Consider the following 57,671-nt stretch of genomic DNA (forward strand, 5'->3'; position numbering starts at 1 on the left):
GCGCCCAATGAATCATTGTTACTGTATTCCTGTGCTCAATCATTACTCCCTTTGGATTTCCAGTGGAACCTGAAGTATAGATAATATAGGCTAAGTTATCGCCCGTCACTTCACTCATACATACCGTAGTTACTTCTTGTTCTATTTCTGCTCGATTACGATCAATACAAATCACGTCAACGAATTTAGGTATAACCATTTTTTGTTGTAACTTTTCCTGTGTCACCAGTACCTTTATTTGAGTATCCTCTAAAATGTATTGCAGTCGACTTTCCGGATACGCTGGATCAATTGGGACATATGCTCCTCCTGCCTTCATAATTCCTAAGAGGCCTACAATCATCTCAGATGAACGTGTAACACAAATCCCAACCAATGATTCGCAACCTACACCATTTTTCTGTAAATAATGTGCCAACTGATTCGAGCGTTCGTCCAACTCTCGATATGTTAGTTCTTCATCTTCGCACACTACTGCAATTGCTTCTGGTGTTTTTTTCACCTGTTCTTCAAACATTGTATGAATCGTACTTTCTTCCATATCTATAACACGCGATTTATTCCATTCCTCTAGTAGTTGCTTATATTCTACTTTCGATAACATATTCAGTTCTGATAGTACACATTTTGGATGAGAGACAATTTGATTTAACCAATGTTTAAAATGACTTGCCATACGCTCAATGGTTGTATCATTAAACAAATCAGTATTATATTCAAAGGTTAGTGATAATCCTTCTTCCGTCTCAGAAGCAAATAAACTCAAATCAAATTTGGCAACAGAAGCATGGCTTTCCATGAGTTCCATTTGTCTTTCAGATAGCTGAAGAAACTCTTGTTTCGTATTCTGTAAAGTAAACATAGTTTGGAATATTGGTGAATGACTTGTATTCCGTTCAGGTTTTACGGATTCTACCACTTTCTCAAATGGGATGTCCTGATACTCGTATGCTTTTAGCGCTTTTTTTCTTACCTGCGACAAAAGTTCTTGGAACGTCGGATTTTCACTGAAATCAGCTCGATAAACCAACGTATTTGCAAAGAATCCAATTAATCCCTCAATCTCTTTCACATTTCGATTAGCGATTGGGCTTCCAACTATAATGTCGTCCTGTCCTGTATAACGAGAAAGGAAGCTTTGATACGCTGCCATCAATGTCATAAATAAAGTGCATCCTTCTTGCAGACTTAAATCTTTGAGCTTTTCCTGTAGGGAATTCGCCACTATTAAGGACTGACTTGCACCACGATGGGTTTGAACTGCAGGTCGAGGACGATCCATCGGTAATTGTAAAACCGGTAGTTCCCCAGATAATTCTTCCTTCCAATATTGAAGATGCTGATTCAAATTCTCCTCTTTTTGCCATTCCTTCTGCCACATGACAAAATCTGCATATTGGATAGATAACTCCTTCAATTCCACTGGTTTTCCGGTTAGTGCTCCTTCATAAAAAGCCATCCATTCTTCAAGTAAGATTCCCATTGACCATCCATCTGAAATAATATGATGCATCGTACAAATGAGAACCCATTCTTCCCTGTCCACTTTCAATATTCGTGTTCGAATCAGAGGATCTTGTCCAAAATGAAATGGTTCCTCCGCCTCGTTTTGAATAAGGCGTTGCATTTCTTTTTCCCTATCTTCCAAAGAAAGATCTGTTAGATTCGTTTGAGGAATATGTCTGAACACATGAGATTGAACCTGTTGAAAAGGTTCACCCTCTTGTTCTAGAATTGTCGTCCTTAATGATTCATGACGCTCCAACAATTGATTCCATCCGACCTCCAATGCTTCAATTGACCATTTACCTGTTAAGCGACACGCTGCATGAATATTGTACATAGCACTATTTGGCATTAATTGATCAATAAACCATAGACGTTTCTGCGCATAGGAAAGTGGGATAATTTCTTCTCGTTTCATAGGTACAAGAGGAGCAACCTCTCGTTTTTTATCTTCTTTTCGTAACTGATCCACTCGTTTCGCCAATGCTTCCACTGTATCGTGCTTGAAAAGTTCACGTAATGGAATTTTAATTTGGAACAGTTCTTGCAATCTAGAGACGATTTGAGTAGCAAGTAGTGAGTGCCCACCACGTTCAAAGAAGGAATCCTGAATACTAATATTTTCTATCCCTAACACTTGACCCCAAACCGAGGCAATAAGCTCTTCCGATGGCGTCCGAGGTAGCACATTTAAATCTTCAATAACTTGCTCATCAGGTGCTGGCAAGGCCTTTCGGTCAATTTTCCCATTTGGAGTAAGCGGGAAGTGTTCTAACTCTATAAAGTGCGCTGGAATCATATGAGTCGGTAATTGTTTTTGTAAATACTCTCTCCACTCTTGGGTATTTCCATCGCTTATTACATATGCAACCAATCGTTGATCACCTGGACGATCTTCTCTAACTAATACGACAGCCTCTTTAATAAACGAACATTTTTCTAAAGTCGCTTCAATTTCTCCTAATTCAATCCTAAAACCACGCATTTTGACTTGGTGGTCCATTCTACCTATAAATTCTAAATTTCCATCAGTTAGATATCTTACTGAATCTCCTGTTCGATATAGTCGTTCCCCAAATCGATATGGATGCGAAACGAATTTTTCAGCAGTAAGATTCGGACGATTTAAGTATCCACGTGCCAAACCAGCACCACCAATATATAACTCACCCTCAATTCCTATTGATTGCAAGCGTTGATTTTGGTCTAATACATATAATTGCGTGTTCTGTATTGGTTGCCCAATAGAAACAAATTCTTGATTAGGCTGAATATCAAATGCATTCACATAAATAGTGGCTTCAGTTGGCCCATAAAAGTTGGTTAATTTCACTTGTCCACTATAATCCCATTTCTGTTGAAAACGTCTAACTAACCCTGAACTTAGTTCTTCTCCACCAGAAAATACATGGCGTACGGACGAACAATTCATGTTCAATTCAATATGATTGAAGTGGTCTAAGAAAACAGATAACATCGAAGGTACAAATTGAACTATAGTAACCTGATGTTGTTTAATCACTTCAGCTATAATAGAAGGATCTTTTTCTCCACCTGGAGGTAGGAAAGATACACTTGCACCAACGTGAATGCCCCAAAACAATTCCCAAACAGAGACATCAAATGAGAATGGCGTTTTCTGCAAGACCACATCCTTTTCAGAAAGCGGATATTTATGTTGCATCCATTCTAGATAATTAATTACTGAATGATGCTCAATCATTACTCCCTTTGGATTCCCTGTAGATCCTGAAGTATACATAACATACGCTAAATTTTCTCCTGTTACACCACTTATACATGGGGTTGTTTCTTCTTTTTCAATTGCAGTGTAATCTTTATTCATACAAATCGTTTCTATATTTTCAGATACAAACAAATTTTTAGAATTCTCTTCCGTCACTAGTACTTCGATTCCAGCATCCTCTAATATATATCGAAGTCGACTCTCTGGATAAGTAGGGTCAAGTGGAACATACGCTGCTCCTGATTTTAGAATACCTAATAACGCTATCATCATTTGTAATGAACGTTCCATATATACCCCAACTAGAGACTCTGGGCCTACACCATGCTTTTGTAAATAATGAGCTAGCTGATTTGCACGCTTCTCCAACCCTTTATAGGTAATTTGTTCATTTTCGTAACTAGCCGCGATTGCTTCCGGTGTTTTTTTAACTTGCTCCTCAAACATCGTATGAATCATGCCTTCAGCCGAATAATTAACTTGAGTATGATTCCATTCCTCTAGTAACTGTATCTGTTCTTCTTCTGTTAAATGGGTAATTTCAAATAGTTTTGAGTCTAGGCTCTTCGTCATCTGAATTAATATTTGCAATAAGTGATTCTGAATCAGATTTATTGTTTCTTCATTAAAATAGCTTCGATCATACATCAACTTTAAAGTAATTTTCTTACCGGGCATTACAATGAGTGTTAAAGGATAATTTGTTTGTTCCGTGCTTTTAACATCTAGTAATCTTAAATCATCATTTCTCTCACCTTGAATTGGATAATTTTCAAACACATACAAGGTATGAAATAAGGAGCTATTTCGCGGAACCTCACTCCAGCCTTGAATATCTATCAACGAATTATACTCATACTGTCTTCGTTCCATTTCTTTCATTTGTATTTTACGAAGCCAATCTACTACTGATGTATTATCCGCTAATCGAATTCTGGTAGGTAATGTGTTAATAAATAGCCCCACCATATTCTCTGCTCCCATTAAATCAGTAGGACGTCCAGCGCTAGTTACGCCAAATACGACGTCACTGTCACCGCTATACCTACTCATCAAATAAGCCCATGCACCTTGTACTAACGTATTCAACGTTAATCGACTATTTCGTACCCACTCTTGTAAATTCTCAGTAAGTTCCTCAGATACTTGATAAGCACACTCCCCATAACCCTTCTCTTGTCCTTGATCCTTTCTTTCCATTGCTAATGGAGTAGGTGCATAGAATCCTTTTAATTCTTCTTTCCAAAATTCCTCTGCTTGACTTTGATCTTGTTTATTTATCCATTGAATATATTTTTTATAAGGAAGAGATTTAGGAAGATTCAAAAATTCTCCCTTTATCATCTTGAGATAAACTTCCATCACTTCACTAAAGACCAATGACACACTCCATCCATCTAGCAAAATATGATGATGTGTCCAGATAATTCTCGTTTCCTCTTTTGCTTCTTTAATCGCAGTGACTCTCATCAATGGTGCTTCATCCAATAAAAATCCTTTCCTACGATCTGCAGTCAAAAACTGTTGTAATTTCTTCTCCTTCTCCTCATGCGAATAGGTACTCCAATCCTCTTGATGAATAGTAAAAGGAAGACGTTCGTAAACTGCTTGTAGAGGTTTTTCTACTTCTTCCCAAACAAATACTGAGCGCAGAACCTCATGTCGTTGAATAACATATTCCCAAGCTTTTTCAAAAGTAGCAACATCCAATTGCCCCCCGAGCAAGAAACCTACTTGTACAATATAGGAAAAAGAATGTTCATCATCTTGATCGTATAAAGTATGAAACAGTATTCCTTTTTGCAAAGGTGATAAACCATATATATCAATAACGTCTCCCATTTTTACACCCTCTTTTTTGTTAATTTAAGTAATACTTTGCTTAAGCTTTCTTCCGTAAGATCCTCTGCATCAGCAAAATCTGATACCGTAAAAGCAGACTCTGTTGTTGGTTTATTTATAAGTTGACGGAGATGCCTTAACATACCATCTGCTATCACTTGAATTTTTAATTTAGAAAACTGTTCCCTACTATACATCCAAATAAAATGTAACTTTTCATCTTTCACCATTCCGATAACTTCAATTAGATGAGATGGTTTGGAATCTGGAGCATGATCTAAAAATGTAAATCCTGTCTCTTGCATAAACAAAGAGTCCCTTGAAAACACCTGATCAAATTGGCCCAAATAGTTAAAGCTTATTGAAGGCTTTTGCTGATAAAACGGAAGTAATCCTTTATTCAAGTAACGTAAAATACCATAGTCAACTCCGCGATTTGGAATTCGACGTAATTGTTCTTTGACAGCCTTTAACCCTTCAATAGGTGTCTGAGTTCCTTGAAAATTGAGATGAACGGGATAAATACTCGTGAACCAGCCCACTGTCCTTGATAAATCAATACCTTCAATCATCTCTTCTCTTCCGTGTCCTTCTAGATGAATAGAAACGGTTTGCTGATTTATACAATCAACGATAGCTTGTCCTAATGCCGTTAATAGTACCTCATCAATCCTTGTCTTATGAGTGACTAGAACTTCGTGTAACAATGTTTGTGTTTCTTCTATTCCTAAAGTCCTCTTCACTTGATCAATCGATTCTTCTGTTGTTTCTTGTATTGGATAGTCCATTGGAATTTTCATCGTTTCTTTTTCTACTTGTTCATTCCAATAATTTTGTACTTCTTTTGAAATCCCCGAATCACTGTATGTCTGGAGTCGTTCAGACCACTCTTTAAAAGATGTACTTTTCGCAGGTAAGCGAACTTCTTGACCTTGTTTCATCTGGTTATATACCACCTGTAAATCTTCCAATAGAATCCTCCATGACACTCCATCTACTACTAAATGATGAATCACCCAGAATATTCGATCATTTCCAGTCAAGTTATCTTCAAAGTACACTACTCTCATTAACGGACCAGTAACTAAATTGAAACTAGCTTGATTAATGTTCATCTCTTCTTGTATTATTTTATTCCACTCTTTTTCATTAACTTGATTACGTTTTACAACATGGAGTACTGACAGCTCATCAGTCCCTTCATTTCTCTGCCTCCACGTTCCGTTTGGTAACTGTTCGTACCGGAAACGTAAAGCATCATGATGTTTCAGTAAATTTAATATCGCTCCCTCTAGTAATTTCACATTCAATCTTTCTTTTACTCTTAAAAGCATTGATTGATTCCAATGCTCTGTATGTGGATGTTCTTGCTCGAAGAACCAGCACTGAATTGGAGTAAGAGGCACATTACCTATCACAATTCCCTGCTCCGCTTGTACTCCCTGCGTTTCTATAGCCACTTGTGCCAGCTCAGCGATAGTTGGGCATTCAAACATTTGCTTTGGAGTAAGTTTTAACCCCACTTGACTTGCTTGAGATATGATTTGAATACTGAGAATCGAGTCGCCACCAATTTCAAAGAAATTATCATAGATTCCCACCTTTTTAACACCTAATACTCGCTTCCAAATGGTAGTCAGTATCTGTTCGTTACTATTCCGAGGGCCAACACATTCACTATTAATCTGCTTTTCCTCTGGCATAGGTAAGGCCTCACGATCAACTTTACCGTTAGCTGTAAGTGGAATAGCTTCCATCGCCACAAATCCCGAAGGAACCATATAACTTGGTAGTTTCGCTTTAAGATACTCTCTCCACGCATCTACATTTCCATCTCCTACAACATATGCTACTAATCTTTTATCGCCCGGCTGATCTTCTCTTACAATTACAACTGCCTCTGTTACAGATGCATATGTATGTAAAGTAGACTCAATTTCCCCAATCTCAATTCTGAAACCACGTATTTTAACCTGATGATCAATTCTTCCACGATAATCTAGATTCCCATCTGGCAAATACCTAGCTAAGTCTCCTGTCCGGTATAATCTTGCTTTCGGATTACTACTAAATGGATGAGATATAAAACGCTCTGCTGTTAATTCAGGTCTATTTAAATATCCACGTGCCAATCCTGCTCCACCAATATAAAGTTCACCATCAACACCTATAGGAACAGGTTGTTGATAAGCGTCTAGTATATACACTTCTAAATCGGGAATCCGCTTTCCAATATTACTTCTTGAAGCATGCTGCACATCATCTAGAGTAATTGGATAATATGTAACATGAACTGTAGTTTCTGTAATTCCATACATATTAATTAACTGTGGTTTTTTCTCCCCATACCTTTGAAACCACGGTAACAAGCCAATAGGTTCTAACGCTTCTCCGCCAAATATCACGTAACGCAGCTGCAAATTTTTATTCTTATCTTCTTGTTCACACACTCGTATTAATTGGCGGAATGCGGAAGGTGTCTGATTTAGAACTGTGACTTCTTCCTCCACCAATACTTGATAAAAATCCTTAGGTGATCGACTAATCCAGTACGGAACAACAACTAATTTTCCACCATATAATAACGCTCCCCAAATTTCCCATACTGAGAAATCAAATGCATACGAATGAAAAAGCGTCCAAGTATCTTTTTCATTAAACTGATACAAACAATCCGTCGATTTAAATAACCGTATAACATTGTGATGCTCTATCATAACACCTTTTGGATTTCCTGTTGATCCCGAAGTATAGATCACATATGCCAGATTTTGGGGACCGACACTAGAAACCGGCAAAGTCTTACTTTCTTTCCCAATCTCATCTTGATCACAATCCAGGCAAATCGACTCAACATTTTCTGGTAACCAGTTCAATTCTTTTAAACTTTCTTGCGTTACGAATAACTGAATGCTAGCATCTTCTAAAATATATTGAAGTCGCTGCTCTGGATATGTTGGATCAAGTGGAACATAAGCCCCACCAGCCTTCAAAATTCCTAAAATACCTACAATCATTTCGAGGGAACGTTCAACGCACAGTCCAACTAAAGTATCAGGTCCTACTCCCTTTTTCTGCAGATAATGAGCTAACTGGTTTGCACGTTCATTAAGCTCCTTATAAGTAATTTTTTCTTTTTCATACGTAACTGCAATAGCATTTGGATAAATCATCGCTTGCCGTTCGAACATTTCATGAATAGTTACTTGAGGTGGGACATCCAGTTTAGGATTGTTGAACTCAACTAAACTTTTTCTTTTATCTTCCTCAGAAATGATTTCTATTTCAGCCACCTTCTGCTTTGGGTTTTCAAAAATTTTTTCCAGTATCACTAGCATAACGTTAAAGAATCGTTCTATCTCTTCCTTAGAAAATAGCTCCTCACGATAATCAATATGTACATGTAAAGAGTCTATATCAATTAGATTTTCAATATGAACTGCAAAATCTTGTACTTCTTCACGGTTTGGAATCCATAGTGAGTCACCACTTTCATCACGATCCCTATAATCAATCGTAGTTCCGAAAAGTCTCACATTACTGTTATTCTCTTTATTAATCTGCTTTAATAACAAATCAAATGGATATTTCTGGTGTCTTAATGATTTGCTTTGTTTTCTGGACACTCTACTAATAAATGAAAGTACTTCTTCTTCTGGATCAATATCCATTCTTAAAGGAACTGTACTCACCATCATTCCAATCAATTTTCGTTCCATTTTAGTCATACGGTTGCCGTAAGCCATTCCTAAACCAATATCAAGCGATGAGGTCCACCGATACATGGACAACGAAAAAGCAGCAACAAAAAGAGTATATAAACTATTTTTGTAATCTTCAGAAAATTTTTCTATCTTTCTCTTCAAATGTTCCGTTAATATAAACGTCTCACGTGATGCTTTTGTACTAACTTGGTACGTATTATAAGGCTTCAATCCAGTCACAGATGGCAGTGTTTTAAATTCCTCTAACCAAAATTTTTGATCTTTTTGAAAGCGACTACTATTCAAGTATGTTTGTTCGTTGGTCAGAAATTGAACATATGAATTTTTAATTTCGCCTTCCTCATTCTCGTTATGCATGTCATAATAATATTTTGCAATCTGCTCAGTAAATATTTGAATTGATAAACCATCCATAATAATATGATGAACATTTCCAAAGACTGCACATTCATTATCGTTTAATTTTATTAAAGCGAAATAGTATAAATTTGAATTAAATAATGTAAACGTTTCTTTTGTTTTCTGCTCAATCCATTCCTCAAGCAAATTTGTATTCTCCACATTACTGAAATCAAAAAACTCAAATTCTTGTTCTTCATGTTTAGTAAAATATTGTTTCGGTTCCTGATGCCCATTTTCTTTTAACCTAATGCACAGACCGTCATTTTCACTGATAACGCGATTCACAACTTGGTTTAATTTTGAATAATTCATTTTTCGATGAAGTTTAAATAAAAATCTTAAATTACATATTCCTTTATCAGAATGAACGACTTCTGTATACCATATTCTTCGCTGCGGATGGCTTAATGGATAGCATTCCTCATTGGTCATAAAAATCTTCCCTTCAAAAATTATTTGCTCTTATAGGTTCGTGTTTATGTTTAGCCCATAAATATTTCTGCAGTGAAACTCCAATTACTCCAATAATAACAAGCCCAATCCCTCCATAAACATAGAGTTGAGTTACTCCAAACAAATGCACTAATGGACCACTCATAGCAGGAGAAATAATTAGAACTGCGTTTGTTAAACTGCTTTGTATACCAAATACTCTTCCTACTTGATCTTGATCGGATTCTATTTGTAAAATGACTTGATTAGATACAAGCATCAGCCCACTTCCGATACCAGCGATAAAACTAATTAAATAAGCTAAAACGAAGACCGTACCGGGCGTTATCAAACCAATCCCCCCAAAACCAATTCCCATTAAAACCATACCTCCACATACTACCCAGCCATATTGAAATTGTTTTAATTTCTGAGTTAGTAATGCACCAAGTATTCCGCCAAGACCAATAATAGAAATGATATATCCCATTTTACTTTTATCATGTGGGAATAAGCTCTTAAATAAAGTTGGGAATTGTGAGTCTACTAATTGTAATACCGCCATGGCTATTGTAACGAAAATCATGGTTGATAATATTATCCGATTAGATAACACATAACCCCACCCTTGTACCCAAGCGGTCCAAGTACTTTGTTTTTGCTGTTCAACAAATTCTTTCGATATAGTTTCTTTAAATTTTATTGTGGGTATGAGAACTAAGGTAGCTAATAAACAACTTATAGCTCTTATAATGAGGCAGAACTCTGGTTGAAACCAGCTCAACAACATGCCCCCTATAAGGGGGCCTACTATCTTGGTACCCTGCTCTACTATTCCGTTGATACTTACTGCTTTAGTAAGCAAGTCCGGGGATACAATCTGTCTTGTTAGTGTTTGCTGTGCAGGATAATAGAAAACAATAAAAATGGAACGAATCATTAATGCCACTAAGAGCCAGTGGATATCTTGTACAAATAAAAGAGCAATTGTTATTAGACCAACCATTAGATTACAGAACATCATAATTGGAATTTTTCTAAAACGATCTGCAATAACACCTGCCCATGAGCCAAAAATAATTCCAGGAAGTGCATATGCAACAGGAATCAATCCAATCATAGTAGGATCTACTTCCCATTCAAACCCAACTATAGTCATAATCGCTAACATATCAATAAAAACACCAAGCATAAGCAATGAATAGGCAGAGAAAACTTGTAAATAAACCCTATTTCCTAATAGGCCTTTTGAATCAGTAGTTTTCATAAAAGCAAGCTCCTTAGGTTACTAATATAAACGCTTTTGCGTATAAGGTACCTCTTTATTAAACCTAATTAATCATTATTGACATCTCACCTAGAATTTAACTTCGCCAAAACTCAAACCGGTCTTATTTTTCATATATTTAAAATAGTCAGACAAACGAAAGCGTACCTATTTCTTCATTTTTATATCAACTGTTACAAAATATATCTTTACCTTACACTAATAACAGCTAAACGTTGCCTTAATATAACCCTTTACAGTCGTTTACACATTCAATTCACATCCTTTTAAAGTTGGCTTTTTCTATCTCAAATACTATCACACAAATATTTCACCTACTATATTCATAAAGTTGAAATATTTGAATCAGAAAATTCGGATAAAAACCAAATCCACAAATCATAACAAACTATTATTTATTTATATTTTCATTTTATAGATAGCTTTAACCATAAGGGTATCAAGAATTAAGTTTTTAATTTTATTAACATAATAGTTTAAAGAGACCGTAAATCCTACTAAACAAAAAAATATACAATAAAGTATATTTTTTCTTATCCTACATATTTTCTATGCAAATTAATCCCAATAACTAAAGTTGATAATAAAAATATAATATTACCAATCACTAATGTACTCATAACAAGAATTGAATAATATAGTATTAATACTTCTGCACCTACTACCTATTTTATTTATTGGATATTTATACTTCAAAAAATTACACATCATTCACAATTAGGATACATACCCAAAATATGTTTTGAACGTTTTATTATATTTTAAGATAATATAAAATCAGTTTTTCTATAAGAGAACTTAATTTTTATGTAGTACGAAACTGTTAGTAATACAGTATATACTAATTTAGTTATAAAACATTTAAAGACCACCTATTTCCATAAGTGATCTTTCTTTGTGATTCTGTATTTGTGCACTACTGTAGAAATATATCGTAGAAACGCTTTGTTTGCTAAATGTTTAGTTCTTTCTATTTACTAAAAACATAGCTTCATACAATTAATATCATATTCGTTACATTGCAAACTATTATTTTGTCTTCTGTACAGGCAAACTACTAAAAATTAATTCAGCAACTTTTACATATCCTTTTGAGTTTGGATGAATTAAATCCTTAGACCAAAGCGTATTGTCATTAACTAAATGATGATTCCAAAAATCAACATGATGAAGCTTATACTCTCTGCTCAGTGAATGTATAACTTCATTTGCCTCTAATAATTGTTCTTTTATTACTTGTTTTTTTTCAGAAGCAAAAGGAAGCCTAACTGTAAAATCTGGAAGGTTTGCTATAATAATATCAGCCCCTGCTTTACTTAATGTATCTATCATAAATTCCATATCGTTCTTATATGCATCATGATTCCAACGTCCTTTTAAAACATCGTTTGCCCCTGCAATGAGACTAACCAAATCTGGATTAAAAGTTAGCGCCTTTTCCAATTGCTGCGATTGAATTTCTTTAGTTACTAACCCACGCTTTGCAAAATTGGCATATTCTATATCATTTTCACACAGTTGAACAAAATGATCTACCCAGCTTTTTAATGCAATTCCCTCAACTTCATCCCCTATCCCCTCTGTAAAACTATCGCCAATTGCTACAAATCGCTTCCACATATGTATTCCCCCTTTATTGTTAACCATATCTATACTATACAATAGCTCACACCGTAATTGTTATTTCTAAGTGGTTTTCGATTTCAATTATATTCCACTTTACTATATTTACATTTAGAATCTAAAATTGACCGATTCCTAAGTATACTTAGGAATCGGTCATATTCATATATTTACTAAAGAAATAAAATCTATCTAGGAATTATACTTTTTCAAAAAATTTATTGTTCTTTGTTTTGCCCAGTTGATACATTTCTTTTCGATTAAATGATATGAAACTATAGAAAAAGTAGTGTCATTACAATGCACAAAGTAAGAAGGAAAAAGATAGGTATCTTTGTATACAATAGTTTAAATAGTACCATCATGATTGGAAAATGACACAAATAGATACTGTATGAAATTTCTCCTAAATATACAAATACACTCTTATTTAAAAATGCTTTTACAGGATAAAACCAATGTGTCCCCATTAAATATCAAGACACACTGGTAACAAAACATTCTTTTATTAGCTATCAAGGATTTTAATTATTCAATTCAGCTATTTGCTAGACCTATATTAGAGATGAATTTTATTTAGTCTAAACTATTAGTTTTTGTAATAAAAAAACTACACCCTATACTGGATGTAGTTTTTCTAACTGATTTATTTATTTTTCACTTCATTTTTATAAAAAGCAAATAATGGTTCGATGGATGGACTAGATAACAGCGGAATTGCCTTCTCAATCAATTTCCTATCCCAATCAAACCAACGCATTTCCATTAACATATTTATCTCTATATCAGTGAATCGTTTCTTTATTTCCTTAGCAGGATTTCCACCAACTATTGTATACGGCGGAACATCTTTACTTACGACAGATCCTGCAGCAACAATTGCCCCTTCACCAATAGTAACGCCAGGCATTATTATAGCATTCATTCCAATCCAAGCATCACTTTTTATGACTGTATCGCCCTTTGGTTCATATGATTGTTTGATTTGCTCAGCGAATGGATATACTGTAATCCATTCTGAGTGATGATTATGATTACCACCCATTAAAATGACTACCCCACTTGCAATGCAAACATAATTCCCAATAATGAGTTTATCAAGATGCCATCCCATCTGTTCAATTGGATTGAAAAGTGCTTGAGACTTAGCATCTCCCCACAAATACCTTACACAGCCATCTTCAAAATTTTGATGGCTATAATAGCCTGAATAATAGGAGTACTCTCCTACTTCAATGAGTGGATTTGTTACTATATCTTTTATATACTTTGTTTCTGACCAATGATTAAATAATGGATACTTCATAACTTTATTCCTCGCTTCTAAGTATTATATATTTTGCTATTTACTTAGAAGCTTACTACGACTGCTACATTTTTTAGCTTTCTCAAACGACGAATCATTATCTTCAAGCCTTTCTTTTATACTATAAAAAAGCATAACGCAATATATTACACTAGTCAAATTGTGTAATTTTGAACACATCTTAAACAGCGTAATACTGCAATAAGAACATGAAAACACTCTAACTTTGATCCAAATAATATATTGATTACATTTAGTTTATATTTTGTAAAAAAATTTTAATTGCCATGACAAAGCAAACAATAACCACTATTGGTCGTATTAATGACGTCCCTTTTGTAAGCACCATCTTCGCTCCAATATACGATCCTATAATTTGACCAAGCATCATAATCAACCCAATTGTCCAATCGATTTGGCCAAAAATAATAAAATATAACAAAGCAGCGAAATTACTTGTAAAATTCAAGATTTTAGCATTTGCAGTTGCTCTCGTAGCACTATATCCACATAAAAGAATGAATGCTAAAGCAATTAAACTACCTGTTCCTGGGCCGAAGAAACCATCATAAAATCCAAGGAATGGAGCCACTGTTAACGCAAACAACAACATACTTATTTTTCTCGGTCGATCTTCGTTTGCTATATTTGGAGATAATAGAAAATAAAGACCAATAATAATAAGTAAAAAAGGTAATATCATGATTAAATATTCTGCTCGTATCTGTAAAACAAGCCATCCACCCAAAACTGATCCCAAAAAGGTCATTAAGATGGACAAACGCATTTCTTTAAGATTAATTTCTTTCTTCTTAATAAAAAACACTGTTGCCATGAGGGTTCCGCTACTCCCTTGTAGTTTATTAGTCGCTATCGCTACAGAAGGAGACATACCTACTAATAACATTATCGGGATAGTTATCATACCACCGCCCCCAGCAATCGTATCTATCCATCCTGCTAATACAGCTACTAAAAATAGTAGTATAAGTAATTCAATAGTAAAATCCATACAAAGAATATGGGGAGGCTTGAGCTATTATAACCCAAACCTCCCCATCGTCCCTCCTCTCTTTAAACTAGTTAATTAAATCTGTAAAGTAACTTTCTTTTTGATCACGTAATCGACTGGAAACGTATTGTCTGCAAACAATTCTTCTTCCATATTTATTGTTTCCAATCGGGATTTTATATTCTTCCTCAGATAACCTTTCCCTACCATGAGTTACATTTGTTTGTTTACCATAGTATGAATTTGGTATAAGTAATAAATCTTCAGATGTAAGTGGAACCTTATAAGTAGGCGTTGTTCGTAAGAGTTCTAAAAACATGTCAAATTTCAATTTTTCTTCTTCACTTTCTCCCACATAAATTAATCTATTTTCCGCTCCATTCAAACAAGTTGCAATAATATCACCATTATCATCTAAAAATATAATTTGGTTTATTTCTCCTACAAATCCCGATATTTCACCATCAGCCATTCCTGCGATATGAGCAATAGGCATTTTACTTACCGCCAATATGTCATCTTTACTGAAGTGATTTTCTTCAAGATGCTTTTGCAGTAATTTTGGCGTTCCAATATGAGTTTGAGTTTTTAAATTTAACACTCCTTTTAATAAAAGAGCATCAACTCTAGTAAATTTTCCACAAGTAATTTCAGACACTATTCGTTCCACGGATTTATTAAGTCTATTTGATACAATTTCTAAATTCGTATTGAATGTTTTCAATCTTGCTTCAATATCTGATTGGTCTTTCATATCTGTATACACTGTGGCATCGTTATGTTGATAAAAGTTCCCGCCACCGGTGCTTGCACCGACATTTCGCAAAACTTCATCGTTGTTTAAAGGTGAAATAAGATGAAATCTATTTTTCCCTGCATGTTCGGATGGGTGAATTAAAGCATCATAATTAAAAAGTGTGGCAAAAAGCCATGTGACCCATTCTGCATAAAAATATTTTTTCATTCTATCGTGTTCTTCTTCGCCATAATTAAAACCTCTGCGATTTTCCCCAGGTAATAGTGTTTCCATAGGATCACATGGAGTATTTTTAATAAGAGTAGGTGGTACGTTTCCGCCACAATTCGCTATTTTTATTATATGTAGTAGGTTTTTCATATCTGAATTCGGATTTTTCTTTGAATAGTCAATCAAACAATTAAGCCACTCTTTTGAAAAATATGCTGCTATTTCTTGATCACAAGTATAAGGATTATGAGTTTTCAATTCATTTTCTATCAGATTCTTCATTTTATCCTTCAATACATTAGGAATGCTAATTTCTTCAATTTCTGTAATCTGCAGTATTCCTTTATTCATTATAAAACCTCCGTTGTTTTATTTTTTATACCCTATCTTCTATTAAACAAACTATCCATTTCTTTTTTGCTCCTTCGCTTTTCGTCAGAGCTATTAGAACTACCGATTTACAAATAAAAAACGTGGATTATAAGAGATTTCTTCTTAGGTACATTTCCCCGACGAACCTCTATTGAATTGGTAAATTTAATTTAAAAATCTCTTTCATTTTCTAAAGTTTTCCTAATTTTAAAATCAGAATTTTCAATACAACTATGTTAACATTAAAAATATAACACGAAACCAAAAATGTAAATGAATAGTTTTTTTATAAAAAATAGTCAGACTATTTATGAAGTAATTCGTATTCCATTGAACGAACTACGGCCCCTCAATTTTATTGATAACAATAAAAAAACCCCTAAATTGATAGAGGAATTTTTTTCAAGTATATTCTATTTTAAAGTTCTTACTTACCTTTTACCCCGCTATTTGCCGGGCAGTCCGATTGGTTCAACTAATAATCAGTGGGGATGAACAAAACTCCCCCTGATTAAAGTTTCACTTTATTTTAAAAGATATTGCTGTAACTTCTTTATTAACAGTTCCATCCCGTTTGGACTTACAATAATCTTCCCATTCGCTAACGAAATATTGCTGTCTGAAATATCCCCTGTAAGTGCACAAGCTCTTGGAGATTGATATTTTCGTAAAATAATCTGGTCCTCTTCTATAAACATTTCAAGAGAATCTTTTTCTACAATTCCTAAACTCCGTCTTATTTCCATTGGAATAACAATACGCCCCATGCTATCTGCTTTACGAGTAATTCCTCTTGATTTCATAAAATGCCACCCTTTATATTTATCTAATATTACGGTATTTATTTTAGCAATAAACAACAATTAGGAATAGTTCGTATTACAGTACTTTTTTAGAAAAAATAACAATTAGGAATAGTTTATGTTAGAATTCTTTCTTGTTTATTCTTGATTTTTAATATATTTTTCCTTGATCATTTTTATATATTGTTTTCTTTCAGTTAGTTCAAATATAAATAATGCTTTTTTATGTCTGTTAAACCAACTTCATTAGAGTGCTGAACTTTCAATAAAATTGCACCTTTTTCAAAAAATAATTCACCTAATAAGTATAAAGTATTCATATTTATCGCTAATTTTATACCTATTTCACTATACTTTATTGCTTCTTCATATTGATTTGCAAGGTGTAAACATTTTGTTAACGTATGAATGAGTCTTAATTTGATTTCTTTTTCTCTAGGAAATTCTATCTTATTAAAATTAATTAAACTTTGTTTTAATATATTTATACTTTTCTCATACTCTTCATTTTCTGCATGTATTATAGCAATTGAATTCATTATGCTTATTTCTTTTCTGATAAAAGTTACTACTACTTAAGGTTTGTTTTAGTGCTCTATTTAAAATGTCAAAGGCATTACTTGTTGCTCCATTTACATAATATATAGCAATCGCTTCATGCCATAATAGAAATTGTTTATCTTCTTTTGATTGAAAATTATTCTCATCTTTCTCTTTTTACTATTTCGTAAAGCTCATTATATTGTTTTTGTTTCACACAATCTCTCATTACACATTTTACATTTTCAATATATTTTATTTTTTTATTTTTGGTTAGTGCGAATATATAATTTGGATCAATACCAAGTCTTTCAGATAATTGATACAACAATATGCTAGATGGATAAATAATACCTTTTTCTATCTTACTAATTTGACTTTGTGAACATATTCCATGACATAATTCAGATTGTGACATGTTTTTTTCTTTCTAAGTTCTTTAATAATAATACCAAGATTGTAGAATTCCATCTTTCCTCCCTCAAATGTAACACTTTATGAGTATAAGAATATTTCCCAACTTTTAATGTAATGTAAAATTAATATAGTTACAATTACTAATTATATGGATTTATAGTTTCTTTTACAAACTTGTATTACAATACGAGAAATTATTAAAAAATGGTTCACTAATAATTAATGGGAGTTTTATCCCCCCACTGATTATTAGTCCACTCCAGGCAGGCTTTTACAGGGAGTTAGACTTCTTTGCCACATCTAAATTTTGAGGTGGGAATCTTACTATCCGCAAATAGCCTGATTAAAATAAATATGATTTTTCACCTTTATTTCTTTTAATAGTTTCTTTTGATTTTTATATAAATAATTTCGAAGGAGCGTATTTTATGAAAAGAATGTTGACCGAAAGAGAGTTAGAAGTAGCTATTTATGTAGCAAAAGGATATACAGATGCAGAAATTTCCAAAAAATATATGTTACCCTCGAAGAATTTCAACGATAATTAATCATATTAAAGAAAAATGGCATATTAATTCTAGAGTGGAATTAGGTATTTTAGTTTATCATTATGGTTTTATAGATGCACCCTTATTTTCAAATAAAAAATTCAGCTATGTAAAAGGTTGTACAATAGATAGCGGAATATAACGAGTTTAAATTGCAAATAAAAATAGAAGAGCAGACAAATTTTTATTATTTGGTTTACTCCATCAGTTTTTAAATTTCATACATTAATATAAAAGGTTAGAGAATTAACTTCTCTAACCTTTTTATATATACTATTAGGTTTCAAACAGTAAAGATGCCCTAATGCTACCATTGATCCTGTTCCCTATTCAACCCTGTATAAACACAAAAAAGAATCAGACATTACCACTATTCAAAACCAGTTACAATTCTCTCTTTCATTTTCTGTAATACTTCACTGCTCAATACTTTTTGACCAGTAGGAAGTTTTAATATGGCAGCGGCACCTTTACTAAGGTATATTTCTTGATCATTATTTTGATTTACTACCAATATTCCTTGCCCTTCAAATTCGAAATAACTAATATCTTTTGTTTCATTTGTATTATTCTTTATTGCTGTATATAATCCATATAAATCTTTACTTCTATTTTCTCCGCCCGTTCGAATCGGTTCAATATCATTCGCAACAATTAGTCCTTCTGGCTGCTCACCCTTCATAATAAACCACAGCTTTTCATTTGTTGGTAATAGTAAATTCTTAAATTCAGAGCTATTTAAAATTTGCTGTGCTGGAATTGTTGCATAGATTGATAACGAAAATGGAGATGTTGTTATTTTTTCAAAACTTAAATTTTCAGAAGAACTTCCCTTACTATATTGATAATCTTTTAATGCGATCGATTGTACTGATTCACTTTTATTTTTTGATGCATAACTAATTTTACTAGCGAAAATAATAACGGTCATTAAGCACATGCACGGTATCACAAGCTTAAGTAGTTTTCCCATTTATGAACCCCCGCTTTTAATATTATTAGTTTGCATGGATATTATAAACAGTTTCACTCCACCAAAAATTATTATTGTTATGGAACGTACTGAAATTATGATTATAATGATCACCATACCAAGGGTCCATGTACGTTATATAATCTGTTCCATTTGTCCCTTTATAAAATCCATCAAGTACTAGAAAGTGTCCGATGTTAGCTCCATTTTGCCACATAATGAGTGCAATCATCGGCTGATTACTATTAATTTGACTTTTGAACCAATCATATGATTTTGCTCCAGAACTTATAGCTGAGCTAACACCATATCCTGATAATCCATATTGTATTTCACGTGAAGTTGCAGGATTATTATATGATCCACCCTTAACATACCTAACGTACTGATCTTGCGAAGGAGTTTTCCCAAAATAATTTAAAACTGAAACCGAAGTGCCTGCCCAACACCAATTTGATCTTTCTTGTAATATGTTAGGTACAGATAATTTACGATCTATTGATGTATTTGGAGGATTTCCATTAATATACGCTGACGTTACATATTCTTTTTTTCCATCTTTAAAATAATAAAACCAACGATTATCTAAATTTCCTGTCCAGTAATCTTTAACCGCTTCACCATACTCCCATCCTTTAAAAGATACTGTTGTATTTCCGGGAATCACATCTACAATATTTGCATTCAAACTTTTTGCCTCTCTAACATTAACATTCAATGGAGCTGTTGTTCCTGTAAATTCAACTTCCTCTGCTATTATTTTCTGAACACCAATAAAACTAAATGTGAAGAACAATAAAAACATACAAACAATAAAATGCTTTCTTCCCTTCATTTCTCCACCCCTTCATCAGTACTAAAAAACATCAACAATTCATCCTTATTAATTGTTCAAGCTTAATATTACATACTAACGAAAAATGACTTCTCATAAAGTGAAACTTTGATCAGTAGTGGTTTTATTCATCCCCCACTGATTGTTAGTTAAACCAATCGGGCTGCTCGGCAAATAGCGGGATAAATTCCAATACAAAAAAGGAGCCTATAAATTTTTATAGGCTCCTTTTTATTTCGTCGTTATTACTTAGCTAATTCTTTTGTACCCTTCATTACATCAATGAAGAATCCCCAGTTATTCACTACAGAAGAGATACTGATATGTTCATCTGGAGTGTGGACGTTAAAAATGTCTGGTCCGAATGAAATTGCATCTAATTCAGGCATTTTTTGAACGAATGCGCTACACTCAATCCCCGCATGCACAGCGAAGATTTCAATTTCTTTATTGTATTTTTCTTGATGCACTTTTTCAAATAAATTACGAATTTGTGAGTTTGGATTGTATGGCCATTCTGGATACTCTGACTCTATTTCAAATGTAGCACCAACTAATTCAGCAATATATTTGATTTCTTCTGCAACATGTTGTTTTAAACTACTTACAGAACTTCGCACTTCGTTACGTAATTTAATTTCATCTTGCAACGTTTCAATAACGCCTAAATTTGTTGAGCTTTCTACAAGACCTTTAATATCCATGCTCATACTTTGAATGCCATTTGGAATTAAGAATAATGATGAAATAAGCTGCTTTTGTGTCTCTTGAGCAAATACTTTTTCAACTGTTTCATCCAATTTTGTCAGTGTAACATGAACATCTGGATCAACAGCACGCATTTCTTCTTGTAATACACGTGTCCATGATTCTAGTTTTTCTTCTACTTGTCCTACATCTTCTGTACGAATTAAAAGTGTAGCTACACTTTCACGCGGAATTGCATTCGTTTTTAATCCGCCGTGAACTTCACTTATGTTAAACTCCGTATGTGCCGATAAATCACGTAATACTCGTCCTAATACTTTGTTCGCATTACCGCGTTGTTTATCAATTTCCATACCAGAATGTCCGCCTTTTAGACCACCAACATATAGACGGTATGCATCCATATTCGCTGGCGTTTCATCCCAAATTACGGGAATTGTTTCAACAGCTTTCGCACCACCTGCACTACTTACAAGTAATTTATGATCTTCTTCAGAATCAATATTTATAAATATCTTTCCTTCAAAATGATTTGGATCAATAGCAAAAGCCCCGCCCATTGTCGTTTCTTCTTCAGTAGTGATAACGACTTCAAGTGCTGGATGCGGAATTTCTTTCGAATCTAATAAAGCTAATGCATACGCAACTGCAATACCATTATCAGCACCTAAAGTTGTTTGATTTGCATATAACATGTCCCCAATGATTCGTAATTCAATTGGATCTTTTTCAAAATCATGTACTGTTGCTTGATTTTTTTCGCAAACCATATCCATATGACCTTGAATAATAATAGCTGGTACATTTTCATAACCAGTTGTTGCTTCTTTTTTAATAATGACATTTAATGCTTCATCTTGAATGACTTCTAAGTTACGCTCTTTTGCAAAGCCCACTAAATAATCACTAATTTCCTTTTCATTACCTGATCCTCTAGGAATCTTTGAAATTTCTGCAAAATGATAAAATACAGGGTGCTTTGTTAATTGTTCTAAGGTAGAATACATTTTTCAAGCTCCTCTCCAAATGACAAAATAATATGTAAGTCTCATATCATTATACCATGATTCATTATTTTACCTTTGTTTTAACTTTTATTGTTCATTTTATGTACAACAATCTTACGATATTGTAAGGGCGTTGTAATCTATATCGATTTTCTCATTTAATAATAATCGTATACTTTTTAAAGAAACACATTAAAGGAGATAAAGAAAATGAAAAAGTTTTTAGCAATTATTACACTATGTTTATTATTTTTTAGTTTTACTATTGGCTGTGAGAGAGCGTCACTAAATAGAATTGGTAAAGATGTATATTACATGCAGATAAAAGGCGAAGGAACTATCGAAAAAGTAGATGGTAGAAACTTACGAAACTATACGCTGCCCGCATATGATGAAGATGGTGTCAAAAAACAAATTACATTTAGAAGTACAAAAAAAGAAAACGACCATAAATTAAATAAATACGCGTTTTTACGCCTTTATGTAGATCAAGATGATAATAGCAAAAATGAAATATCATCAATTGAAGTAAAGTCCTATGAAGAGATTCAGAAAGCAGATTTACCTGAAAAAGTAAAAGATAAGTTTACTATTAAATAAAAAAACAAAAGAAAATGCTCTATGCATTTTCTTTTGTTCTTTTCACCTGTATATATTTTGAACTACTATTATTCATTAGTTTCTCTAACCGATTTATATTCTCCGTTAATGCACCTTTCACAAGAGAGAAATCTGTATTGGATTCTTCTTTTTTTTCTTTAAAAAACGAAGACTTTTGCACATTGACTTCAGCCATCTCTTCTCCCCCTTTTCAAAAAGATACAACCTTTTATTTATATTATATAGCAAATGTAGAAAGAGTGTACACTTATGATTTTCTTTTTAATTCTTCTTCTAATTCTTCTACTTGCTGCAACGTATCCCCTTTTATTAAAGAGAAATCTGTTGTATCTTCGTTACCTTCTTTAAAAAAATCATTGTCATAATCTTTTACCACTACAATCACCTCTACATGCTAGTGTAGGAATGATTGTCCAATTTTATTCAAATTTGTCGGATTTTGTTTTTAATTTATGTATAGAAGAAAAGGACAGAAAAAGATTCTGTCCTTATTTACTAAAATAACTATGATGTATTGTTAAATTATATACATTTTCAAAATCCCGATCTTGCAGGTTATTTTTCTTTCCATCAATAACAATGAAAACGTCACTTACTATTTTTGCTGGTATAATCCCGACATTTTCTACTTGCACCGCTTTCTGCTCATTCAATTGCTCGATATGTTCTAACGGAACGATAATACTAAATTGCGAGCGAATACCACGAAAGTTTGTATTTAACTCTTTCGCGGCTTCAAAAACAACAATTTTCGCGCCAATCTTTTCCCCATATGAATCTAAAAATGCATTTAAGCTCTTTGTATATTCCTCTTCCGTATGCCATTCCATCGTACCGAATACTGCTGGATTAACATTTTGAATAATTGTCGTGTATATTTCCCCTCTCGCTTTAGATGCAATTAATGATCGTTTTATTGATTGAACTGTCTTGCCAATATCGCTAAATTTCGCACCCCATATTTCTGAAATATTAGGCGTTAAAATGAACGCAATATCAACAAAAATAACCATTGCAGTAAACATTAAAAGATTTTTCCAGAGGGTTAAATCAATTCCTTTTATCATGAAATACACGGTGACAGATATGATAAACAAACCATACCAAGTCTTTCTAATACGTTGCTTTTTCTCCTCGTACAACTCCTCATTTTTCCAATAAAAGAAAACAAGGACTACAAAGACAATCGCTAAAACAAATAAGCCAATTCGAATGTTAGAGATCATTAATCACATCACCCTCCATTCAAAAACTACTCACGATATCATTACATGCGCAAGCTGCTCTCTTTATGACAAAAGACGTGGACAAGCTTCTAAAATTAGCTACATCGCATATATATTAGAAAGTACCACGTCTTTTATCCTGTTATTTGTGGGAAATAAGACCCCTACTGATTAAAATTTCACTTTACCATGAGTCTATATTGTATATGTAGACAAGCATTCATTTCAAATTTTCGTATTAAAAAGAAATATGTTTCGGAATTTCCCCTTCAGGTACTTCTCCATCCATACTTAAATAATAATGACGAATCGGACGTAAGTTTTCGTCTAATTCATAAACAAGCGGAATGCTAGTGGGAATATTTAATGAAACTACACCATCACTTGAAAGGTTGTCTAAATATTTTACTAGCGAGCGAATTGTGTTACCGTGTGATGAAATAATTACTTTATTACCACTTTTTAATGTCGGCGCAATTTCTGAATGCCAATAAGCAAGTACTCTCTTCTCCGTATCCTCTAAACATTCAGTTAATGGAAATTCACCTTTTTTGAGTGTTTTATATCTTGGATCGGTCGCTTCATATCGAGGATCGTCTTCAGTAAGAGCCGGTGGTCTTACATCAACACTTCTTCTCCAAATATGAACTTGCTCCTCACCATATTTTTGTGCAGTTTCATCTTTATTCAGCCCTTGCAATGCACCATAATGTCTTTCATTTAGCTTCCAAGATTTATGTATTGGAACCCAAGTAAGATCCATCTCATGAAGTACAATCCATAGCGTCCGAATTGCGCGTTTTAATACTGATGTATAAGCCACATCAAAAGTATATCCGTTTTTCTTTAATATTGCTCCTGCTTCTCTCGCTTCACTTAATCCATTCTCTGATAGATCAACATCTGTCCATCCCGTAAAGCGATTTTCAAGATTCCATAAGCTTTGTCCGTGACGAATAAGTACAAGTTTTATCATTATAATTCCCCTTTCGGAAATGTGAATTTTATTGTTCCATTGCGTACACGTATAAAGTATCTAGTAATGTATCTTTTTATCCATTCACTCTATGACCAAATCATAGTTGCCAAATGTATGGATAAAATTTGTTCTTTTTCAAACGATAAAACAGAAGTTTTTTCATTATTTTTGATCGACTGGTATTTCACGTTTGGATATCCAAGCATCAAAACCTGATCGGCTATTTGCCATTTCATTCATAACTTGGTGCCAATTGTCCTCACATGATTCACCAAATTTTGAAAAAATAGCACCCATTTGTTGTCTTTGTACATCACTCAGTTTTTTCTCTAAATCTGTACCTTTTTCTGTTAAAGACAACTGTTTCACACGTCGATCATGCATAGCTTCATTACTCTCAATTAAGCCCTTTTCCACAAGTTGACGTAGCGGTCCGTGGAGAGCTTGTTTACTTATTTCTAATAGTGATAATAACTCATTTACACTTATCCCTGGAAAACGTGCGATAAAAAATAAAATTCGATGATGTACTCGTTGAATGCCATATTCTTTTATAATTTCATCTGGCTTTTCAGTAAATGTTTTATATGCAAAATAAAATAATGCTAATGCCTCATTCATCTGTTCTTCTTTATGTTGTGTCATCTACTTTCCCCCTGTATGTAAATTATACCACAATCTAGTAATGAATATTTTAATCAACGCATTAGAACTTATTTAGTCTATTGAAACATTCATTGCATAATTAGGAGATGATTCATTTGAAAAAACAATATACTGTAAGTACATATTTATTGGATAGACTACATGAATTAGGAATTGAACATATATTTGGGGTTCCTGGTGATTATAATCTTGCCTTTTTAGATGATGTGGTAGCACATGAAAATTTAAAGTGGATTGGCAATTGTAACGAATTAAATGCTGCATATGCAGCAGATGGGTACGCTCGCATAAAAGGAATCGCTGCTCTTATTACTACTTTCGGAGTTGGAGAATTAAGCGCTATTAACGGTATTGCTGGCTCATATGCGGAAAACGTGCCAGTTATAAAAATCACGGGTACGCCACCAACAAAAGTAATGGAAAATGGAGCAATCGTTCATCATACGTTAGGCGATGGAAAGTTCGATCACTTTTCCAATATGTATCGAGAAATCACTGTGGCACAAACAAATGTAACACCTGAGCATGCTGCTGAGGAAATTGACCGTGTTTTACGCGCATGTTGGAATGAAAAACGCCCGGTTCATATTAATTTGCCGATTGATGTATATAATAAACCAATTAATAAACCTACAGAACCAATTTTATATAAACCGATTTTAAGTAATAAAGAAGCGTTGGATAAAATGCTACTACATGCCACTTCAATAATAAATAACGCCAAAAAACCTGTAATTTTAGCTGATTTTGAAGTAGATCGATTTCACGCTAAAGAAAATTTACATCAATTTGTAGAAAAAACTGGGTTTCCCATCGCGACGTTAAGTATGGGAAAAGGAATATTCCCAGAAAAACACCCTCAATTTATAGGGATTTATACTGGTGATGTAAGTTCTCCGTACTTGAGAAAAAGAATTGATGAATCTGATTGTATTATTAGTATTGGTGTGAAGTTAACTGATACTATTACAGGCGGCTTCACACAAGGTTTTACAAAAGAACAAGTTATAGAAATCCATCCCTACACTGTGAAAATTATAGATAAAAAATACGGTCCAGTTGTAATGCAGGATGTTTTACAACATTTAAGTGATTCAATTGAGCATCGTAATAAAGATACCCTTGACGTTAAGCCATTTATTTTAGAATCCTCACCTTTTACTGAAGAGTTCATTCCAAAAGCACAACTGGTCACACAAAAACGTTTTTGGCAGCAAATGTACCATTTCTTACAAGAAAACGACGTATTAATTGTAGAGCAAGGAACACCTTTCTTTGGTAGTGCTGCTATCCCTCTACCTAATAACACTGCATATGTAGGACAACCGTTATGGGGATCTATCGGATATACACTGCCCGCTCTACTTGGTACACAGCTCGCCACTTTATCACGGCGCAACATTTTAATTATTGGTGATGGTTCTTTCCAAGTAACTGCCCAAGAGTTATCAACTATATTACGTCAAAATTTAAAACCAATTATATTTTTAATCAATAACAACGGATACACTGTTGAACGTGCCATTCACGGCCAAAACCAACCTTATAATGATATACAAATGTGGGATTACAATAAACTATCAATGGTATTTGGGGCAGAAGAAAAAAGTCTAACATTTAAAGTAGAAAATGAATCAGAATTAGCAGAAGTCTTAACAAATATAACTTTTAATAAGAATCAACTTATCTTTATTGAAGTTATAATGAGCCAAAGCGATCAACCTGAATTGTTAGCTAAACTCGGGAAAAGATTTGGTCAGCAAAATTCTTAATATAAAAGCATAACCTAATTATACAATTGGTAGTGTAAAACTTGTTTTGAGAATAGTTTCGACAATCAAAATACATAAGGAAAAGGATGGAAAGCACCATCCTTTTCTATTTTAAGAGCGTTTTTCGACTAACGCCCCGTGCGACAAGCAAAAATTCTTAATCCATCTTTAACTTTATAGCTTTTGTCGCAATAAATGTTTTAATATGCTTATCTAATATCCTTGTTCCACCAAAATCATCCTCATAAAAACCTGTTATAGCAAAACCAGCTTCAATTTGGCCTTGGATTTGGTCTTCTAAAGTATGCGCATATTCTATTGTTTGATTTGAATCGATGTAATCTTGAACTTCATCCTCTGGTAAATAATCCAATGTTGATGAAGGAATTGAATGTTTAACATCAAGAATACCTTTTTGCTCTTGGTTATCATCAAAAATCCATAGTAACGGATTTGTAAATCCAGCAATAAGAATACCCTTATTCTTTAAAACCCTAGAAACTTCATTCCATACAAGATGAACGTCTTTTACAAACAAATTAGAAACAGGATTTACAACAATATCAAAATATTCATCCTCAAAATCACCAAGGTCTGACATATCTCCTTGTACTGTTTTCAAAGTCAAACCATCCCGTTTTGCTACCTTTTCATCTTGTTCCAATTGCTTCTTAGATATATCAGTAACTGTTACATCTGCTCCAGCAGCAGCTAGAACAGGTGCTTGTTGTCCGCCACCTGATGCTAAGCAAAGTATCTTTAATCCATCTAATGACTTTGGAAACCACTTTCTAGGAACTGATTTTTCCGTAGTGACTGTAATCTCCCATTCACCTGATTTGCTTTTCTCAATAACCTCGCTACTTACAGGCTGCGTGTATCTAGAACCTTCTTCAACCTTCTTATCTCATGCATTACTGTTTTGTTTTGTAGTATCCATTGCGATTAGTCCTCCTAACGATCTAGTTGCATTCAATGTGTAAGCTTAATGCTTTCCTTTTTCTATTAACCTGCCTGATGGTTCATACATAGTTGTCTATATTTATATTAACAGATAAACGCAAGTAATCACTGAAAAATTCTGAAAAGACAAAAAATACACATCTATTCCATTCATTTAAACTAATCGTAGAATTGGTAAGTTTTAAACAACTCACTTCCACATAAAAAAAGCATTCCAAATCTGTTGACAGTTGGAACGCTTTTTTATGTTATTTCATTTTTCAAGCTTTTAACTAAATCCATTAAACAAATAAGCTACGCTTTTTCTTTTTTATTCAGCAAGAGTTAACTGCCAAGATACACCATACTTATCATTTAACCAGCCAAACTTTTTACTAAACGGATAAGAACCTAAAGGCATAAGAATTGCTCCATCCTGCGCTAGTTTATGAAAGACCGTATCAATTTCTTCTTCTGTCTCACAAGTTACATAAAGAGACATAGCTGGAGTGAATGTAAAATTATGATTTACATAACTATCAATACACATAAACTCTTGGCCATTTAGCGTAAAAGTTGCATGAATTACAGTTCCCTCTTTACCAGGTCCATTTTCATCGTAGCGAGAAATACTTACAATTTCCGATTGATCAAATAGCGACGTATAAAAATTCATTGCTTCCTCAGCTTTGCCTTCAAACATTAAAAACGTAGTAATTTTTTGATTTGTGTTACTCATATGGAGACAGCCCCTTGTTATATATTTATGTAAAACATAAGTCGGCAAAAAACCGAACGTACATTCCTATAAGTGTATTGTCTATAAAAACGATGAGTTTGTCAATTATCTACTTTATTATTTCTTCTTAAATAATGCTGTCCAAAGAAATGATTCTCCAAACATTTCTTTCGGTTGTTTCATTTGTTTCATCCTTCTAATCTCAATTACCTCAAATTCTTTAAATATCTCTCTTAACTTTTCTTCCGAGTATGCAAGACCACCTTGTAGACTCCATCCTCTATATACATCCCAATCTGTTATTTCCGATCCATTTCGCTCATCTAAATCGCCTGCCGCAAAACATGTTAATCCGAAATAACCACCCGATTTTAATGAGTTTTTAATTAAATCCACATAATTTATTCTTCTATGCGGTGGAATGTGATGCAAACAGCCCGAATCGTATACAAAATCAAATTCGTTTTGAACCTCTAAATTAAAAATTGAATCACAAATAAAATGAATTGCTACCCCTTTTGCCAATGCCCTTTCTTTAGCCCAATTAATGCCTTCTACAGATAAATCCACTGCTGTTACATCAAATCCTTGAGTCGCTAAATAAATGGCATTTCTACCTGGACCACATCCAAGTTCTAATACCTTCCCTTTTGAAACTCTCTCTTTTTGTATATACGAAACTAGATTCTCATCTGGAACATTTTCAAAAAACGGAACATCCTTTTCTCTATTCTCATAAAAATCATTCCAAAATGATTCTGCAGGTCTTAATAATGAATCAAGCATTTTTAAAATGTCTTCTTGTGTGTGTAACGTTTCAGTTTTCATTAATACCCCTCCATAAATTAATAGTCAGAAAATTATTATATATCTTTTCGAACTTTCAAACAAAGAAAAAACTCCTATATTCAATAGGAGTTTTTGTCTTTAAAATCCGAGTACAGCTAACCATTTTAACAATTTCTCTTCTCGCGCTTTTAAATCATCATTCCTAAACTTGCCTAGTTGTATTTCACTAACAACTTCTCCGTCCTCCATAAAAAGAACTCTTTCTGTTTTCTCTGCTACCTATACAACATGAGTCACTTAAGAAGGTTACTTTGCTGAAAAATAAAGCCGATTTCGTTAAGGGATATTTTTGCTAACGCCTCTTCTTTCATACATGTTATTTCATACAATCATACTTTTCTAATAAAATAACGCTTTTGTTCACTTTTTTGATACATTTACGAAACATTCATGTGTTACCTTCATTAAGTTCTTTTCTTTTTATAATGTCGTGTGAGATATACCAACAGAGGAAGCCCTAGATCCCCTAATCCTAGGGCTTTTTTATAAGAATTTTATACATTTTATTATTTCCACTAACTCTTTAAATTGTATATACATAATATAAAATTTTCATGTTGTTATATTTTTGATGGCCTCTTATCTTTCCTTAAAAGGCTTTTTTTCAAATAACGCTTTTATTTAATTTATATTTAAAAAGTTCCTTTTCATAAAGACTTCCCTTATATGCTATACTCATTATTAAATAATTGTATAAGGAATGTTAAAAATGGATGATAGATCGTCAAGACAATGGAAATTGCGACAAAAGTTAAGAGCACTGAAAACCAAAAACAACAATGACACAAACCCTTTGTTTAGTGAATGCCTTGAATCCCTAGGAAACGAAACTCTCATTTTCTCCCAAGAAAAAAGCCAGCAGATTGCTATTATTTTAATGAATTCATTTCCTATAACTGTCTCGGGAAGAATAGATTGGGAACAGATAGATAACCAATTCATAGCTTCGAACAAAGAACAACTAATTTCCCTTATTAGAGCAAACCAACTAGATTTTGACGAACAGATTTTTATAATATGGGATAACTATGAAATCCCTGTAGTAAGTACAAATCTTGATAAAGTATTCCAATCATTAGTTGACGTTGATGCAGTCAGTTTTTATTACTGGATATTAGACAAAGAATATAGATTCGTAATTGAAATAAATGATAAAGAATTGATTAGGATTGGGTTTCGCTAATACTCTAAGCATATGAAGCTAGTTCCCTTCATTTCTTAATATTTTCTTCGTCACCACCGCTATTATTATCATTATGAAACTTATAGCTAATATAGGTAAATAAATTTTCGTACTGAATCCTTCAAACATAAAACCATATACGACTTGCCCAATTGGTGCCATACATTGAGATACCGCTGTTATAATTGCCATTACTTTTCCTAGATTTTCATTTGGTGTTTTCTTTTGGACTACAGTAATCACATAGATGGATACAATTGTCATAATCATTGCGATTAGAAGAGAAGAAAGTATAAAGAGGATAAATGGTGGATAGTATCCTAAATTAAGAGTAAACGGTGTAACTGATAGTGCCACTGGTATAACTAATAAAGCTATGATAAGCATCCAATTATATAATGTTTTCATCTGTAACTTTTTAGCAAAGAAACCGATTGACAATGCCCCTAATATGGTTGCAAAATCAATTAATCCCATTCCAATTCCATACATCGTATCGCTACTCTGCATAGTTACTCGTAATATAATAGGTCCTCCAACAACAAATAACGGTGTCAAAATTAAGTTTAGTAAAGCTGCAAGTAACATAGCCTTCAAAATAAAAGGTTGCTTTAAAACATAAAGAAAACCTTCTTTCATATCTTTTATAATTGTCGGTATGATATGGCTTTCTTGCGCTCTTTTTATAAAAGGTATTGTAATAAACATTTCTAAAATTGCAGATAAAAAGAAAGCAAGACAACTTATTATGACGAGCATTTTCAAACCAATTATGCCATATAATATTCCTCCTAGTACAGGTGCAACTATATTAGATAATGCTTGCACACCATTTATGATACCGTTTGCTTGTTCTAACTTTTTCTCTGGAACTAATTGCGGAATACTTGCCATAACAACTGGTGCGTACATTGCACTAACGACTGCTAGTAAAAACATAATTGTTCCAATCAATAAAATAGATACCGATTCAGTTAATAACAAAACTATAAAGCTTAATACAATAGCAGCGTTTATAAAATCCAAAATGACCATTACATTACGGCGGTTGAAACGATCTGCTATCGCTCCGCCAAGAGGAGCTAACAAAAACGGGATACTCGTTACGGCATATAACCCTGCAAATATATCGGCACGTCCTGTTATATCTAGCACATATAAAGACAGTGCAAAACGTAATAGTGTTGAACCTAAAATAGTAATAATTTGACCACTTACCATTAAGTGAAAATCTTTCAAGGAAGATTGAATACTTGCTGGCATCCTCATCACATCCTTCATTTAGTTAGACCGACTGCCGGTCGATAATACTCAAACAGAAAAAAGCTATTTCTGTTTCATTAAAACCTCGATCATATAATCAAAGGACCCTTCTTTCGCTCCAACAGATACTTCCATCATTTTAATATAAGCCTTAGCTCTTCTCATCATTTCTTCCGGTTTCCACTGAAATAAACCATCATCAAATATGACTTGTGCTGAAGAGAGTAATAATTCAATTGTTTCTTGTGGGTATGGAGTATAAAATATGCCTTCTTCTATTCCTTGCTCTAAAACTTCCGTTAATACAGGAGATAAATGTATAATGGATTGCACTAAACTTTTCTGATGCATTTCTGCATTATTTGGTTGATGGAATTGTTCAATCATTTTTTCTTTGACATCTCCTGATTTTGGTGATTGTTCCATTAAAATTTTAAATAACTTATCTAAAACGTGGATATCGGGATTGGAGACAATCCTTTTCGCCTTAGTGACATCCTCTTTAATAATCCTCATAATGATTTCATCCATTACTTCCTCCTTCGACTTAAAATAATGATAAAACGTCCCCTTTGCTATACCAATTTCTTTTAAAATATCATTCACGGTTGTTTTCGTATAACCTTTCGTAAGAAACAAACGCTCAGCTGTTTCTAAAATTTCCTTTCTACGCTCCTCATACTCCTTTACAATTCGCATTCAAGTTCTCCTTCCCACCAGACCGACTGTCGGTCTATTAAAATTATATGTTTAGTTTGCAAAAAGTTTCCTATTATCGTACATATACAACACCATACTTTCTATTTCCTTTATAAATTTTTATTTTTTAACGTCCGCTCAATTTGTTTAAAACGTATCTCATGTTTCTTATTGTCACCTTTCATTTTAGGAAAAGAACGATGCCTTCGTTCGATCTATGTACTTATCAATGGAGTATTTTGTTGAGTTCCAATATGTAATATTGCATATTTTGTACTTTTAATTTTTGCACATGCGATAATTTATTTATAAAAATATAATTATTAATAAGGGTGATTTATATGAGCAAGTTCCGAAAGAAAATGATTAAATATTTGCAAACATTTTGGGGATGCTTAGCATTTGGTGTATTAATGTTTGCTATCTTCTTAATTACGGATTTAACAGATGCATCTTTAAATACATTAGGCTGGAGAGACTGGCTAGGTTCTGTAGCAGGCGCAACCATTTTATCTGTTGGAATATTTACTTTAAATAAATTGAATTTAAAATAAATATTCGGTCAATACTGTATGTAGGCTGTATGCCAACATTCATTTAAAGTAGTCTTCTCTGTATCTCCTTGTATTGAGCAGTTAGCTTTTGCTAGCTGCTCTTTTATTTTGTTCCGGTTCTTGCCTCTTAAAGAACTCTTTATCTACTTTTCCCCAATAAGTACACATATCTATTCCCCTTTGCTACAAAATGAAATTTTTATTTTGTTTTACGCGTCGCTTCTTCAATCAGCCAAGATACAATATTAAAATCATTAGCTTCACCCTTTAAAGATGTTCCGTTCCAAAAGCATTCTTTCATCACTTCAAGTAATTTTTCAACAGCTTCAATTCATCTCATATTCATTTTCCCTTTCTCCCAAATAACTATTTTGTTTTATTAATTAACTGATTAATAAAACAAACACCTTTATTAAACATTCCATGTTTCTTCACCCCTTGAATATTTTTCAAATAAAAATACATACTACTTTCAAGCTGCCGTGTCCATGGCTAATACCTCTTTCTTTTGATGTATATTTTTTAAGAAATCGAAAATAATACCAACAAGCTGTTTGAACTAGCAGCTTCACTCTTCTCGCAATGGGGATGCAAATTATCACAATTAGCTAACTCATTGAACTCACTGGCAGACAACCAAAATCGTTGTCTGCTTTTTGTATGAGATTTTTCGTTTTACATATACTACTTTTGAACCTGCAGACCAATACGAGCCATTTTGGTACTTGGGATTTCCCTTCCGGGGATAAGTATTTTTTACTTATCCCTTTTTTGTATAGACACGTATATTTAGGGTAAAACTAATTACAAGCAGATTTTCTGTTTATGCGTAGTTCTAAACAAGATTACTTTTTCTCCTATTAAAGGACGGCAGGTACGACTGCTAGTCCTTTTTTCTTATTTCGCATATTATCACTACATTACCTTCATCGTCGTCGTAAGCAATTTCCCCATAAGGATGGCAGTGGTGCTTCTCGAGTTCCTCATCGATAAAAACTAACAAATTAGTTTTCCAGTTTCCAACGATCGTACACCAATACGAGTTTAATCCTTCATAAACTTCTCTTGTTCTATTTCGATAATTGCGGAATGTATAATGAAAATACTCGCTCGCTTCAATACCTTTTCTTTTAACCAAAGTGTTCTGCTGAATGACAGTAATACCCTTGCTCTACTGGTTTTGAACTATAAAATTCCCTTTATAAATTTCAAATACGGTGAATGAAATTTTCCCTTGCCATCATCCTTGTTGTATTCAAACAAAAAAAAGAGCCACAATATTTTGCGACTCTTTTACAATTATAACCATTTAACGACCACGTCTTTGCTGACCTTGCTTTGTACTACCTTTTTTATTACTTGGCTTATTAAATGATCGGTTATTTTCATTTCTAGAACTATTTCTCGAACTATTTCTTGAATCACTTCTTGAGCTATTTCTCGAATCACGTCTTGAATCACTTCTTGAACCTTCGCGGCTATCTCTTTGACGATTTTGACCTGATTTCTTCGGAGCCGGCTTTGGTACCGGTTTTCCATTTTCATCTACACGTTTTATCTTCGGTTGTTCGATTATTTCTCTTTGTATTGGTGCACCAAGCGTTTTTTCAATTTCTTCTAAATGTTTTTCATCTTTCGCTGCAACGAACGTAATTGCAAGACCTGATCCACCTGCACGTCCTGTTCGGCCAATGCGATGAATGTAACTTTCTACATCTTCAGGGATATCATAGTTAAATACGTGCGTTACACCATCTACATCAAGTCCACGAGCTGCTACATCCGTTGCGATTAAGTACTGAATTTTAGCTTCGCGGAAACTCTTCATAACTCTTTCACGTTTCGCTTGAGGTATATCACCATGAAGTTCAGCACAATTATAACCTAGTCCTTTTAAATTATCATAAAGCTTACTTGCTCTAACCTTTGTACGACAGAAAATAACAGCTAAAAATGGCTGATCACGATCCATAACAAAACGAAGTGCATCTGGCTTTGCACGGTCTGTCGTCTCAATGACACGCTGCTCAATTGTATCAACCGTTACTTCTTCACTTTGTACTTGAATCATTTGCGGTTCATCCATATAACGCTTCGCCAATTTTTTAATATCTTTTGGCATCGTTGCTGAGAATAACATCGTTTGTTTACTACCTGGTGTCTCATCTAAAATGTCTTCAATATCATATAAGAAACCAAAATAAAGCATTTGATCCGCTTCATCTAGTACAATCGTTGAAAGATTACTTAAATCAATTGTTTCACGTCGTATATGATCTAATAATCGTCCTGGTGTTGCAACAACAATATGTGTATTACCTTTTAATTTTCTCAATTGTTGTGCTACATCTTGCCCACCATAAATCGCTAGTACATTAATATCTTCTCTTTGAACAAGCATTTTTTTAATTTCAGTTGTAATTTGCAGAGCTAGTTCCCTTGTTGGTGCAACAATTAAAGCCTGAACATCACTAGACTCTGGATCGATTTTTTCTAAAATCGGTAACACGAATGCTAACGTTTTACCCGTTCCTGTTTTCGCCTGCCCAATAATATCTTTACCTGACAGAATAACTGGAATTGCCTTCTCTTGAATTGGTGTTGCTTCTGTAATTCCATTTTCACGTAATGTATGATTAAAAGTTTCACTAATTCCTAATTCTAAAAAGTTTTTCAAATAGACCACTTCTTTTCCTTATTTTTCACATTAGCTTTCATTGTACCATTTGTTTCGCCAAATATGAAAAATAAAAAAATTCTTATCTTCTTTTTTTATATTCATCCTGTACTAGATGAACAAATTCTTTTTGCTTTTTCTCAGATTTTATTAATGTTTCCATGTTAGTAGAAGACAAAATGAACTTCTTAATTTTTCTATTACTCCAAATTAAACTTGTATACTTCGGATCTTCATGTAGATTTCGAAACCACTCTAATTCACTTAATTTTGCGATATGGTGTTTCAATTTCATGTCATTTCGAGGATAAAATAAAATGATATCTGCTATTACATCAAATAACGAACCCATTTTCTCCCCCCTATACCCTTGCTCAAATTATATATATTCTTCTTTACATATATATTTCAATTTTACCGAAATATAATGTTACTGATTTGGTTGAAATCGCAAAATATATGAACTAAAAAACCGATCTTTTCGATTTAGGAAAGACCGGTTTTCATTAATTTATACAGTAAGCTTTCCTCCATGATAGCAATAATACTGTGCTGCTTTAAAACTTTTAATCCTATTTAAAGACTGTTTCGCTTTTTCTATATCCAAACAAAAATTCGGATTAGCTATTACTAACTCACGATTCTCTTGAACAGCCGCATCTCCCGTAATTACACAGTCTAAATTCGGAAAATATAATGAAATATGCCCCGAAGTATGTCCTGGCGTTGCCACTACTTGACATTCATTATTCAAAATCATTTGACCATCATGTACTTTTTCATCGACGGAAATATGTTTTATATTTTTTAACTGTTGTATAAACCATTTGCCAAATTCTTTTTCTTCATTGGGCATACGTTCTAACATTTCTTCAGCTTGAACTAACCTCTCTGATTTTATATCACCATTAATATAGTTAGATTCAATTTCACTAGCAATAACATTAATATTTGGATATTTCACTTTAAAATCATATACAGCCCCTATATGATCGTCATCATAATGGGTAATAATTATATTCTTTAAGTTTTTCATCTCATATCCATGTTTTAATATTGCATTTTCAATTAAAGGTAAAAACTTGGATATCCTGTATCAACTAACGTTAATTCATTATGTACTATAATTAAACTTGGATAAACACATTGTTTTTGCCCGTTAAATTCGAATTCAATTGGTAGTTCTATTATTTTCATTTTTCTTCCCCATACCGCTTATAAAATGCATAATAATAACTAAATGATCCACATACATCTTACAATATATATACTATTTAGCGGAACACTGTGAATCGTTGCATAATCCACATTATATTATTTTGAACAGGTATTCCCTATTTTTATGGAAATATATAATTAAGAAAAACAATAAAATTGATTAATCTCTCACTTCTTTGTCCATCCTTTTAAAAATCTATGTTTTTGTAAAAGGAGTGTTTATATGGAGAAACAGACACTTTGGAAAAAGTTCAAAAAAAGCTCTGTAAACCTCGGTAAATCCAGCGTATATGAAAGTATTATTTTATTCTATACAATGAAAAAGAAAGAATTACCTAATAAAGCGAAATTCATAATATTAGCCGCTTTATCTTATTACGTATTAACAATTGATTTCATTCCAGATATAGCTGCTATTATTGGGATCGGCTTATTAGATGATGTTTTAGCAATCGCTGTAGCGCATAAATACGTGATGAGACACGTAGATGCTGAAATTCGAGAGAAGAGCAAAGTAAAGATGGAGTCATTATTTACTTCAGCACAAGCATAATGAAACTATCTAGTCATTTACCTACCTTTTTACTTTCAAATAAAGCTAACTGTAATTAATGATAGTTCCACCTCACTGAATATTACCCTTCACCATGAGAGCATAGCAGAATAAATTCCTAAACAAAAACTTTTCTCTTAGCTCTCAAACCGTAAACAAATAGGGAATCAGCACTTGTTCCTAAGTTCTGACTCCCTTTTATTTATTCTTATATCTATCTGTTATACAGTTTCATGCGTTCCCTTATATAAAACTGCTATTGCCGCTACTATAAGAATCATACCCATAAAAGCAGGTGCGGCATGACCAAGTGATACATAGATTTGTCCTCCAAGAATAGGACCAATCATTCTTGCTAAAGCTTGAATAGATTGGCTTCCACCTTGAATCCTTCCTTGTTCACTAGAACTGACAGACTTTGAAAGCATCCCGTTGAATGAAGGTCCGAAAATTGAATCCCCAAAACCATACATCAGCATCCCAGCGATAAGTAGTGGATAGAGTGAAAACAAAGCTGATGCCGCAATAAAACTGTATCCTATAATCTCCGAAACCATCCCAAGAATTGCTATTTGTTTATCACTAAGCTTGATCAAAAGCTTTGGCATGATAAAACTTTGTGAAACAATGTCTTGAAAGCCCAAAATTGAAAACATAAGTCCGATTAATACAGGTTTCCAACTGAAAGTATCCATTGTAAATTGCGTGAAAATTGCTTGTAAAGATCCGTTAGGTATCCAAAGTAAAAACGCTGAGACAAGTAACCACTTTAAATTTTTCATGGAAAGTATGTTTGCTAGCTGTACAAAAGGATTTAACCTTACAAACGTAATCTCTTTCAACCTATTATTTTTTTCAAGGCTCTCAGGCATATATTTGATCCCATATACAACATTTATTAACGTTATGATTGCACCAAAATATATAGGTACAGTATCACCAAACTTGGCAAGTATCCCCCCAATGGTTGGGCCAATGATAGTTCCCGCACCTACAACTGCACTCACCCATCCAAAATATTTCGTTCTCTGTTCTTTTGGAATGATGTCTGCAAAATATGCGAAGATAGTACTTATGCTCCCGCCTGTTATTCCTTCTATTATGCGTCCAGCAAATAGTACCCATAAAGCTCCTCCTATTCCAAAAACTAAGTACCCAATTGCAGAACCAAATAAGCATATTAAAAGTAATGGACGACGGCCATACTTATCGCTTAAAGCTCCGAGTACTGGTGCAGCTAAAAACACGCAGGCCGCATATACGGAAGTTAGTAGTGTAACAACCAATGCTTGTTCTTCCGGATTACTTGTATATGGCTGTACTAAGAATGGGACTACAGGCATGATGATACTGAAACCTATACCACAAAGAAATACAGAAATAAGTCCGAATAGTAAAGCATGTTTATCTATGCTTTTTTCAGTTCCCCTTTCATTTTTCGATCTAAATATAGACATTTAACTTCTCTCCTAAAAATTTTGTTGCTTTGTCAACAAAATGATAACTCTATTTTGTTGATTAGTCAACAAAAATAAAATAATAAAAAAGCAGCCTATTCTCATTAGAGTAAGGCTGCCCGTAAAAGCCCGATTGGTGAGGGCTGATAATCAGTGGAGATGAAGCCCCCACTGATTAAAGTTTCACTTTATTATTAAAATATATTACGATTTAATATGTATACCTTGTTTCTTTATTTCTGCATCCAAATGTCTACTATACTTTTCCACAAAGCTAATTATACTGTTGAATTCTTCTTCAGTCACTTGTTCAAATACAGCTTTATCTCGCTCTTGAAACTCTTTATGCAAATTTTCATGGATTTTATAAATTTCTTTCCCTTGTTCGGTAAGCCTAAAATAAATTTCTTTCTTATTTTCTGACTTTTGGTAGCTTTCAACAAGGCCTTTTTGTATGAGCTTCTTAGTCATTCTACTTATAGCACCGCGAGTCACATAAAAAGCCTCTGCGAGTTGTGTCACGTTAGAATCTGCATTGTTTTCAATATATTCAATGCAGTGGACTTCAGAAGACTTAAAACCTTTAAGACCCTCTTCCATCTTATCTTTATTAAGCCAAACCAGCTTATTATATAATTCCCTGAAACCGTTCATGACCTGTTCTTCTTTATTCATGCCCTGCCCTCCTCACCGCTCATTAGCACATTAAAACTATTATATTAAATTTCTGCTTACGTTTCGACAATATTGAAATAATTATTATAACATTAAAGATATGTGTAAAAATAGGCGCTTAAATAAAATAATTTTTAAACAGCAAATTTTGCAAGTTTATTTCTACTTACAGTAAACGGTAGACAAAAAGTAAGAGCTAAAATCATTTCTCTTAGCTCTTCTTTCATAAAACTATTTCACTTCATTAGCGACAAAAAAGTGCTCACATACACTTGATATGCGCTGTAAGTCCACGTTCCCACCAGATATAACAGCCACTACTTTTTTCCCTTTTATATAACTATCAACTTTTCCTGCAAGAAGTGCAGCAGTTGCTAATGCACCTGCACCTTCTACAACAGCTTTCCCACGTTGTAATAAATCTTTCATCGCTACTTCCAGCTCTTTTTCTGATACAGTTACAATATCATCTACTAATTCTTTTACAATTTCAAATGTTAATTCACCTGGTATTTTAACTGCGCAACCATCTGCAATAGTAGGCGCCTCATAGTGTTCTACGATTGCTCCTTTATCGTAAGATGCCTTCATTCCATGAACATTATCTGCTTGGACACCAATTATATTAATGGATGGATTAAAAGATTTCAATGCTACAGAAATACCAGAAATAATTCCGCCTCCACCTATTGGTACAATGACAGTATCTACATCCCACATATCATCAAGAATGTCTAATCCAATTGTACCTTGACCAGCCATTACCTCTACATCATCATATGGATGTAAGTATGTTTCACCTGTTTCCCTTATAATTTCTTCACATTTTACCTTTGCATCATCAAAGGTTTCACCATGTAAAATCACTTCAGATCCATATCCTTTTGTTGCTTCAACTTTTGCCTGAGGTGCAGAAATTGGCATAACAATTTTACTCTTAATACCGAGTAAATGAGCAGATAATGCAACTCCTTGTGCATGATTACCTGCTGAACATGCAATTACACCTCTTTCTTTTTCTTGATCCGTGAGCCGCGACATTTTATTAAATGCGCCACGAAATTTAAAAGAACCCGTTAATTGCATATTTTCTAACTTCAAATGAATTTCTCCACCCGTTTTACTAGTTAAGTAAAAAGATTTTACTAATGGCGTTTTACGAGCATTTCTATCTAGAATTTTGTGAGCTTTTTTAATATCGTCTATATGTAATGGTAGTTTTCTAGTTATCATACTGACACCTCTTCCAATGTTCTATTCCTAAGTTTTCGTAAGTCGTAGCTCCTTTATACGAAAAGAAAAAGTCTTTATATATGTACCCCACTCTGAAATAAACACATTTGCAAACAATTTAACATCCTCTTCATATCGCGTTCTTTATAATGATTTAAACATGCAATTTGGATCCAATTATTCTTTTGTAAATAAGATGACTCATAATGAACGATGTATCCTTGTAATGCTAATGTATCGCCTACTACTTTAGAAGAATAATCTTCGCTCAATACAATAGTAAGTATAATTGGCGCGGCATGTTCTTTAGGTGAAACAAGCTTTAAACCCATATCAGTAATAACTTCTTCAACATAATCATATGTCTCTTTAATTTTTACAAATGTCTTTTCATCTTCAAATCTCTTCAACGCTTCTTGCAATGCATAAATTAAATTCCATGATTGTGAGTATGGAATACTTTCATTTTCTTCATACATGCCAATGTCCATATAGGCCGGCACAGCCTCGTTTATTTTTACAATGTGGTTATGAAAAACGAAAGAAATTCCTGTATATGATTTAATCGCTTTACCGCTAACACCACTTGCAAAATACACATCCTTCAAGTCTAATGGTATCGCTCCAATTGAGCTTATGCAATCTACACACAGTTTCATTTGATTCTCGTTACAAAGAGTATTTAGCTCGTTTAAATCGTTTAACATTCCAGTAGATGTTTCATGATGAACAAACCAAATCCATTCATAATTTCCAGTTGTCATAATTTCTTCTAATTCGGTATAAATAAATGGATCTCCCATTTCCTTTTTATACGTATCAAAATGTAACCGTGCTCGTTTTGCATGTCCAACTAATCTATTACCAAATTCCCCATTTGTTAATACTAGTCCTTTCCCTTTTAAAGAACGTAACTGTAAAGCAATCGCATCATTTGCTAACGTCCCTGTTCCTAACATAAGCTGTACATGTTTTGCTTTTGTCATGTGAAGTAACCGTTTTTTCACATTGTCCATCATCACTTGAAATGACTTAGAGCGATGGGAAATAGGTCGCGTAGAAAATGCCTTTCGAACGTTCTCTTCAATATCTACTGGACCAGGTAAAAACGTATATTCTTTCGTCATAATCCCCCCAACACTCGACTCTTCAAACATAGCAGGGGTAACATACATTGGCTGGAAGGCCGCTTCTTCTGTACCAACTAACGTATGGAAAGATTTGAATCCCATTTGCTCATATAAAGCTAGTTCACGTGTTGTTGCAGAAATGAGTGCTAATTCATATCCATTTAGAAGCAAATAACGATGTAGAAAACGAATTAATCCTAACAACGCTCTTCCATTTCTATATTCACGTTCTACTGAAAGTAAACGAATTTCATACACTTTTTCTCCATGCTCTTGCAAATAAATATCTAAATTTGAAATTTTATAATCTAACGAGAATGGTCGTTTTCCCCGCACTGCGACCATACCTACTAATCTATCCTCATCTAAACAAATTAAATATGTATTTTCTTTATGAAACCGATCTATACGAAACCGTTCTTTCGTTTCTTCATGTTGTGGTATCTCTTCTACAAAAGTTTTATAATTCAATTTATGTATACTTTCAAATTCCCAATCTTGATCAGCAACTTTATAAATTAACCCCATGCCTTATCTCCTTTATCTATTTAATAAAAATGATAAGTGGAGATTATCCCCACTTATTAAACATTCATTTTATTCTCGATTTACATATAGAATGAGTACAATAATTATTCCACTTAATATAGTGGTAACAATAGAATAAGAATAAAGAATCATACAAATTGGTAAACAAGCAATCGTAATTAGTCCTGGCTTCGTAAACCCTTTAAATATTAAATAAAATACAATAAAAATGCCTAAGAGGGTAAGCGCTATCAAATAATCAAATGCGATTAGTCCTCCTATAAATGTTGAAATACCTTTACCGCCCTTGCCTTTAAATAAAACTGGATAAATATGTCCAATAATAACGGCCAATAATGTTAACATTACGAATGTAGGATCTTCAAAAAGGTATTTTGCTACAGCAACAACGATTGCCCCTTTAATTGCATCCCCTAAAAATGTAGCGATGAAATACCCTTTTCCATATACGCGCCCCATATTTCTTGCGCCAGGATTTCCGCTTCCTTCATCCCTAATATCAACGTTATGTCTCAATTTTGTTACTATATAAGCGGTCAATATGTTTCCAATTAAATAAGAAGCCACCAAATATAAAAACTGCATACTATTAATCATGTAATCATTCACTTTCTACATGGGAATACATATACAATATTCAATTACTACGTATATTGTACGTTTTTAACATACATCCCTTTATACATTTTAACATCATATTTTTACAAATCATACAAAAATTCTCATACCTATTTTTAAAAATATATATCCCTCATTAAATAATATGTTCCTTTCACTGCCATTTCTGCTTGTGATACGAATGTAATTTCTTTCATACTTTCTTCACACCATTTCTTAAATACAGCAAATATTTCAGGAACTAAACGCAATATACTGCCACTTACTGCAATTGGCGTTGAGTGCTTAAAGTTCAACTTGTTATAAACATTTACTGTAATCCTTGCTAATTCCTTTCCAGCTTGCATCATAATTTCATGCGCATCATCATTGCCATCTCTCGCTTCCTGAATAACTAATGGGGCGATTGCTGCAATTTTATCTTTAGAAGAAGTATATACTAAGCTTTTTATATGAGACGGTGTCAAAAGTTGAAACTGCCTTTGAATATTCAAACTCAATGGACAAAGACTGATTCCTTGATCGAACTGAATTGCCATTTTCTTTAAAGCTTGTAATGCAATCCAATATCCGCTCCCCTCATCTCCTAAAATATGTCCCCATCCACCGCTATACTGATATACTTCTCCTTTTTTTCCTATACAAATTGCACCTGTACCACCTATAGTTAATATTCCATCCTTACCTTTTAAAGCAGCTGCATGTGCGATCATTGCATCATTAAAAATTTCAATTTTTGTTCCGTATTTCTTTTTTAAACGTAATGTTAATTCATTTGTATTCGCTCCGCTTATACCAGCTAATCCTAAACAAACACAAACACAATGCCCATTTATTAAACTCTTCTGGCATTGATTAATTGCTTCCATAATATGCACAAGAGCTTCTTCAAAATCTATTAATATGTTTCCAAAACCACTGGTAGCTCTTACAAGTTCATTTCCGTCTTTATCAAATGCAATTGCCTCGGTCTTCGTTCCCCCGCCATCTACTCCAATCATATACTTCATATATGTTCGCCTCATTTTCATCTGCGTATGGAGGGAATGTTATATTCCCTAAAATTACGGAATTCTTAGCACCTGTTGCGCTCGGCACATTACTCGGATTACGATGATACGTTTCGTTTGCTAAAATAGCAAATGCAATTGCTTCTTTCGCTGCTGAAGAATGACCAATATCTTCTTGTATACATATGCTACATTTCTCTTCTCTTAATCCATTCCGTAACATTTCAACAAGTGTGTTATTATAACTTCCACCACCACCTAAAATCACCTCATCAATTTCATAATACGGCAAAATAAACGCCTTATAATGATGAACAATTGAACATGCTGTAAACATCGTGACAGTTGCCAATATATTTTCTTTACTATGCTTTTTAAATCGATTCAATAATTCAGTCACAAACGCTTCTCCAAACTGTTCTCTACCTGTTGATTTTGGTGGTTTCATGTTCAAAAATGGATGGTTCATACAGTATGTTAAAATTTCATCTACAACTACCCCCTGCTTTGCAATCCAACCATTTTGATCATATGGTACATGAAATAATCTTTGACATACTTCATCGATTACCATGTTGCCTGGTCCAGTATCGAAAGCAATAACACTCTCTTTACTTCGTTTACTTGGAACCACTGTAACATTACTAATCCCACCAATATTTTGTAGTAGTCTATTTTTAGTTTGATGCCGATATAAAATAATCTCTGAATATGGTACAAGTGGTGCACCTTGTCCCCCTGCCGCCATGTCCATCGTTCGGAAATTCGAGATAACCGTCGTGTTCGTTTCATATGCTATTACTGCTGGTTCCCCAATTTGCAATGTTGAAGAAATAATATTCCCTTCTTGCTTTGGCTGATGATAAATCGTTTGTCCGTGAGAGCCTATTAAATCTAATTGTCTCAAAGGAAAATTGGCCTCTTTACAAACTTCCTTTACAGCATTGGCGAAGCATAAACCAAGTTTAAAATTTAAACTACATATAAGTTGGACATTCGAAGTTTCAATTGATAACGCTTGTTGGATCTCATTTTTCATATCATTACAAAATGGAACAGTAGTAAAATGGATGAGTTCGATTTTAGAATCTACACCACTTCCTTCTATATGAACGAGCGCTACATCTATTCCATCTAATGAAGTACCAGACATTACCCCTGCAATATACATAACGTGCATGACCTCCTATTTACTAAAAAACAATCATGTAAGTAACGAACGTACAACCAATCGAAAACAATATAAATCTAAAAAACAACTGAGCTTTCGATGCAAACGATCCATCAATGAAAGAAACAACTACCGTAAGCAAAACGCTTGCCGCAATACTTGTAACAAGCCAGATACTATGCATTTGTGATAGATTTAGCATGCCTAATAAAGGGACAAAAAGTAAATTTGCACAAATCACTCCAAATAATAATAAAAATACGCCTTTATAACTAAATTTTATATTCATTCTATTTCCCCCTTTCTAGTTTTAATGTGAAAGAAGTGATAGACAAAAAGTCTATCACTCAAAATAACAGCGTGCAGATTAAGGATTAACAGATTCCCCGTCACCATTTTTTTCAATTTCAAGCATATTTTTGTCGTACATTTTAAAGAATGGTAAATAAATAAGGAACGATATTGCTATATTTATAAAAACTAATACAACCGCACGCCAATCTCCTCCTGTTGCTAAATATGCACCAATTGGAGCAGGTAATGTCCATGGCGGCATAATATGCGTTGGTGTTACAAATCCCATCGCAGTTGCTGAATATGCAACAGTTGCTGTTACAAGTGGTGTAATGATAAAGGGGATAATTAAAATTGGATTTAGTACAATCGGTAATCCGAATATGACTGGTTCATTAATATTAAAAATACCCGGAACAATACAAGTTCTTGACAATGCTTTCGAATATTTCGATCGACCAAATACAATCATAGCTAATACAAGCCCTAACGTCGCACCAGAACCGCCAATCCATATAAACCATTGATATAACGGCTCTGGTGAAATAAATGGCAACTGATCTGCTCCACTAGCAACTGCTTCACCATTTTTCCCTAGGTATACTTCCCATAATGGCCGAGCAACAGTTCCAACAACCGACACACCATGGATTCCGAATGACCAAAAAAACGTAATTAAAAACACTGGAATCATTACACCGAAGTAACTATCCCCAGCTTTTACTAATGGTGCTGCTAATTTATCAACAACATGGTGTAAATCAATGCTAAAAACGACAGTTACTAGACTCATTATAATAATAACGAATGCTGCAGGTATAAGTGCTTCAAATGAACGCGATACAGATGGCGGTACTTGTTCTGGCATTTTAATCATTACATTTTTCTTCTTACAAAATCTTAAAATCTCTACGGATAAAATAGAAACAATCATCGTCACAAATAATCCATGACCTCCGAGATTTGTCATCGGAAGCATGAATCCTTTTTTATCAATTAACTCAGGCGTTAATGTTAAAAGTAGTGAACATACCGCGAGCTGTGCTCCTGATAAAGCATCTAATTTATAACTTTTCGCTAAATTATATCCTATTCCAAATGCGATATATAAAGACATAATAAACATGGTTAAACGATATGGTATCAATATACTTGTTTGATTCTTTAATGCCCAAACTGATATGAAACTATCTTTCGGCAGTGGTGGAAATGCTACTATTAAAAAGAAGCTTCCTACTATAATAAATGGTAACGCCGAAATAACTCCATCACGGATTGCTTGTAAATGTCTCTGCTCAGAAAGCCTTGCCATCGGTCCAGATAAGTTTTTATCAAGAAACGTGACAAACTTATTCATAACGTTTCCCCCTAACTGATTAATTCATTTACAGTTTTTAATAAAGTCGGGCCACCAAGCGGTGTGTATGCTTGCGGCGGTATGATGCCACACGGAATAGATTCCTCCTCTGCAAATTTTTTTACAGAGTCAAATCGGTGTCTTATTTGAGGTGCTACCATTACGACATCCCAGCCATTCTTTACTTCTTCCTCTACCTCATTCGTTCCAATTGCATGCACTTCCATGTTCACACCATTTTTCTCCGCTTCTTTTTTTAAAGCGTTTACAACAATTGCGCTGGACATTCCTCCAGAACAGACGAACAAAACTTTCATTTATTAATCCTCCTATACTTATAATTTATTACTCTTCAAATGAAAGGAAGTTTCACTTTACTAACAAGCATATGAAGTAGTAAATGAATTTAGTTATAATGAAAGTAAATTTCATTAAAAATATTTTTCCTATTAAATTAATGTTTCAATATGCAATTTTCTCTATTGCAAAGTCAACCTCGCCTCATATATTATTTTAAATAATCATATGATAGGGAGGCGTATAAATGATCGTTAAACGTTTATTAATGATATGTTGTATCGTTATCTTGTTCATCCCTTTCTCTTTCATTCCCCCTCACTTTACTTATGCTGAAGTAAATACTACGTACAAAAAACATGAATTACGTGCTGTATGGATCGCATCAGTTCTGAATATTGATTGGCCCTCAAAAACTGGCTTACCTATTGAAAAACAGAAGCAAGAATTTATAAGATTATTAGACGATGTAAAAAGCACTGGTATGAATGCAGTTGTTGTACAAATTAAACCAACCGCTGATGCTTTCTATCCTTCAAATTACGGTCCTTGGTCTGAATACATTACAGGAACACAAGGAAAAGATCCTGGTTATGACCCGCTCGCATTTATGATTGAAGAAACTCATAAAAGAAATATAGAATTCCACGCTTGGATTAACCCATACCGAATAACGATGAATCACACCGATATAAATCGATTATCAAATAATCACCCTGCAAGGCAACATCCCGATTGGGTTGTCACTTATGGCGGAAAGTTATATTACAATCCCGGTATTCCGGAAGTGAAAAAATTTATAACAGAAGGCGCTTTAGAAATCGTACAAAATTACGATATTGATGCGCTGCATATGGATGATTATTTTTACCCATATAAAGTAGCCGGTGAAGAATTTCCAGATCAGAAAACGTACGAAACATATAATAATGGTAGATTTACAAATATAGAAGATTGGCGACGTAACAATGTAAATGAACTTGTAAAAGATTTAAATACTGCTATAAAACAAGAAAAATCATATGTAAAGTTTGGCATTAGTCCGTTCGGCGTATGGCGAAATATAGCTGACGATCCCACTGGCTCTAACACAACCGCAGGCCAAAGAAACTATGATGACCTTTATGCTGACACACGTGAGTGGATACAAAAAGGATATATTGACTACATTACACCGCAAATATATTGGAATATAGGTTTCACCCCAGCTGCATATGACATATTAGTAGATTGGTGGGTTAAAGAAACAAATAACAAACCGCTTCACCTATACATCGGTCAAGCGGCCTATAAAATTAATAATAACTCCGTCCCTGCTTGGTCTGATCCAGAAGAATATCCAAAACAAATTGCATTAAACCGGCTATATCCTGATATAAAAGGTAGTATGCATTTTAGCTTAAAAGATATTAATAACAATCCACTCGGAGTTAAAGATAGCCTTTCAAAAAACATATATAAACATCCTGCATTAATCCCGCCTATGCCTTGGCTTGATCATGATCCACCAAAACAACCGACTTTAAAAGGCGCCATTCCAAGAGATGAAGGTATTGCAATTGGTATCATTGACAATAGAGATAATGATTCTGCTTATTACGCTATTTACCGCGTGAATGGGAAAAATGAAGTGGATATACAAAATCCCAAAAATTTACTTACTACTGTAAGAAAAACAAAGCTTGGAGAAATTTATGTAGATAAAACCGCTATTTCCGGAGAAACGTATACCTATGTCGTAACTGCAGTTGATCGATTGCATAATGAAAGTGTGGCTTCTAGTAAATCTACTATTCAAGCAAAATAAAAGTAAGAGCCCCCATTTTTTTGAATGCGGGCTCTTACTTTTATTTTCGTAGTTCACTATATTGAATATGAATTCTATTCTCAGGGTTTTTATCTACTGTGTAAAGTACAAATAAGAAGAACCATTCTAGTGGCTTCATTAAAATATAAACAAAATCAGCCGACCATTTCGTATTAATATGTTTACTAATCGGATAACCGTATTTATCATAAAAATTACGAATAACTTTATGACATTTTGGTACCCGCTCCTCAATTACATTTTCAAAAGCGTTCGCAATTAATAACTGTCGATTAACTGTAATTCTTTCCCCATGCCTAATTCCTGCTCGTAATGGCTTAACGATGTTTTTATGGCCTTTCACAGAAACTGTACATAAATAATGCCCATCCCCGGAGACAATTTGAGGACTTGGGGCAGGAATCTTAGAATAATTAAAACTACTTGTTTCCATAAACACTCTTATAAAACTATCTGGTTTTTGGCCAAACAGTATTAAAATGAATTGAATAATTAACAAGACAGGAAATAAACTTATCATCCAGACTGTAGCCATTTTTTGATATCCAAAAGAAATACGATACAGCAATAATATAATTCTGTTGCTCTGCGTATAATCTTTCTCATTCTGAGATTGTATGAAATAATCTAATGTATTTCTTAATTTAGCTATGAATAATAGACTAAATGCAAGCATCCCAACTTGAATACAAAAGACTGGAATGTATCTCAATCCTCCGAGTTCCGTATAAAAGGCAAAGCCTGTATGGGTAATATAGATGAATGTATATACAATGTTTACTATCATTAAAGTACTATAAAAAATATAAAATATTGGTGAAAGTTTTGTTAGGCCTTTCGTTAATCTCCAATACGAAACCGCACCTAAAATAACTAAGAGAACTACTATAGCAATGTGGTCATGTGCTAAAGAAGCATATTGATCAGACATCATTCCGTTCTTTTCAAATTTATGTAATGGTATTCCTCCTCTTACATCATTTGCATTCCACATAATGCCTAAACCAAATATAAAATAACTCAAACATATTGATAATATTTCCTGTGGCTCGAACTTTAGTATACTTGAGGAATTTTCCTTCTTCGATTGGAAACTATCCCAAGCTTTACTAATGGGATAGCCCAGAAATAAAAATAAAATTACAAATAGGATGACTAACTCAAATAACACAATACCATACCCCTTTTATAATAATTATTTACACAAAGTACAAAAAACCACTCTATATTTTACCATTTATTTACGTTTGCATATACAATTTTACAAAAGATTAAACACTCTCAATTTACAAAAAAAACGCCTAAAAGCTGAAACATTCAACTTTTAGGCGATCTCTTCTATTTATTCTTAAATTTCTCAGTCGCTGCTCTCATCTTCACATTTAAATCGTGATCAATTGAGTCGCGAATATCTCGCTCTACTACTTCCATTTCTTTTTGGAAATTTTCCAAGTAGATTTTCAATTCTTCTTCCTTCTCTGGTCTTTGTGAAGGTGGTAATTGTACTACCAACGATAACATGGCCGTTAAATCTTTCATTAAGAACGTTTCAAGTTTATGTTGTTGTTCAAACATGCGTTGCTCTTGATAGTACGGAAGTGCATTTAATACTGAAATTGTAATATCATCAACCGTTCTTTGTAATGAAGGATTTATTGAGCGTTTATACGCTTGAATTGTATTTAATGCGTCTGGATAACGGTCATAAAAATACAATTTGTAAAATGATAAGTCTGTCGGTTTTACAGTTTGCTGCGCTTCTTGTCTTAAGAAATCTTTCACTTTCATCGCAGCCACATCAATATCTTCATTCGTAAGCTTTTTCGTAGTTTTTGCCATTACATGCACTTTTTTCTGCTTTTCTTTCGGTAACATCGAGAAGACTTGCTCTCTCGTACGTTGACCTGATGCACAAAATAGAGTATTTAATGTATTTTGTTCTTTCTTTCCTTCGGTGCGAATCCAGCGATAAAACAGTGGATGTTGTGTAAATTCTTGTAGAAACGGTATTGATTTGTTTGATATCTTATCTAAAGAATCTTGCGCTCTTTTATATGGCTTCGTCCATGAAAAATACAGTTTCCGCCCGAAGTATACGACTAAAACAACGACAGTAAATGCTATTAAAAGCAATGTACCGAGTAGTAATAGTACTGTTTGAATGAAACTCATTTGTTCACCTCCTCTAATAATCCGTTATTTCCTTGGACGCTGAATGAGTTTCTGCTTCATCTCATCATTAAATGTGTCTAGTTCAATAACGAACTTCTTGCTTGACTCAATAATACGTTCTGACGATTTTTCAGATGCTTCAATTGCAGCGAACACATTTTGGAATGATTCACGTAATTTATCCATGCTAATAGCAGGGTTTTCAAGCAATTTCGTCGTTTCTTCTGTATTTTGTTTTAACGCTTGAGAATTACTTAATACCATCGATTCAATTGCTTCATTCGTCGCATTTACGGCATCAATTGTTTTCCGTTGATTCGTTAATGCAAGCTGAATAGCAGCTGAAACTGTTACAACGTTTTGTGTCATCGTAATCGCATTACGTATTGCCTCTGTTAATTTTTCATTATTTTTCTTAATGATGTCTACAGAAGCTATAGATTGTAATAATACACTTTTCGCTTGCTGCATATTACGTGTACGTACAAGTATCTTTTCTAATGCATCGTTAATTAACGGAATATCCCTTTGACGCTCTGGATTTTGTTTCTCAGCTTCAAGCATGCCAGCAAGCTTTTTCCCTAAGTATACTTGTTTATCAAGCGCATGAATTTTATCGTGCGATTGTTCTTTTAACATTTCAAGACCAACTGTATCCTCTTGTAAGTTATCACGGCCAATTAGAAGGGATCTAATAATTTCCTCGATTTGTTTATCTATAGATTGATATTTATGCACGTATGTTTCAAGTGGATTTTTCTTGAATACTTTAAACATTATTTTCTTCATACCACTTGCTTTAAGTGAATTGGGATCAAGCTCTGATACCACTTTTCGTAATTCTAACAATGTATTTGGAATTTCTTCATTTTTCCCATTCATCATCGCTGTTACAGGGCGTTTTAAAGCTGATAACGTTTGTCCTGCTGCTTGTTGCTCTTTATCCCCTAAATCTCCTAGCTGAGATAATACTTTTGATAAATCTGTATTTTGCTCGCTATTTAACTTTTGTACATAAAGATCAGCTTCTTTATTTAGTTCCTCTAATTCTTCATCTTTTATAACTGTATCAACCACTACTTCTACATTATTATCTTTCACAATGGATACAGGTTCTTTTTTCTCGAGTTCAGTCAACAAAATCGCTCCTTTATTTATATGTGCGAATTTATATGCACTATATTTCATCAATTATATCGTATTTCATACACATTCTGATTGCTTGAAATCGATTTTTTTAGAAATGTCTGTTTATGCAGTCATTCCCTGTTTCTTACTATAAGTATACCTGTAATCAACATAATTTTCCTCAGACTTAAGACCTAGAGAACTACATGCTGAAGGCGGATTCTTCATATATTTCCTAAATAATTTACGTTCTTTTAATCGTGCTACACTCAATCTTTTGACATTCACCCGTTTTCAATGTGATAATTCTATTACACTCACTTCTATTTATTTTTGCGAGCTACAAATGCTCCCTTTTGAAACGCTAATAACACTGTTTCAAACGTATCATCTTCTTCAATCATTTTTATAAACTCATCTAATTCACTTGCATGAGAAGTTGCATTATCAACAACAAGAAAACCTTTTGGTTGTAACATACGTTTTATATGCTCAAACCACCACATGTATTGCGTGCGCTCTGAATCTAGGAAAATAAAATCAAATGAATGATCTAATTGGGAATCTAAAAATGCCCCTGCTTCTTGATTATGAATATCAATTCTTTGTAACAGGTTTGCCTTTTCAAAATTGATAAGTGCCTCTTCAACTCGTTCTGAAGAAAGCTCTACAGTTGTTACATTTCCATTTGTTTCTTCTACCGCATTAGCCAACCACAATGTAGAATAACCATTAGAAGTTCCAATTTCTAAGATATTTTTTGCATTACACCCTTTTACTAAAATTGATAAAAATTGCCCCATCTCACGAGAAACATTCCGTAATTTTTCTTCCCTTGTTTTTTTATTTCGATCATGCTCTTCTCCATATTGTTCAAGTTGTAATAATAATGAATCTACTGTATCCATTCTTTTCATCGCCTTTCCAAGCAATATGATGAAAAAGCTCTTGCTGCCCGTCTACTTTTTATTATATGCGAAACAAAAACCTTTTTCCTGTTATATGACAAAGATTTATAATTTTTTATAGCATATTGTTTCGTTTTTTGGTAAAGTTAATTTCTACGTGCAATTATTCCATTCATATTATTTCATATAAAAATTGCAGTTATTAAATTATATAAACCCCATTTAAATGAATCGGTATTTCAAATTCAATTAAGCGCCCTTTTCGGACGCATTTTCTTTGTTTATATATTTCCAGAAGAAAGGATGCTTACAAATGAACGTGATTAGCTTAGATGCTGCTCGAAAACGAAAGCAGCATAAAAAATTAATGATTACTATACCGATTATTACACGTATTTATGAAGAAGACGGGGAAATTAAATTTGAGGTAGCTGGCGAAAAAGATGTACCTCTTGAAATGTTAGAAAAATAATAAAAAACGCATTTCTGAAGAAATGCGCTTTTTTATATTTTTACATTCAAATGCATAAGTTTTTCAGGATTAACCATCATATAAATATTTGAAATCTTCTCATCCTCAAATGCAAACGAAAGAACATATGTTACTTTATTATTTATTGTAACTATAACTCCTGGTATACCATTTACCATTTTGAAATCAACAGTGTACTCTTCTGTCAATCGTTGTGCAATCCCAAAGAACAAACGTATAATTCGATCTGCAGAATAAATTGGATTGATCGCAGTCGTAACTTTACCGCCACCATCAGCTTTGAGTATAGCATCTGTTTTTAATACTTCCAACATACCTTCCGTATCCCCACACTGTAATGATGCTACAAACTTTTCAACATAAGAAGCCATTTTCTCCGTGCTTAATTTTGATTGCTTCGGTTTCTCCAACATGCTTTTTCGTGCACGTTGAAAGATCTTCCTGCAGTTCACACTACTCTTATCAACAATTGAAGCTATTTCTTCGTATTCATAACTGAAAACCTCTCTTAATATGAAAACAATCCTTTCTACCTCAGATAGTTGTTGTAAAAGTAATAAATATGCGGTGGAAAGGGATTCTTTCATTATAAATGACTTTGATGGCTCATCACTCTCTTCTACAAGTGGCTCTGGTAACCACATCCCTACATACACGTTACGTTTATGCGCTGCCGATCGTAATTTATCAATTGAACGATTTGTCGCCATCTTACATAAATATGCTTTCATATTTTCTATAGATTGTGGATCTTCTATATTATTTAGCGAGATAAATACATCCTGAACGATATCCTCAGCATCCATAACACTCCCAAGGATTCTGTATGATAACGAAAATAATAATGGTTGATACGCTTCATATAACTGCTCCGTTTCCATGATGAACTGCCCCACTTTCATATTGCTTTAAAATGTGTAACGCTGCACGTTTCCCGCTTGCTACCGCAGCATCAGCTAATATTTCATCATGCCCTGCCCAATCTCCTGCAACATAAACACCTGGCATTTCAGGTATATTAGGACCCGGCTTTTCAACACGGTCAATATGAGGAAAATCATGTACTACTGTTATTTTCGGTAAATATTGCTGTGCAACAACTTCTCTTTTCCAATTTGAGTGTAACAACTCCATCGTACTTTCCAACTGTTCTTTATCTTCATGAATATGATTCATCTCTAGCACAGGATTATGGTACTTAATTAGACTCACTGCAATTGATCCGTCTTCACTTAATTTAGCTGCTCTCGATTGATTTGTGAAAAATATAGGTTGATCTAATCCTAATACAAATTGATGTGTAGGATTGGGTAATTGTCTCAAGCCAATATCTAATGCACCAACAGTAACCGGTACCGATTGTTCACTCCATTTATGCAAACTTGTTCCTTCTGCACCTTTTATTATTTTACAAGCCTCTTTCGGCGGAGTCGTCACGATGACTGTACCTACTTCAAAAACCTCATCATCAACACAATGTATTCTTTGTTTACCTTCGGAATGCTCAATTTCCACAACATGCTTTTTAGCCAAAAACTGCACCCCGATATCATTTGCTATAGCTCTTAATTTTGTTATTATCGTCTCCCAACCACCATCTACATAAAGCACTCCTTCTTTTATAGAAAGCTGTATTTGCTTTAGTACAGATGATGCTAATTGTATTGTAGGAGCAAACGTATATGTTGTTGTCCGGCATAGCGCATAAAATATATTGCGAACCATTGGATCTTTTATTTCATTTTCTGCCCATGTAGTTAGACTCATTTTCGGAACTTCTCCTACATCTAAATTTCCTAAACGAATCATAAGACGTGAGAATTGTACTTTTGCAGACCAAGAAAGTAGTGGTGTTGATAAAATTGAGCGAAAATCTGTTGGGATGGTGAATATATCCCCTTTCCATATTCCATGTGCTTTTGTAGATGGTATTCCACCTGGAAGATTCAAACCGAGCTCATTAAAAGTTATAAACGCTGCCCCGCCTCTATATAAAGCATGTGCACCAAGATTCATGCAGATTCCATTTTTATTTATAGCCATCCCTCGGCCACCGAATTGACTGGATTTTTCTAATACAATCACTTTCTTTCCAGCTTTCGCTAAATATATAGATGCTGTTAATCCAGCAAGCCCACCGCCAACAATTGCTACATCAAATTTCTTCATAATAAAATCCCTCCTTAATCGTTCTACATACAAGACGAACAATTAAGGAGGGATGTGACATAAAAATAAATTTTTATTACCCTACTATATTTCATTACTTTTTAATTCGGTCATATTGCATACGAAATAACTCAATTGCAAATGGAATATCCTCTTCACTCTTTAAATAATAACTGATCCATCCTGATTCAGGTAATACGTGATGTGGTTTTACCAAGCCTTGCTTCACTAATTCATCTCGCTTTAACTTCGGAAATGGTAAATCAACTAATTTATCACCATGAAGATGGCCAAGTTCTTTCTTGCCATAATTTATTTCAATACCACCAAATCGATGCGGTTTTTCAGAAACACCCGCCCAGCTGAGTACTTCATTTCTAATCATTTCACTAAATGACATGAACATTCACTCCTTATAAATGATTGATGTAATTTTAAATTAACATTTTCATTACTTTTTTCCATCAATCCAAAGTATGAATGGGAATACGAATATAGTTTGGTCTTAACACCTTATTCTTTATGGAATAAGTGAATTTATTAAGCTACCGATAACAGCACAAAACAAAGACTAGACACATATCCTGATTTTGCAACCTAACTTACCTATAGAAAGGCGGGTAATACAATTGACTGCCAACATCGACTATACCTCCCCCTCAACCAATTTTACTTATGATGTAAATAAAAGTAATTTTTTTCGGAAAGATGCCCAAAATTATATAAATGTACTTGGTATTAAACAATTAAATACTTTAGAAAATACTTCTTTATTAGATATTTATTTAAGTACAGGAAATGTTGTAGAACCACATATTCATCAAAATGCAGCTGAACTAGTTTATTGTATTTCAGGGTCTGCTGTTGTTTCTTTACTTAATCCATTTACGAATCAAATATTAAACTTACCGATAAAACCCGGGCAAGTTGCCAACATTCCACAAGCGTGGTGGCATTATGAAATTGCTACAGCAGATAATACTCATTTATTAGCTATTTTCAACGCTCCAACTCCAGAAGTTATTTTCGGTTCTGACATTTTAAGATTAACTCCAGCTCATATGATGGCCCATACTTACTGCCTCAATGAACAACAATGGAAACAAGCGGTTTCCCCTATTCAATCAACTACTGTAATTGGTCCTCCGGCAAACTGCAATCAAAACCGTGAAACGAAAAATTATCCAA

47 protein-coding genes and 6 pseudogenes (2 of these 53 cut by a window edge) are annotated in these 57,671 nt (G+C 33.7%); 9 read left to right on the forward strand and 44 right to left on the reverse strand.

The window, feature by feature from the left end; translation table 11 throughout:
• The 10 genes and pseudogenes from IQ781_RS03415 to IQ781_RS03460 form a co-directional block, all read right to left on the reverse strand.
• A protein-coding gene (locus IQ781_RS03415; protein ID WP_000503025.1) for a non-ribosomal peptide synthetase crosses the window boundary here: on the reverse strand, positions 1 to 5,095 show its 5' portion. It extends 1,376 nt beyond the left edge of the window; only the first 5,095 of its 6,471 coding nucleotides appear in the window; its start codon is at positions 5,093 to 5,095; its stop codon lies beyond the left edge, outside the window.
• A gap of 2 nt (positions 5,096 to 5,097) precedes the next feature.
• The gene (locus tag IQ781_RS03420) at positions 5,098 to 9,654 is read right to left on the reverse strand and encodes a non-ribosomal peptide synthetase (protein ID WP_000180445.1); all 4,557 of its coding nucleotides are present in this window, start codon (positions 9,652 to 9,654) and stop codon (positions 5,098 to 5,100) included.
• Between the two features lie 13 nt (positions 9,655 to 9,667).
• Positions 9,668 to 10,921, reverse strand: a complete 1,254-nt coding sequence (locus IQ781_RS03425) for an MFS transporter (RefSeq protein WP_000858621.1) — start codon at positions 10,919 to 10,921, stop codon at positions 9,668 to 9,670.
• A 1,050-nt stretch (positions 10,922 to 11,971) separates the two neighbouring features.
• A complete protein-coding gene (locus IQ781_RS03430; RefSeq protein WP_000265880.1) occupies positions 11,972 to 12,562 on the reverse strand; it encodes an SGNH/GDSL hydrolase family protein in 591 nt (196 codons plus the stop codon).
• Positions 12,563 to 12,757: 195 nt separating this feature from the next.
• A pseudogene (locus IQ781_RS03435) lies at positions 12,758 to 13,011 on the reverse strand (acyltransferase family protein); the annotation flags it as partial.
• A 200-nt stretch (positions 13,012 to 13,211) separates the two neighbouring features.
• On the reverse strand, positions 13,212 to 13,871 hold the full coding sequence (locus tag IQ781_RS03440; RefSeq protein WP_139846813.1) for a CatB-related O-acetyltransferase: 660 nt from the start codon (positions 13,869 to 13,871) through the stop codon (positions 13,212 to 13,214).
• A 253-nt stretch (positions 13,872 to 14,124) separates the two neighbouring features.
• The gene (locus IQ781_RS03445) at positions 14,125 to 14,883 is read right to left on the reverse strand and encodes a TSUP family transporter (RefSeq protein ID WP_000347994.1); all 759 of its coding nucleotides are present in this window, start codon (positions 14,881 to 14,883) and stop codon (positions 14,125 to 14,127) included.
• A gap of 67 nt (positions 14,884 to 14,950) precedes the next feature.
• Complete coding sequence (locus tag IQ781_RS03450; protein WP_242808222.1) at positions 14,951 to 16,201, reverse strand: hypothetical protein; 1,251 nt, start codon at positions 16,199 to 16,201, stop codon at positions 14,951 to 14,953.
• A 545-nt stretch (positions 16,202 to 16,746) separates the two neighbouring features.
• The gene (locus tag IQ781_RS03455; protein ID WP_000842216.1) at positions 16,747 to 17,025 is read right to left on the reverse strand and encodes an AbrB/MazE/SpoVT family DNA-binding domain-containing protein; all 279 of its coding nucleotides are present in this window, start codon (positions 17,023 to 17,025) and stop codon (positions 16,747 to 16,749) included.
• A 138-nt stretch (positions 17,026 to 17,163) separates the two neighbouring features.
• Positions 17,164 to 18,036 (reverse strand): annotated as a pseudogene (locus IQ781_RS03460) (helix-turn-helix domain-containing protein).
• Positions 18,037 to 18,410: 374 nt separating this feature from the next.
• On the opposite strand from IQ781_RS03460, the pseudogene IQ781_RS03465 reads away from it, so the two are divergent.
• A pseudogene (locus IQ781_RS03465) lies at positions 18,411 to 18,662 on the forward strand (response regulator transcription factor).
• Positions 18,663 to 18,900: 238 nt separating this feature from the next.
• Here IQ781_RS03465 and IQ781_RS03470 read toward each other — a convergent pair.
• From IQ781_RS03470 to pepD, 3 genes are all read right to left on the reverse strand, one after another.
• Positions 18,901 to 19,503: a hypothetical protein gene (locus tag IQ781_RS03470; protein WP_139846814.1), complete on the reverse strand. Its 603-nt coding sequence runs from the start codon at positions 19,501 to 19,503 to the stop codon at positions 18,901 to 18,903.
• A 25-nt stretch (positions 19,504 to 19,528) separates the two neighbouring features.
• Entirely contained in the window at positions 19,529 to 20,338 is an 810-nt protein-coding gene (locus IQ781_RS03475) for a papain-like cysteine protease family protein (protein WP_139846815.1), read from the reverse strand.
• Positions 20,339 to 20,583: 245 nt separating this feature from the next.
• Positions 20,584 to 22,053: a beta-Ala-His dipeptidase gene (pepD, locus tag IQ781_RS03480; RefSeq protein ID WP_000287556.1), complete on the reverse strand. Its 1,470-nt coding sequence runs from the start codon at positions 22,051 to 22,053 to the stop codon at positions 20,584 to 20,586.
• Positions 22,054 to 22,263: 210 nt separating this feature from the next.
• Here pepD and IQ781_RS03485 point away from each other — a divergent pair, with 210 nt between their 5' ends.
• Positions 22,264 to 22,653, forward strand: coding sequence for a YxeA family protein (locus tag IQ781_RS03485; RefSeq protein WP_000713863.1), 390 nt, complete (start codon positions 22,264 to 22,266; stop codon positions 22,651 to 22,653).
• Between the two features lie 19 nt (positions 22,654 to 22,672).
• On the opposite strand, the gene spoIISB is transcribed toward IQ781_RS03485, so the two are convergent.
• From spoIISB to IQ781_RS03510, 5 genes are all read right to left on the reverse strand, one after another.
• Positions 22,673 to 22,849 carry a stage II sporulation protein SB gene (spoIISB, locus tag IQ781_RS03490; protein WP_000852629.1) on the reverse strand — a complete coding sequence of 59 codons (177 nt, stop codon included), beginning with the start codon at positions 22,847 to 22,849 and terminating at the stop codon, positions 22,673 to 22,675.
• A gap of 72 nt (positions 22,850 to 22,921) precedes the next feature.
• Complete coding sequence (locus IQ781_RS03495) at positions 22,922 to 23,050, reverse strand: hypothetical protein (protein WP_000237819.1); 129 nt, start codon at positions 23,048 to 23,050, stop codon at positions 22,922 to 22,924.
• 112 nt (positions 23,051 to 23,162) lie between these two features.
• On the reverse strand, positions 23,163 to 23,900 hold the full coding sequence (locus tag IQ781_RS03500) for a type II toxin-antitoxin system SpoIISA family toxin (RefSeq protein WP_000624977.1): 738 nt from the start codon (positions 23,898 to 23,900) through the stop codon (positions 23,163 to 23,165).
• A 238-nt stretch (positions 23,901 to 24,138) separates the two neighbouring features.
• Entirely contained in the window at positions 24,139 to 24,876 is a 738-nt protein-coding gene (gpmA, locus tag IQ781_RS03505; RefSeq protein WP_000594152.1) for a 2,3-diphosphoglycerate-dependent phosphoglycerate mutase, read from the reverse strand.
• 165 nt (positions 24,877 to 25,041) lie between these two features.
• Positions 25,042 to 25,524: a MarR family winged helix-turn-helix transcriptional regulator gene (locus IQ781_RS03510; RefSeq protein ID WP_000191888.1), complete on the reverse strand. Its 483-nt coding sequence runs from the start codon at positions 25,522 to 25,524 to the stop codon at positions 25,042 to 25,044.
• 107 nt (positions 25,525 to 25,631) lie between these two features.
• Between IQ781_RS03510 and IQ781_RS03515 the strand changes: the two genes are divergently transcribed.
• Positions 25,632 to 27,317: an alpha-keto acid decarboxylase family protein gene (locus IQ781_RS03515; protein WP_074047527.1), complete on the forward strand. Its 1,686-nt coding sequence runs from the start codon at positions 25,632 to 25,634 to the stop codon at positions 27,315 to 27,317.
• A gap of 157 nt (positions 27,318 to 27,474) precedes the next feature.
• On the opposite strand, the gene IQ781_RS03520 is transcribed toward IQ781_RS03515, so the two are convergent.
• From IQ781_RS03520 to IQ781_RS28385, 4 genes and pseudogenes are all read right to left on the reverse strand, one after another.
• Positions 27,475 to 28,170, reverse strand: coding sequence for a class I SAM-dependent methyltransferase (locus IQ781_RS03520; protein WP_242808307.1), 696 nt, complete (start codon positions 28,168 to 28,170; stop codon positions 27,475 to 27,477).
• 420 nt (positions 28,171 to 28,590) lie between these two features.
• Positions 28,591 to 28,998 (reverse strand): VOC family protein, encoded by a 408-nt coding sequence (locus tag IQ781_RS03525; RefSeq protein WP_000072493.1) that lies wholly within the window; start codon positions 28,996 to 28,998, stop codon positions 28,591 to 28,593.
• Positions 28,999 to 29,115: 117 nt separating this feature from the next.
• On the reverse strand, positions 29,116 to 29,826 hold the full coding sequence (locus IQ781_RS03530) for a class I SAM-dependent methyltransferase (protein ID WP_065212734.1): 711 nt from the start codon (positions 29,824 to 29,826) through the stop codon (positions 29,116 to 29,118).
• A 99-nt stretch (positions 29,827 to 29,925) separates the two neighbouring features.
• Positions 29,926 to 30,066: pseudogene (locus IQ781_RS28385) on the reverse strand (ABC transporter ATP-binding protein); the annotation flags it as partial.
• Between the two features lie 490 nt (positions 30,067 to 30,556).
• On the opposite strand from IQ781_RS28385, the gene IQ781_RS03540 reads away from it, so the two are divergent.
• Complete coding sequence (locus tag IQ781_RS03540) at positions 30,557 to 31,030, forward strand: CDI toxin immunity protein (protein WP_000342724.1); 474 nt, start codon at positions 30,557 to 30,559, stop codon at positions 31,028 to 31,030.
• Between the two features lie 18 nt (positions 31,031 to 31,048).
• Here IQ781_RS03540 and IQ781_RS03545 read toward each other — a convergent pair whose 3' ends face one another.
• Positions 31,049 to 32,293 (reverse strand): MFS transporter, encoded by a 1,245-nt coding sequence (locus IQ781_RS03545; RefSeq protein ID WP_139245369.1) that lies wholly within the window; start codon positions 32,291 to 32,293, stop codon positions 31,049 to 31,051.
• A gap of 63 nt (positions 32,294 to 32,356) precedes the next feature.
• Positions 32,357 to 32,992, reverse strand: coding sequence for a TetR/AcrR family transcriptional regulator (locus tag IQ781_RS03550; RefSeq protein WP_001223578.1), 636 nt, complete (start codon positions 32,990 to 32,992; stop codon positions 32,357 to 32,359).
• A gap of 341 nt (positions 32,993 to 33,333) precedes the next feature.
• Between IQ781_RS03550 and IQ781_RS03555 the strand changes: the two genes are divergently transcribed.
• Entirely contained in the window at positions 33,334 to 33,546 is a 213-nt protein-coding gene (locus tag IQ781_RS03555) for a hypothetical protein (RefSeq protein ID WP_000033157.1), read from the forward strand.
• 1,309 nt (positions 33,547 to 34,855) lie between these two features.
• On the opposite strand, the gene IQ781_RS03560 is transcribed toward IQ781_RS03555, so the two are convergent.
• The 3 genes and pseudogenes from IQ781_RS03560 to IQ781_RS03570 all read right to left on the reverse strand — a co-directional run bounded on the left by IQ781_RS03560 (position 34,856) and on the right by IQ781_RS03570 (position 37,420).
• Positions 34,856 to 36,232, reverse strand: coding sequence for a DEAD/DEAH box helicase (locus IQ781_RS03560; RefSeq protein WP_065212736.1), 1,377 nt, complete (start codon positions 36,230 to 36,232; stop codon positions 34,856 to 34,858).
• 73 nt (positions 36,233 to 36,305) lie between these two features.
• Positions 36,306 to 36,575: a hypothetical protein gene (locus tag IQ781_RS03565; RefSeq protein WP_000535037.1), complete on the reverse strand. Its 270-nt coding sequence runs from the start codon at positions 36,573 to 36,575 to the stop codon at positions 36,306 to 36,308.
• Positions 36,576 to 36,734: 159 nt separating this feature from the next.
• Positions 36,735 to 37,420 (reverse strand): annotated as a pseudogene (locus IQ781_RS03570) (MBL fold metallo-hydrolase).
• 244 nt (positions 37,421 to 37,664) lie between these two features.
• Between IQ781_RS03570 and IQ781_RS03575 the strand changes: the two are divergent.
• The gene (locus tag IQ781_RS03575) at positions 37,665 to 37,994 is read left to right on the forward strand and encodes a YkvA family protein (RefSeq protein ID WP_025688168.1); all 330 of its coding nucleotides are present in this window, start codon (positions 37,665 to 37,667) and stop codon (positions 37,992 to 37,994) included.
• Between the two features lie 221 nt (positions 37,995 to 38,215).
• On the opposite strand, the gene IQ781_RS03580 is transcribed toward IQ781_RS03575, so the two are convergent.
• From IQ781_RS03580 to IQ781_RS03625, 10 genes and pseudogenes are all read right to left on the reverse strand, one after another.
• Positions 38,216 to 39,451, reverse strand: coding sequence for an MFS transporter (locus IQ781_RS03580; RefSeq protein ID WP_063219928.1), 1,236 nt, complete (start codon positions 39,449 to 39,451; stop codon positions 38,216 to 38,218).
• A gap of 204 nt (positions 39,452 to 39,655) precedes the next feature.
• Positions 39,656 to 40,126 (reverse strand): MarR family transcriptional regulator, encoded by a 471-nt coding sequence (locus IQ781_RS03585; protein WP_001030904.1) that lies wholly within the window; start codon positions 40,124 to 40,126, stop codon positions 39,656 to 39,658.
• A 231-nt stretch (positions 40,127 to 40,357) separates the two neighbouring features.
• Entirely contained in the window at positions 40,358 to 41,359 is a 1,002-nt protein-coding gene (gene tdcB, locus IQ781_RS03590; protein ID WP_000632959.1) for a bifunctional threonine ammonia-lyase/L-serine ammonia-lyase TdcB, read from the reverse strand.
• A gap of 74 nt (positions 41,360 to 41,433) precedes the next feature.
• Positions 41,434 to 43,017: an aminotransferase class V-fold PLP-dependent enzyme gene (locus IQ781_RS03595; protein ID WP_063219927.1), complete on the reverse strand. Its 1,584-nt coding sequence runs from the start codon at positions 43,015 to 43,017 to the stop codon at positions 41,434 to 41,436.
• A gap of 69 nt (positions 43,018 to 43,086) precedes the next feature.
• Complete coding sequence (gene plsY / locus IQ781_RS03600; RefSeq protein ID WP_000610870.1) at positions 43,087 to 43,635, reverse strand: glycerol-3-phosphate 1-O-acyltransferase PlsY; 549 nt, start codon at positions 43,633 to 43,635, stop codon at positions 43,087 to 43,089.
• Between the two features lie 137 nt (positions 43,636 to 43,772).
• Positions 43,773 to 44,666, reverse strand: coding sequence for a BadF/BadG/BcrA/BcrD ATPase family protein (locus IQ781_RS03605; protein WP_000876588.1), 894 nt, complete (start codon positions 44,664 to 44,666; stop codon positions 43,773 to 43,775).
• 1 nt (position 44,667) lies between these two features.
• A pseudogene (gene anmK / locus IQ781_RS03610) lies at positions 44,668 to 45,837 on the reverse strand (anhydro-N-acetylmuramic acid kinase AnmK); the annotation flags it as partial.
• Between the two features lie 22 nt (positions 45,838 to 45,859).
• Positions 45,860 to 46,126, reverse strand: a complete 267-nt coding sequence (locus IQ781_RS03615; protein ID WP_001021963.1) for a hypothetical protein — start codon at positions 46,124 to 46,126, stop codon at positions 45,860 to 45,862.
• 78 nt (positions 46,127 to 46,204) lie between these two features.
• Positions 46,205 to 47,488 carry a PTS sugar transporter subunit IIC gene (locus IQ781_RS03620; RefSeq protein ID WP_139846817.1) on the reverse strand — a complete coding sequence of 428 codons (1,284 nt, stop codon included), beginning with the start codon at positions 47,486 to 47,488 and terminating at the stop codon, positions 46,205 to 46,207.
• Between the two features lie 11 nt (positions 47,489 to 47,499).
• Positions 47,500 to 47,805, reverse strand: a complete 306-nt coding sequence (locus IQ781_RS03625) for a PTS sugar transporter subunit IIB (RefSeq protein ID WP_000865907.1) — start codon at positions 47,803 to 47,805, stop codon at positions 47,500 to 47,502.
• 227 nt (positions 47,806 to 48,032) lie between these two features.
• On the opposite strand from IQ781_RS03625, the gene IQ781_RS03630 reads away from it, so the two are divergent.
• Entirely contained in the window at positions 48,033 to 49,592 is a 1,560-nt protein-coding gene (locus IQ781_RS03630) for a glycoside hydrolase family 10-like protein (RefSeq protein ID WP_065212743.1), read from the forward strand.
• A gap of 40 nt (positions 49,593 to 49,632) precedes the next feature.
• Here IQ781_RS03630 and IQ781_RS03635 read toward each other — a convergent pair whose 3' ends face one another.
• The 4 genes from IQ781_RS03635 to IQ781_RS03650 form a co-directional block, all read right to left on the reverse strand.
• Positions 49,633 to 50,784, reverse strand: coding sequence for a DUF6688 domain-containing protein (locus tag IQ781_RS03635; RefSeq protein WP_000895914.1), 1,152 nt, complete (start codon positions 50,782 to 50,784; stop codon positions 49,633 to 49,635).
• A 167-nt stretch (positions 50,785 to 50,951) separates the two neighbouring features.
• Entirely contained in the window at positions 50,952 to 51,785 is an 834-nt protein-coding gene (locus IQ781_RS03640) for a DUF3974 domain-containing protein (protein WP_000008371.1), read from the reverse strand.
• A gap of 24 nt (positions 51,786 to 51,809) precedes the next feature.
• Positions 51,810 to 52,922 (reverse strand): toxic anion resistance protein, encoded by a 1,113-nt coding sequence (locus IQ781_RS03645; protein WP_000137407.1) that lies wholly within the window; start codon positions 52,920 to 52,922, stop codon positions 51,810 to 51,812.
• 314 nt (positions 52,923 to 53,236) lie between these two features.
• Entirely contained in the window at positions 53,237 to 53,830 is a 594-nt protein-coding gene (locus tag IQ781_RS03650; RefSeq protein WP_242808223.1) for an O-methyltransferase, read from the reverse strand.
• Positions 53,831 to 54,134: 304 nt separating this feature from the next.
• Between IQ781_RS03650 and IQ781_RS03655 the strand changes: the two genes are divergently transcribed.
• On the forward strand, positions 54,135 to 54,293 hold the full coding sequence (locus IQ781_RS03655; protein ID WP_001100984.1) for a hypothetical protein: 159 nt from the start codon (positions 54,135 to 54,137) through the stop codon (positions 54,291 to 54,293).
• Between the two features lie 32 nt (positions 54,294 to 54,325).
• Here IQ781_RS03655 and IQ781_RS03660 read toward each other — a convergent pair whose 3' ends face one another.
• The 3 genes from IQ781_RS03660 to IQ781_RS03670 all read right to left on the reverse strand — a co-directional run bounded on the left by IQ781_RS03660 (position 54,326) and on the right by IQ781_RS03670 (position 56,883).
• Entirely contained in the window at positions 54,326 to 55,195 is an 870-nt protein-coding gene (locus IQ781_RS03660) for a sigma-70 family RNA polymerase sigma factor (protein ID WP_000447162.1), read from the reverse strand.
• On the reverse strand, positions 55,173 to 56,483 hold the full coding sequence (locus IQ781_RS03665; RefSeq protein WP_139846818.1) for a phytoene desaturase family protein: 1,311 nt from the start codon (positions 56,481 to 56,483) through the stop codon (positions 55,173 to 55,175). The genes IQ781_RS03660 and IQ781_RS03665 overlap by 23 nt, the downstream gene beginning before the upstream one ends.
• Before the next feature lie 94 nt (positions 56,484 to 56,577).
• Positions 56,578 to 56,883, reverse strand: a complete 306-nt coding sequence (locus IQ781_RS03670; protein ID WP_063219921.1) for a luciferase domain-containing protein — start codon at positions 56,881 to 56,883, stop codon at positions 56,578 to 56,580.
• Positions 56,884 to 57,112: 229 nt separating this feature from the next.
• On the opposite strand from IQ781_RS03670, the gene IQ781_RS03675 reads away from it, so the two are divergent.
• Positions 57,113 to 57,671: the 5' portion of a cupin domain-containing protein gene (locus tag IQ781_RS03675; protein WP_061457194.1), read on the forward strand. It continues 74 nt past the right edge of the window; 559 of the gene's 633 nt are visible here — the first part of the coding sequence; the start codon lies at positions 57,113 to 57,115; its stop codon lies off the right edge, out of view.

It is taken from the genome of Bacillus sp. N447-1 (assembly GCF_022701035.1).
Classification (GTDB): Bacteria; Bacillota; Bacilli; order Bacillales; family Bacillaceae_G; genus Bacillus_A; species Bacillus_A cereus.

What these genes read in the sequence shown, in the direction of transcription:
- IQ781_RS03420 (WP_000180445.1), bottom strand. Translation starts at nt 9,654, where the DNA reads ATGACCAATGAGGAATGCTATCCATTAAGCCATCCGCAGCGAAGAATA.
- IQ781_RS03425 (WP_000858621.1), bottom strand. Translation starts at nt 10,921, where the DNA reads ATGAAAACTACTGATTCAAAAGGCCTATTAGGAAATAGGGTTTATTTA.
- IQ781_RS03430 (WP_000265880.1), bottom strand. Translation starts at nt 12,562, where the DNA reads ATGTGGAAGCGATTTGTAGCAATTGGCGATAGTTTTACAGAGGGGATA.
- IQ781_RS03440 (WP_139846813.1), bottom strand. Translation starts at nt 13,871, where the DNA reads ATGAAGTATCCATTATTTAATCATTGGTCAGAAACAAAGTATATAAAA.
- IQ781_RS03445 (WP_000347994.1), bottom strand. Translation starts at nt 14,883, where the DNA reads ATGGATTTTACTATTGAATTACTTATACTACTATTTTTAGTAGCTGTA.
- IQ781_RS03450 (WP_242808222.1), bottom strand. Translation starts at nt 16,201, where the DNA reads ATGAATAAAGGAATACTGCAGATTACAGAAATTGAAGAAATTAGCATT.
- IQ781_RS03455 (WP_000842216.1), bottom strand. Translation starts at nt 17,025, where the DNA reads ATGAAATCAAGAGGAATTACTCGTAAAGCAGATAGCATGGGGCGTATT.
- IQ781_RS03470 (WP_139846814.1), bottom strand. Translation starts at nt 19,503, where the DNA reads ATGGGAAAACTACTTAAGCTTGTGATACCGTGCATGTGCTTAATGACC.
- IQ781_RS03475 (WP_139846815.1), bottom strand. Translation starts at nt 20,338, where the DNA reads ATGAAGGGAAGAAAGCATTTTATTGTTTGTATGTTTTTATTGTTCTTC.
- pepD (WP_000287556.1), bottom strand. Translation starts at nt 22,053, where the DNA reads ATGTATTCTACCTTAGAACAATTAACAAAGCACCCTGTATTTTATCAT.
- IQ781_RS03485 (WP_000713863.1), top strand. Translation starts at nt 22,264, where the DNA reads ATGAAAAAGTTTTTAGCAATTATTACACTATGTTTATTATTTTTTAGT.
- spoIISB (WP_000852629.1), bottom strand. Translation starts at nt 22,849, where the DNA reads ATGGCTGAAGTCAATGTGCAAAAGTCTTCGTTTTTTAAAGAAAAAAAA.
- IQ781_RS03500 (WP_000624977.1), bottom strand. Translation starts at nt 23,900, where the DNA reads ATGATCTCTAACATTCGAATTGGCTTATTTGTTTTAGCGATTGTCTTT.
- gpmA (WP_000594152.1), bottom strand. Translation starts at nt 24,876, where the DNA reads ATGATAAAACTTGTACTTATTCGTCACGGACAAAGCTTATGGAATCTT.
- IQ781_RS03510 (WP_000191888.1), bottom strand. Translation starts at nt 25,524, where the DNA reads ATGACACAACATAAAGAAGAACAGATGAATGAGGCATTAGCATTATTT.
- IQ781_RS03515 (WP_074047527.1), top strand. Translation starts at nt 25,632, where the DNA reads ATGATTCATTTGAAAAAACAATATACTGTAAGTACATATTTATTGGAT.
- IQ781_RS03525 (WP_000072493.1), bottom strand. Translation starts at nt 28,998, where the DNA reads ATGAGTAACACAAATCAAAAAATTACTACGTTTTTAATGTTTGAAGGC.
- IQ781_RS03530 (WP_065212734.1), bottom strand. Translation starts at nt 29,826, where the DNA reads ATGAAAACTGAAACGTTACACACACAAGAAGACATTTTAAAAATGCTT.
- IQ781_RS03540 (WP_000342724.1), top strand. Translation starts at nt 30,557, where the DNA reads ATGGATGATAGATCGTCAAGACAATGGAAATTGCGACAAAAGTTAAGA.
- IQ781_RS03545 (WP_139245369.1), bottom strand. Translation starts at nt 32,293, where the DNA reads ATGCCAGCAAGTATTCAATCTTCCTTGAAAGATTTTCACTTAATGGTA.
- IQ781_RS03550 (WP_001223578.1), bottom strand. Translation starts at nt 32,992, where the DNA reads ATGCGAATTGTAAAGGAGTATGAGGAGCGTAGAAAGGAAATTTTAGAA.
- IQ781_RS03555 (WP_000033157.1), top strand. Translation starts at nt 33,334, where the DNA reads ATGAGCAAGTTCCGAAAGAAAATGATTAAATATTTGCAAACATTTTGG.
- IQ781_RS03565 (WP_000535037.1), bottom strand. Translation starts at nt 36,575, where the DNA reads ATGGGTTCGTTATTTGATGTAATAGCAGATATCATTTTATTTTATCCT.
- IQ781_RS03575 (WP_025688168.1), top strand. Translation starts at nt 37,665, where the DNA reads ATGGAGAAACAGACACTTTGGAAAAAGTTCAAAAAAAGCTCTGTAAAC.
- IQ781_RS03580 (WP_063219928.1), bottom strand. Translation starts at nt 39,451, where the DNA reads ATGTCTATATTTAGATCGAAAAATGAAAGGGGAACTGAAAAAAGCATA.
- IQ781_RS03585 (WP_001030904.1), bottom strand. Translation starts at nt 40,126, where the DNA reads ATGAATAAAGAAGAACAGGTCATGAACGGTTTCAGGGAATTATATAAT.
- tdcB (WP_000632959.1), bottom strand. Translation starts at nt 41,359, where the DNA reads ATGATAACTAGAAAACTACCATTACATATAGACGATATTAAAAAAGCT.
- IQ781_RS03595 (WP_063219927.1), bottom strand. Translation starts at nt 43,017, where the DNA reads ATGGGGTTAATTTATAAAGTTGCTGATCAAGATTGGGAATTTGAAAGT.
- plsY (WP_000610870.1), bottom strand. Translation starts at nt 43,635, where the DNA reads ATGATTAATAGTATGCAGTTTTTATATTTGGTGGCTTCTTATTTAATT.
- IQ781_RS03605 (WP_000876588.1), bottom strand. Translation starts at nt 44,666, where the DNA reads ATGAAGTATATGATTGGAGTAGATGGCGGGGGAACGAAGACCGAGGCA.
- IQ781_RS03615 (WP_001021963.1), bottom strand. Translation starts at nt 46,126, where the DNA reads ATGAATATAAAATTTAGTTATAAAGGCGTATTTTTATTATTATTTGGA.
- IQ781_RS03620 (WP_139846817.1), bottom strand. Translation starts at nt 47,488, where the DNA reads ATGAATAAGTTTGTCACGTTTCTTGATAAAAACTTATCTGGACCGATG.
- IQ781_RS03625 (WP_000865907.1), bottom strand. Translation starts at nt 47,805, where the DNA reads ATGAAAGTTTTGTTCGTCTGTTCTGGAGGAATGTCCAGCGCAATTGTT.
- IQ781_RS03630 (WP_065212743.1), top strand. Translation starts at nt 48,033, where the DNA reads ATGATCGTTAAACGTTTATTAATGATATGTTGTATCGTTATCTTGTTC.
- IQ781_RS03640 (WP_000008371.1), bottom strand. Translation starts at nt 51,785, where the DNA reads ATGAGTTTCATTCAAACAGTACTATTACTACTCGGTACATTGCTTTTA.
- IQ781_RS03650 (WP_242808223.1), bottom strand. Translation starts at nt 53,830, where the DNA reads ATGAAAAGAATGGATACAGTAGATTCATTATTATTACAACTTGAACAA.
- IQ781_RS03655 (WP_001100984.1), top strand. Translation starts at nt 54,135, where the DNA reads ATGAACGTGATTAGCTTAGATGCTGCTCGAAAACGAAAGCAGCATAAA.
- IQ781_RS03660 (WP_000447162.1), bottom strand. Translation starts at nt 55,195, where the DNA reads ATGGAAACGGAGCAGTTATATGAAGCGTATCAACCATTATTATTTTCG.
- IQ781_RS03665 (WP_139846818.1), bottom strand. Translation starts at nt 56,483, where the DNA reads ATGAAGAAATTTGATGTAGCAATTGTTGGCGGTGGGCTTGCTGGATTA.
- IQ781_RS03670 (WP_063219921.1), bottom strand. Translation starts at nt 56,883, where the DNA reads ATGTCATTTAGTGAAATGATTAGAAATGAAGTACTCAGCTGGGCGGGT.